Here is a 57,671-nt window from a genome sequence, read left to right on the forward strand (position 1 = left end):
TTCCACCACTTTCGGCTTTGAGGTCGCCTGTTGGGTCGCGGGAACCGGCAACGCATCTTCTCGCCAGATCTGCATGACGAAACGGGGGCCCTGCTCTTTCAGGATCCGCTGCACACCCTTGATGGTGTAACCTTCACCGTACAGAAGATGGCGAATACCGCGGAGCAGTTCAACGTCATCGGGACGATAGTAGCGCCGACCGCCACCTCGTTTGAGTGGCTTGATCTGGGTAAAACGCGTTTCCCAGAATCTGAGGACATGTTGCGGAAGATCCAGATCATCCGCAACTTCGCTGATGGTCCGGAACGCATCCGGGCTTTTGTCCTGATTGGTCATGTTCGCTGGATCACAAGAGGAAAGTCCGGCTGCGAGGCCCGCTCAACCGATCAGGAGTCCTGGCCGGTCAGTGCGTCGTTGATCCGTTGCTTCAGCACATTGCTGGGCTTGAAGACCATGACGCGGCGCGGAGAAATCGGCACTTCTTCGCCGGTTTTCGGGTTTCGCCCGATCCGTTCGCCCTTGGACCTTACGACAAAGGATCCGAAGGAAGACAATTTGACGGACTCTCCCGTCAAAAGGCATTCCGAGATTTCCGAAAGAACCCGCTCGACCAATTCAGACGACTCCGTGCGTGACAGACCGACCTTTTGATAGACCGCTTCACACAAATCGGCGCGCGTGATAGTTCTGCTGCCCATGACCACTCCCCGGCGAAGCCAACGATCTGGCTGATTTTGCTATAGAACTTACCGTATCCGGTTACGCTATTGCCTCACGGCAAACTGGTCAACAGGGACTCTGCAGTTCAGCCGAAAAACACCTAGTCTTTTCGATCTAGCAGCACGCCCTCACCAGCGCAGGAGAGCCGATCCCCAGGTAAAGCCGCCGCCCATGGCTTCAAGAAGGATGATGTCCCCTTCCTTCACCCGGCCGTCGCGCACTGCCGTGTCCAGCGCGAGCGGAATCGAGGCAGCCGACGTGTTGCCGTGGAGCTGAACCGTGGTGACCACCTTCTCCGGTGCAATGCCGAGCTTCTTGGCACTGGCGTCGATGATCCGCTTGTTGGCCTGGTGGGGGATGAACCAGGTCAGGTCGTCCGAGGACAGGCCGGTCGCCTTGTAAGCATCCTCGATCACGTCGGTGATCATGCCGACGGCATGTTTGAACACCTCACGGCCTTCCATGCGCAGGTGGCCCGTCGTCTGGGTGGCCGATGGGCCGCCGTCAACGTAGAGCTTTTCCTTGTGCTGCCCGTCCGAGCGCAGGTGCGACGTCAGGATACCCCGGTCGGCGATGGTTCCCTCGCCTTCCCGAGCTTCGAGAACCACAGCCCCCGCGCCATCGCCGAAGAGGACGCAAGTGGTGCGATCTTCCCAATTGAGAATGCGGGAGAATGTTTCTGCACCAATTACGAGCGCCCGCTTTGCCATGCCGGTGCGCAGATATGCGTCGGCGGTGGCCAGCGCATAGACGAAACCGGAGCAAACCGCTTGGACATCAAAGGCAAAGCCATGATGGATGCCAAGACGATGCTGCACGGTGACGGCACTGGCGGGAAAAGTATTATCGGGCGTGGCAGTCGCCAGAATAATGAGATCAATGTCCTGTGCATCGACGCCTGCGCTCTCCAGCGCAGCCGTGGCCGCATTGAACGCCAGATCCGAGGTTACCTCGCCTTCGGCGGCAATGTGGCGCTGCTTGATTCCTGTCCGCTGGACGATCCACTCGTCCGAGGTATCGACCGTCTTTGCCAGGTCGTCATTGGTCAAACACTTGGCTGGCAGGTAGCTGCCGGTTCCAAGAACGGTCGAACGGATCACGCTCACAAATCACCTTCCGGGGTAGTCGCGGCGTCGGCGAAGCGGCCGCGATGATAATGCACAAGGTCCTGAGCGATCTTGTCGGTCAGGCCATTTCGAACCATGTCATAAGCCAGATCAATGGCTGCTGCATAGCCTTCCGCGTCTGTTCCACCGTGGCTTTTGATCACAATGCCATTGAGCCCGAGAAACACGCCACCATTGACCTTGCGTGGATCCATCTTCTCACGCAGCCGGTCAAAGGCGCTCTTGGCGAAGATGTAACCGATCTTGGACATGAATGTGCGGCCCATGGCAGAGCGCAAGTAACCACCAATCTGCTTGGCGGTGCCTTCTGCGGTTTTCAGCGCGATGTTTCCGGCAAAGCCCTCGGTCACGACCACATCCACGGTGCCCTGACCGATGTCGTTGCCTTCAACAAACCCGGCGTAGGACAGCGAGCGCAGCGGCGTTTCGCGCAAGAGGCGCCCGGCAGTACGGACCTCTTCCAGGCCCTTCACCTCTTCAACGCCGATGTTCAAAAGACCGACGGAGGGTTTTTCAACGCTGAACAGCGCGCGCGCCATGGCTCCGCCCAGAATCGCAAAGTCGATCAACTGCTGGGCATCCGCGCCGATGGTCGCGCCGACATCCAGCACGACGGACTCGCCCCGGGCGGTCGGCCAGATCGCAGCGATGGCCGGACGCTCAATGTTGGCCATCGTGCGCAGGCAGAACTTTGACATGGCCATCAGGGCGCCAGTGTTACCGGCAGAGACAGCAACAGCCGACTCGCCTGTTTTCACAGCCTCAATCGCCCGCCACATGCTGGAACGCCAACGCCCCTGGCGCAGCGCCTGGCTCGGCTTGGCATCCATGGCCACCGACACGTCGCAGTGCTGGAATGTAGAAGCATCGCGCACGCGCGGATACTTTTCCAGAAGCGGAAGGACCACTTTCTCGTTGCCATACAGCAGGAAACGGATATCCGGATGACGGACAAGCGCGATCTCGGCGCCCGGAATCACGACTTCCGCGCCGTTGTCACCGCCCATTACATCGAGGGAAATTGGAATGGTTTTCGCCATAGCCGGTCTTTTGAAGTGCTTTCCTTGGTCGGCCAGACTGCGACTATCTTGGCACAGGACCTGAGCTCCACCGCATCTTTCGGAGCCCCTAAACGTTGGAGAACATAACGCTTTCCAGCAGTGAAACAACCACTTTCAAGCCGTCATCCTGAGGTTTTAGGCCTCAGGTTCGTCCTTCAGCTTTGCCAGAGCCGCGAATGGAGATGGCGCCGGTTCATCCTCTTCCGGCTCATCCGTCTCGATGGCTTCGAACTCGGCACCGGGCTTGCGCGGAAATGCATCGACATTCAACGCCAGCTGCTCGCAGACCACAGCTCCCAGATCAAGCACCCCATCGACCATCACATCTGGCGGATCCAGGGTCTCCAGCTCGATTTCGATCTCCCCTTCTTCGTTCAGATCGCGGGGGCGTCTTGGGCGGCTGGACACCGGCTCAAAGGTCCGGTCGATTTCGTCGAAGAGCTCCTCAATGAAAGGCTCGAGCGTCACAACGCAGGTGCGCTGCAAGCTGCCCTTCAACGTTCCGGTGACGCGCACCCCGGCCTTGCGCCATGGCTTGAGGCGAAGGTCTGCCGTCAATGTTTCAATGCCGTCGAGCTCATAGGCCTTTGCGATCCTCAGACGCTCCGCCTCGTTGGGCTCGAGCACTACCTGGCGCTCCTCATTGCCCAGACGGTCGCACGCGATCTTGTGCGAATAGGGGTAGGTCTCAGTTGCCATTTTCTTTTTCCTTGTCGGCAAACGGGGCCGGATCCGGGAACGTCAGGCCGCCGGAGATGATGGCCTCCGGCGTCTGGTCTTTCAGGTTTGCCGCAGCCGCGATCAGATAGCTTGCCAGCGCCTTTTCAGAGCCCTTGCTGTCCGTATCGGGATAGATGTTGCGCGTCAAAGCCTCGGCCAGACCATCGACATCACCCTCTTCGATGGCAGGCATATAGGCATCAGCACGGCCATAAAAAGCCTCTCCCAGCGCCTTGATCTTTTTTGGCACACGCACATCGGACACGCCCATCTCGCGCAAGCTTGCGTCCATGTCGTTGAAGAATATGTCGAAGACCCTTTGCGCGAAGTCCGAAATTTCCTTGCTTTCGCCGCGCAACCGGCCGAACAAAAGCACCGCATGGACAACGATCATGTCGAAACGTCCATCGACCGTGTCGGGAACGGCCATACGCTCATAGAAGGGAAGTTGCCGCGCTTGAGCCACGATCTGTGAATAGACCTTGAGCTCTGCGTCGTGCTTTTTGCGGCGGAAGAGGCCGAAGAGCATGGTGATCTCCATGATAACTGGTGTTGCCATGTGCCCTATCCCACGATAGGGACTTTGCCAAGAAACGATTGTTGACACCGGCCGTAGTGACGGCCCTACAGGAAGACCCGCATGAATATCAAGGCGCATGCCGTTCTCATCCCGCTTCTTGTCGCCCTGCCGCTCGGCGGATGCTTCACGCAGACCTACACCCATGGCCACGTCATATCCAACGACATGCTGTCCCAGGTCCAGGTTGGCTCCTCCAAGGAACAGGTGGAGATCGTTCTCGGCTCGCCCTCGACGACATCGAGCCTCAGCGGCGACGCCTATTACTATATTTCGCAGGTCACCGAGACGACGGCCTTTCTTGCGCCAGACATCGTCGAGCAGCGCGTGGTCGCGGTTTATTTCGATGAAGACGGTTATGTGCGCGATCTGGCCAACTACGGCCTGCAGGATGGCAAGGTCATCGACTTCATCTCGCGCAAGACACGCACAGGCGGATCGGACTATGGCTTCCTGACCCAGATCCTGCGCGGTGCTGCCAGCCCGGGTATTGGCCTTTAAGGCAAACACATCTTCGAATGCGAAAGCCCCGGCAGACCTGCCGGGGCTTTCTTTTTTGGAGTGATGACGGCGATCAGTGTGCCAGAACCGCCAGCAGCAAGAGCGCAACGATGTTGGTGATCTTGATCATCGGGTTCACTGCCGGCCCTGCAGTGTCCTTGTAGGGATCGCCAACCGTATCGCCCGTAACAGACGCCTTGTGCGCCTCCGAGCCTTTCTGGTGGGTGACGCCGTCCTTGTCGGTAAAACCATCCTCAAAGGACTTCTTGGCGTTGTCCCAGGCCCCGCCGCCAGCCGTCATGGAGATGGCGACGAAAAGGCCCGTGACGATCACTCCGAGCAGCATCGCACCGACCGCCGCGAAGGCCTCGGACGGCGTTGCAACGGCACGCACAACAAAGAAGACGAACAGGGGCGAGAGAACCGGCAGCAGCGAGGGAATGATCATTTCCTTGATCGCCGCCTTGGTCAGCATGTCTACGGCGCGGCCGTAGTCAGGCTTTTCCGTGCCCTGCATGATGCCCGGCTTTTCCTTGAACTGGCGACGCACCTCCTCGACCACTGCGCCAGCTGCCCGGCCGACTGCTGTCATGGAGATGCCGCCAAACAGATAGGGCAGCAGACCGCCAAACAGCAGACCGGCAACCACATAGGGGTTCGACAGGGTGAAGAGCGTGTCGACGTTGATGCCTTCGAAAATCGACCCCGGCTTTGCCGTGGAGGCAAAGAAGCGCAGATCTTCTGTATAGGCGGCAAAGAGCACCAGCGCACCAAGGCCCGCAGACCCGATGGCATAGCCCTTGGTGACGGCCTTGGTGGTGTTGCCAACCGCATCGAGCGCATCCGTCGTGGAACGCACTTCGGCTGGCAGGTCCGCCATTTCCGCAATCCCGCCGGCATTGTCCGTAACCGGACCGAAGGCATCAAGCGCGACCACCATTCCCGCCAGGGCCAACATGGTCGTCACCGCAATGGCGATGCCGAACAGCCCGGCCAGAGCATAGGCCACCAGGATGCCTGCGATGATGATCAGTGCCGGCAATGCGGTCGCTTCCAGCGACACGGCCAGTCCCTGGATCACGTTGGTGCCGTGACCGGTGACGGAGGCCTGGGCGATGGACCGCACGGGGCGATATTCCGTACCCGTGTAATATTCCGTCACCCAGATGATCAGTCCGGTCACCAGAAGGCCGACAATGCCACAATAGAAAAGATCCATCGCGGTGAAGCTGACGCCTCTTGCCGTCGTGTAGACCGTGCCTGCACCGAGCCAGCTCAACGTGACAATCAAGAGCGCGACGGCAGACAGCACCGCAGTGGCGATGAAGCCCTTGTAGAGCGCTCCCATGATCGAGTTATTGCTGCCGAGCTTGACGAAGAAGGTGCCGATGATCGAGGTCACGACACAGGCCGCGCCAATCACCATGGGCAGGAGCATCAGCTGTTCAGCGACGGGCCCGGTGAAGAAGATCGACGCCAGAACCATGGTCGCGACCAGGGTCACGGCGTAGGTCTCGAACAGATCCGCCGCCATGCCGGCACAATCTCCCACGTTGTCACCGACGTTGTCGGCGATGGTGGCCGGGTTGCGCGGATCGTCTTCGGGAATGCCAGCCTCGACCTTGCCGACGAGATCGCCGCCGACATCCGCACCCTTGGTGAAAATGCCGCCGCCCAGTCGGGCGAAGATAGAGATGAGTGAGGCGCCGAAGCCAAGCGCAACGAGGGCGTCAATGACAACCCGGTCCGTGGCTGCATAGCCCATGGGTCCGGTGAGAAGGGCGTAATAGACCGCAACGCCCAGAAGCGCGAGACCGGCCACAAGAAGCCCGGTGACGGCACCCGACTTGAAGGCAATCTCGAGACCAGCAGCCAGCGACTGACTGGCGGCCTGGGCCGTGCGCACATTGGCACGCACCGAAACCATCATGCCGATGAAACCGGCCAGGCCCGAGAGAACCGCTCCGATCAGAAAGCCGATGGCGGCCGTGCCGGACAGCAACAGCCAGGCCAAAACAAAAACGACCGCCCCGACGATGGCGATCGTTGTGTACTGGCGTGTCAGATAGGCCTGAGCCCCTTCCTGAATTGCGCCGGCTATTTCGCGCATGCGCTCCGATCCGGCATCGGCAGCCATGACCGACTGGATGGCCCAGCCCCCGTAAGCAATGGACAAGAGCCCACAGACAATGATGACGACTAACTCGCTCATAATTCCTCCCAGAAATGTCGCGAGCCCGATGTCTGCTGGTTTGTTCTTGTCTTTCGATCCGGCTCGCCCTTGACCGAACCGGCAAGACCGGTCCGTCAACACGGGAACTACGATAGCAGCAATAATCCAAGTGCCGTCAAGTTACTCGTTGAATTAACTTAAAACTGACCCTTGGTCATTTTGAGACGCGACGCAGCAATTTACTGAAGCGCACTGCAGCATTCACTTTTCTTTTCTTGCGCCGCAACAAGCATTTGACCATCAGGCGGCGTTGTTCCGCCGTTCATGGGTCAAAAGCCAGCCAAGCAAAACCAGACAGAGCAAAACGAAGGGAAACACCAACCAGTTGACCGTCGACCAGCCGAAGACATCCAGCAGCTGGCCGGAGGAGAAGGAGGCAAAGGCGACAAAGCCGAAGACCAGGAAGTCATTTGTGGCCTGCACCATATTGCGCTCCTCGGGCTGATAGGTATCGGTCAGCATAGCCGTCGCGCCGATGAAGCCGAAGTTCCATCCGAGGCCGAGCAGAATCAGCGCACTCCAGAAATGCGCCAGCTCGATGCCCATCAGCGCCACGATGGCGCAGGCGGCCAGCATGGCGAGACCTATGGCAACGATGCGCTCCTTGCCGAAGCGGGCGATCAGGCTGCCTGTGAAGAAGCTCGGGCCGAACATGGCCAGAACGTGCCACTGGATGCCAAGCGCTGCGTCGGTCTCCGACAGACCGCAGGCAATCATCGCCAGCGGTGTTGCGGTCATCACCAGGCTCATCAGCGCGTAGGATGTGACGCCGCAGGCAGCGGACACGATGAAGCGCGGCTGCGCCATGATCTGGCCGAGCGGCCGACCGCCGCGCGGCGTGCCCTTGACGTGTACGGGCTTCGGGATCTTCAGGAAGGAAACCAGAACGAGCGAAATCAGAGCGAGGCCGGACTGGGCCACATAAGTGCCGGCAAAGAGGATCGGATCAAAGGCGTCCTTGGTCCAGATCACGGTCTGGGGCCCGACAATGCCGGCCAAGACGCCGCCGGCCATGACCCAGGAAATCGCCTTGGGCTTGAAGGCTTCGCTGGCGGTGTCGGCGGCGGCAAAACGGTATTGCTGGGCAAAGGCATTGGCAAAGCCGGTCAGGCCTGCCCCCAGCGAAAACAGCAGAAAATCCTCGATGAAGATGGCAAAGGCAGCCAGAAGACCGGCGACGCAGGCCATCAGGCAGGCGCCCATGAACCCCGCCCGGCGCCCGAAGCGGCGCATGATCATGCCCGCCGGCAAGGTGCCCAGCGCCGTGCCCAGCACCATTACGGACACCGGTACGGTCGCCAGCGACTTGTTCTCCTCCAGCAGCATGTAGCCGATCAGGGATCCGGTGATGATGACGATCGACGCGGAGGCCGCGCCCACGGCCTGGGCCATGGCAAGCAACAGCGCATTGCGCCGGGCCAGGCGGTCATCGACAGCGGCGGAAGCAGAAACAGACATGAGAAATCCGGAGTTCACACGGCCCGGGGACCCGGACCGATTCATAGGACGCACGATAGCGCCCCTCTCCTTACACCAGCTTTGCCCCTGAGGCAGCAATTGATTGGCGGGAGGGGGAAACGGGAGCGAGGCCGAACTGGATGGGCGGTTTGGGCCGAAGGCAGACTGGCTGGTCTGGATGCCGTGAACAAAGAATGTGGACATTCTTGTGCAGCGGACATGTAGTCACTTCCGGCCCGAAGCCACCATCAACCGGCCGTCCTGATTCTGCAGCGTGGACAGTCGAAGGAGACATTCGTTGCGATTGCGAAGTCCAATGCCGTAAGACGGCGGCAATGCTGTAGTTGAATTCATTTCCAAACTGTCTATTGCTGAGAGCTCAGCCTTGGCTTCTGCCAAAGCAGCGTCGGTTTCCAGACGGATAAGACTGCCTTGACAGACAATCCGCAAATGCCAATCGCTGAGATGTCGAGGGCAAGTCGGCCTGTTTGCAACATGGTCCGTAAAGCTCCACTTCCACACTCTATATTTGCTCTAATAAATCCTCGCAAAATCATGAATTTCAGGAAATTTATCACTGTCAAAGGAGAATTGCGTGGACAATTCTTGTACTTGGCCCGTAGTGATTAAGCATAATATCTACCAACTCGCTTTTAAATTTTCTCGCCAATTCCGTCATCTTTTCAAACTCAGGGGTCTGCATTCCCTCATCGCCATCAAGATTTAGCTTGGACCGAAAGTTGGAATCGTCAAGACTACTTAAGAACTGGCCATACAACAATTTAGCGGAAGAAAATTCGTCGGATAGAATGCCCTCAAGGCGGCCGATACCCTGTTGGGAAAAAAGTTCGACGAGTCGCTCTCTTTTTTCGTTCGGAGGCAAATCAGAAGCTTCCGCAACCGCGACCATACCCGCAAAGCAAAGAAGCATTCTCGACATGCGCAACTTCGCCAAGCGCAGTGCACGCGGCTTCTTCCCTCCCGACGTTTTGTGCTCAAAATCTATGCAAATTGTACGCCAGTAACGAATAATATCGTTGAGCAAGTACAACGCCAACTTGTCCTGATCTAAGCTATCCGCAACATATTGAGAAATCAGCTTAACACGTAGCTCTTCAAAAGCCTTCTGGTTGAAAATCCATTCACCCTCAAGGAGAAACAGCATTCGCCTTGTTAGCGTTTTATTCGTGTCGTTATCGCCACCGATGGGGCTAAGCAGCTTATCTGCGTTTAAGGCCCCCTCAAAAACGCCACCACTCGCTGGCATCTTAAGACCTTTTCCTTCTAATACGCTGCGAAACTCACTTTCCTCAGCAGATAAGTCCACTTCCTGTGTACTTTCGGGGACAGTAGACAGAAAAAAGTGATCAATATCAGAGCCGCTAGTGTATTCGCGCCGCGCAACACTTCCGTTCACACCGATGATAACGTCTTGCCGCTCCCCAAATATATCAAGAGCGGCATTGCGCATTACTTCCAGTTGAACTTCCGCGAAGTCGGCGCACTTCTCAAAAATGTTCGGTTTCATAACTTCGCATAAGATTCCCAATTACACTCCTCCCAGGAGCTCACCAAGAGAAACTGTCCAACTTTTCTTTTTGTGTTTGTAGCGTAAGGTCATATCGGCCAATGAGGTCAAATCCACAGTTTCATCGACATAATATCGGCGTCTGCGTGCTTGGACTTCAGCATTGAGCCACTTGGTTGGAAGTCTAGTTCGCAAGCTTCCGGTATCATGAGCGGCAAGGCTGATTAGACGAAAAAGCTCGGGGTGCTTCTTTCGAAGCTGGCGCTCATCCATATAGAAGTCTAAAGTATCCATTTTGGCAAGGTTTGTTCGCGTCCAAGCTTGAGCAACAGTGTCCATTACTAATCCTGTTGGTGAGTTGATAAGCAAGGCATACACGTTATGCTTCAGCTTCCAGAACTCATCGAAGTCAGCTTTTGGTAGCTTGGATTGTCCGGATTGAGCCCACCTTTCAACAACCGACAAGGCAGTGCCAAATGCAGGTCGGCGACCAACAATAGCGCGACAGCGCGTAATCCCCTCTAGAGTATCCAGGTTTATTTTCCCAGAGAAAAGGTAGCCGTAAGATCCATCGTGCTTGCCATCGATCAAGTTAATAATTTCCTCAGGATCAAGCCTGTGGGACTTGAGGATCTCCCAAATTTCTTTCCCGAGTATACTATCACCTACAACAATACTTTTTGTTGCTCGGTGATGATCGATACCAAGTGCATCTTCGAAAACAGGCTCAAGTGTGTGCGAAAGAGGCCCATGACCAATATCATGTAGTAAGCTTGCACTGAGAAGCTTCAACCGGTCCACTTGTGGAATTTCGGCACTCAGCGCAAACTTCTGAGCAAGTAGCGCAACACCAACAGAATGTTCTAGCCTATTATGTTTGCGGCGATGAGGCTCTTTCCCATTACCTCTTCGGAGATGATCAATCGCGCCCAGAAATCCAATATTTCCAAGCCGCTGCATTGATTTAGTAGATAGGAGTTCGTTTGCTAGCGGATCAAGCAATTGATGTTGATCGTCAGACCTGAGGGTGTAACTAGGGATTTCATCATCCAACAGTTCGCACTGAACCGCTCCTGAACGAAACACATCGGCATCGCGGTCACAGCGTCTTTGTGGACAATCGAACAAGTCTGATCCTCTAAAGTGGTTGTGTCGGGGATACCCGATTCAGTTTATCACAAGCGTAGTTTGCAATTGCTGTATCGGCTAGAGTCTGGCCGCATCCGTCTTATCAACACAATAATCGTTGTGCGATATGAGTTGGGCCAATTCGCTTCAGGACTCGGCGATTTGCCCGCGATTGGAAGCGATTGTCTTGACCCGAGAGCTACGCGTACACTTTTCCTCGCTCTAGTCAACCTACCTACCAACTCCGTTTGCCTCCTTCACACAATCGCTCGGTGTGAAAATTTGCGCCGGTGATGACGGTTCCCTGCCGATGGATTTCTGCCTACGCAAAAGGAGAGCGCAGAAAGCTGCGGCCCTAGCTGTAACATGGCTATACCACGCCAACCTTGATTACTGTGTTTGGGTTACCTCCAGATCTTCTCAGCAGTTAACTGGGACGTCAGCTCAGGGCCGAGATCGCTGACGCAATCAGGGCCGACGAATGTCAGCAAAACGCAATCGGTGTCTGCTAACCGCCAGTCCCCTCCCGCCCCCCTTTTGGTCATTCATTCCAACCGCAGCAAACGTCCGCTTCCCGCCCTCTATTGACCTTTGCACGTCGCGCGACCAACGGCAGCTTTGGAGGTTGGGCAGAAATCCGGTGAACGTCCGTCTTGGGGCCGCACGACAGTCTTCGATTGGACAGACAGTGAAGGTGCCTCAGTGGCAAGCCGAGCAGAGGCCCGGGCCAGCTGGACGAGCTGTTTGCCCCCGCAGCCCCTCCCCTCCGCCGTCATCCGCGAGGGCCCCATTGGCACCCGACCCGTTGGTTCAGGGGCACGGCGGTTGCTGAAGGGCATCGGCGCGTTCGCCACTTTCTCCCGGGTTGCGAGGTGGATTGGATCCCCGCACCAGACGGGGATGACGGCCTGTGTGTGGGGGGAGAAACTCCGGTGCCTTGTTACTGTGCCCGCGTCCTTCACGCACGCGTCGTTCCAGGCGACAGACACGCCGCGAAACGCGGGTCCGGCATAACGAAGCATGGGTGGAAACGCTGCATGGACCCTCGTGACAAGCCCGAGAATGACTGGCGATGGCCGGGATCTCCGTGCGCGTCACGATGAGGGCTGCGGACGGGCAGCTGGACCACGTCGCTTAAAAGTGCCGAAATCCGGGAAACCGGTCGAGCGGGAGCGGACCGTCAGGGCCTTGAAGATGCACTTCTCCGCTGCCGGATCCAACCTTGCCGATGCGCGTCACCGGACAGCCGGCAGCTGCGGCATCTGCCTCGAAGGCGCTGGCCCTGTCTTCCGGCACGGCAGTCAGGATTTCATAGTCATCGCCGCCGTTGAGGCAGGCGTGAAACATCTGTTCGTCCGCCCTCGCAATGGCCGCCAACGCCGCAGACAGGGGCACGGCCGCCATGTCCAGAACAAGATCGACGCCGGACGCCCGGGCAAGATGCGCCGCATCTGCCAGCAGACCATCGGAAATATCCATGGCAGCACTGGCGCTTGCCCGAACGGCGCCTGTGAGCTTCACCCTTGGCTGGGGCAGCAGGTAGCGGTCGAGGATATGACGGTGATCGCTATCGGCAAGGCCCAAACGGTGCGCAAAGCCCGGATCAAGCCGCGCCTTCAGACCGGCGGCAGCATCGCCTATGGTTCCCGAGACGTAGACACGATCGCCCGCCTCAGCACCGTTGCGGCGGACGGCCGAGCCGACGGGCGTTTCGCCAATGGCCGTCACTGAAATCTGCAGGCCGTCTCCGGTGCGGATGGTATCTCCGCCCAAAAGGACCACGTTGAAAGCCGATTGATCACCGGACAGCCCGCAGCAGAAACGCTCCAGCCAGTCTTCCTGCCAGTCGTCGGGCAATCCAAGGCCGAGCAGATAGGCCGTCGGGACGGCGCCCTTGGCGGCCAGATCCGACAGGTTGACCCTGAGCGCCTTGGCGGCGATGGCCTCGGGTGGATCGTCTGCAAAGAAATGAACGTTGGCGGCCAGCAAGTCCTTGGTCAGGACCAGCTCGTGACACTCTTGGGGCGTATAGACCGCGGCATCGTCGGTGAGGCCGAGGCTGCCCGGATCGCTGGCCAGCGGCGCCAGATGGCGCTTGATCAGCTCAAACTCGCCGGACCGTCGATCGGCACCGGGTTGCTCTGGTCCCGCCTCGTTCGGCCGGTCACCGGCCATGGTCACGCCTCGCCGGTGCCAGCCTCGCCCGGCTGCTCGCCCGACTGCTCGTCTGACTGCACATCTGGCGCCACGAACTCGCTGTTGCGCAAGTCGTGGGCAAGCCGGTCCAGAACGCCATTTACGAGACCCGGCTCATCTTCCTGAAAGAACGCCTTGGCGACATCGATGTATTCGGAAATGATCACCCGAGCCGGCACATCCTTGCGCCGTAGCAGCTCAAATCCGCCGGAGCGCAGGATGGCGCGCAACAGGCTGTCGATGCGCTTCAGCGGCCAGCCTTCGCTCAAGGCCGTGTGAATGAAGGGATCGAGGAACTTCTGATCCGACACGACACCCTTGACGATGTCCTTGAACCACTGTTCGTCCGCATCGCGGTATTGCTCGCCGTCCAGCTCCTTGCCGAGACGGAACGCAGTGAATTCGCTCACCACGTCGGAGAGCGGCGCACCGCCCACATCCATCTGATAGAGGGCCTGCACAGCCGCAAGACGGGCAACGCCGCGCTTGTTCGCCGGGCGTGGGCCGTCGTCTTTCGGTTTTGAGTCCGTATGGGGCTTCGATTGCTCGACCTTGTCGGTCATATTGTTAAACTCCGAGCCGTTCGCGCAGGGCGATCATGGCCAAGGCTGCTTCAGCCGCCGCGCCGCCCTTGTTCTTTTCACTGACCTTTGCCCGTGCCCAGGCCTGGGCATCGTTTTCGACAGTCAGGATGCCGTTGCCGATCGCCAGATCCGCATCGACCATCAGATCCATGATGACCCGAGCCGATTCATTGGCAACAATATCATAGTGAGAGGTCTCCCCGCGGATCACTGCGCCCAAAAGCACAAATCCATCATAGAGCTCACCATCGTTTTCCATGGCAGTCATGGCCATCGAAAGGGCTGCCGGAATTTCCAGAACTCCAGGCACCGGGATGCGCTCGTAGGTTCCCCCTGCTGCCTCGATCGCCTGGATCGCGCCTTCGGCGAGGGCGTCTGCAAGATCGTCATAGAAACGGGCTTCGATGATCAGGATCTTCGGTGCTGAGGCCATGGGTCCATTCGTCTTTCTTGAGGGTCGCGACAGGAACCATGCCCGTGCGAATTTGTCCACCCCGTTCCCTGCCCCGGCGGGCTATCGCTGGGGAGAAAAACAAGGTCTGGTAAACGCGAGCCGCTCTGGCCGGCTGCGCCAGTCGCTGCCTTCAGTTACGCCTCGCGCGTGAATTCCGCAAGACGTGCTGCATAACGGGCCATCATGTCGACTTCAAGATTCACCAGATCCCCCTCCTGCCGCTCCCCCCATGTGGTGACGGCGAGCGTGTGCGGGATCAGGAAAACGGAGAACAGCAGCCCTTCGGCCTCATTGACGGTCAGGGAGGTCCCGTCGAGACAGACCGAGCCTTTTCTGGCGATGAAAGGTGCGGCATCCCGGGAGGCTTCAAACTGGAAGTATACGCTGTCTTCGTGATCGGTCCGCTTGGTGATCCTCGCAGTGCCGTCAACATGGCCGAGTACCAGATGACCGCCCAGTTCCGTGCCCATGGCGAGGGAACGTTCCAGATTCAACTTCTGACCGACGGCCCATTGGCTTGCTGTTGTCAGGGCAAGGGTCTCTGCCGCTGATTCGACCTCGAACCAGTTGCTCCCGTCCGTGCCGTGGCCCTTGGCCGTTACCGTGTGACAAGGACCGCCACAGGCAATGGATGCGCCCAGGTCGATGCCATCTGGATCATAAACAGTCTGGATGCGGGTTCTGATCCCTGCCGGAATCTTCTCGACTGACAGGATCTCGCCAAGGTCGGTGACAATACCGGTGAACATGTCAGGCCCCACTTCCAGTTTCAGCTTCGATTTCAAGTTCAGGCACGTTTGCGCAAATAGAGATAGGTATCACCATTCAAACGGCCGCTGTCGATGCGTTGATATCTGGTATCGGACAGCACCGCTTCAAGGTCAAGACCGTGCAGGGCCGGTATGCCGCCCGCGCCGACCTCAACCGCTCCGGTCACCACACACATGTCATCAACACATTCTGCGCTCAGGAAGGCGCTGGCGATGCGCGAGCCACCCTCGATCATCAACCGCGTGACGCCGCGCGTTCCAAGTGCGCGCAGGGCTACAGACGGTGTGATGCGGCCATCTTCCAAGGGAACACGCACGATCAGCACGCCCTCATTTGCCAAGGCCTTGATCCGCTCGGGATCGGCGTCGTTGCCTGCAATCAGCCAGACCGGTACATCAGCAGCTGTCTGAACCAGTTTTGAGTTCACAGGCAGCTTCGCTGCAGCGTCCAGAACCACCCGAACCGGTGACTGGTCTGCCATGCCTGGCAGGCGGCAAGTCAGCTGCGGGTCATCAGCCAGGGCGGTGCCGATGCCCACGAGTATCGCGTCGTGCGAGGCGCGAAACCCATGAACGTGCCGCATGGACAAGGGGCATGAAATCCTGATCTGACCGGCGCCGGGACGGCCTATGAACCCATCCTGCGAGACCGCCAGTTTCAAGAACACATGCGGGCGCTGTTCCGTGATCCGCAAGGAAAAGCCATTGTGAAGGTCTTCACAGGCCTTCGACTCGACGCTAACGAGCACCTCGACACCAGCTTCTTGCAACATGGTGATGCCCCTGCCCGCGACCCGCGGATTGGGATCGCGCATTCCAATCACCACACGGGCGATGCCAGCCTTGATCAAGGCACTGGAACAGGGCGGCGTGCGACCGAAATGGGAACAGGGTTCGAGCGTTACATAGCAGGTCGCGCCGCGCGCGCGCTCGCCAGCCTGGCGCAGGGCATTCACTTCCGCATGTGCACTCCCCGGCCGGGAGGTAACACCACGGCCGACAAGCACATCGTCGCCGTTGTCATCCTGAGCGACAATGATCGCGCCCACGGACGGATTGGGCCAGACGCGCCCAAGGCCACGGCGCGCGAGACGCACCGCCGCCAGCATGAAACGGCTATCCTGTTCGGCAATGGTCGTCATGAGTTGCGTGTCACCCTCTGGCTGGACGATTGAGGCATGAGCGCACCTTGCGGGCGCCCCTCCTACAGATCGACCAGAGGCTGGCCATCCGGTCCACTCAATTCATCGAGAAGTGCCTCAAAATCCTTGGCTTCCCGGAAATTCTTGTAGACCGATGCAAAGCGTACATAAGCCACATCATCGATGCCCTTCAGGCCTTCCATGACATGATTTCCAATACTCTCGGCAGTGACATCGCTTTCACCGGAACTTTCCAGCTGACGGACGATACCACTGACCATCCGCTCGATCCGCTCGGGCTCGACAGGCCTCTTGCGCACGGCGATAGAGACCGAGCGCATGAGCTTTTCACGATCAAACGGCACGCGACGTCCCGACCGCTTCAGCACCATGAGCTCGCGCAGCTGCACGCGCTCGAAGGTGGTGAAGCGTCCGGCACAGGTGTTGCAAACCCTGCGCCGGCGAATGGCCGTGTTGTCCTCGGTCGGACGGGAGTCCTTGACCTGGGTTTCATCACCGCCGCAATAGGGACACCGCATGCTGTTCTCCGTTAGGCGGCCAAATCAGGCCGGGTAGATCGGGAAGCGAGCCGTCAGGGCCTCGACCTTCGCCTTCACCGCAGCTTCGACAGCAGCATTGCCATCTTCGCTGTTTGCAGCTTTCAGGCCATCGAGAACTTCCGTAATCAACAGACCGACTTCGCGGAACTCGGCAATGCCGAAGCCGCGGGTCGTTGCTGCTGGTGTTCCAAGACGGATGCCCGAGGTGATCATAGGCTTCTGCGGATCGTTCGGGACACCGTTCTTGTTACAGGTGATGGCTGCCCGGCCAAGGCTGTTTTCAGTGTCGCGACCGGTCAGCATCTTGGGACGCAGATCAACCAGCATCAAATGGGTGTCTGTACCGCCGGATACAATCTCGACGCCACCTTCACGCAGGGTTTCGGCCAGCACCTGGGCATTGGCACGCACGGATTTGACGTAGTCCTTGAAGCCTGGTGCCAGCGCCTCGCCGAAGGCCACGGCCTTTGCAGCGACGACATGCATGAGCGGGCCACCCTGCAAGCCTGGGAAAACCGCAGAGTTGATCTTCTTGGCGATCGCCTCGTCATTGGTCAGAACCATGCCGCCGCGCGGACCGCGCAGCGTCTTGTGGGTGGTCGTGGTCGCAACATCTGCGTGAGGGAACGGGCTCGGATGTTCTCCTGCGGCCACAAGACCGGCAAAATGCGCCATGTCGACCATCAGGAACGCACCGACTTCGTCCGCAACTTCGCGAAACTTGGCGAAATCGATCTGACGGGAATAGGCAGAGCCACCGGCAATGATCAGCTTCGGCTTGTGCTCACGCGCCAGCTCGGCCATCGCGTCATAATCGATCAGGCCCGTGTCGAGATCCAGACCGTACTGGATTGCGTTGAACCATTTGCCGGACATGTTCGGACGAGCACCATGGGTCAGGTGACCACCTGCATCCAGGCTCATGCCCAGAATGGTATCGCCAGGCTTGATCAGCGCCAGAAAGACAGACTGGTTTGCCTGACTGCCCGAGCTCGGCTGAACGTTTGCGAAATCGCATCCAAACAGCTTTTTGGCACGGTCAATGGCCAGATCCTCGGCGATGTCGACGAACTCGCAGCCGCCGTAGTAGCGCTTTCCCGGATAGCCTTCGGCGTATTTGTTGGTAAGAACCGAGCCTTGCGCGTCCAGAACAGCCCGCGACACAATGTTTTCAGATGCAATGAGCTCGATCTCATGCTGCTGACGACCGAGTTCCTTTTCAATCGAACCGAACAGCTCGGGATCGCTCTCGGCAAGCGGGCGCGTGAAGAAATCGGAGAAAGAAGACTGGCTGGTCGCGGAATCTGTCAAAGACATCGCACCTTCCTTTTCAGCTGGAGCTCGACAAGTGGGGCACTATGCCCTGCAGCGCGACATCGGCATCACCTGCCTGCCGCATTCTGTTGGCGTCGGAACTACCATAGAGACGGCAGCGATCCAAGAGCCACGCCGACGCAGGCCCTCATAAAACCGACACCCTTCCGGCGAAACACATTTGGGGATCTTACCCGCGTCAGACGATGCGACCACGCGCCGACGATGGCGCAGCTGGCGGCGCTTCACGCTCTATCCTGCGCAACAGTTTGCGAACAGCGAGATTCTTGAGATCGGCCGACGCGGCCTTGGACGGGCCGATGACCACCACTTCGATGCCCGTCGACGCATCAATCGCCGTCACCTTGACCTGTTGGCCGACGGGATGAAACTCGATGTATATTTCGCCTGGAACGGGACCTTGGCGGCTCATGGATGCAGACTCATTCCGCGGTGAGATAGCTCGGAACCATGACAAAGACATGCCCGGCCGGACTTGGCAAGCCCTGCCCCAAGTCCTGCCCCAAGTCCGGGACCGGTCCAGACAACGGTTCGATCAGAGACGCGCCTGGAAACCGGCAATGTCATCCGGTGCGGAATACAGACCATCGCGGTTGTAGATATCATCGCGGAACTGGATGACACCGTCCGCCGTCGACCAGGCAGTGATGTAGGTCAGATAGAGCGGAATGCTCGACTTGAGCCGCACATCCTCGCGCTCGCCCACGCGGATCATCTCGTCAACCCGTGAACGGTTCCAGTCCGGCGTGGTGGACTGCAAAAGCCAGGTCACGAGCTCCTTGACGTTCTGCACGCGTACGCAACCGGATGAGTGGAAGCGGTAATCACTGCCAAACAGTGATTTCGAAGGCGTATCATGCAGATAGACTTGGTGCTGGTTGTGGAAGTTGATTCGGACGCTACCGAGAGAGTTGATCTCGCCCGGCTCCTGACGGAACTGATATTTTATCGCTTCTTCCGTGTTCCAGTCGATCTGCTGCCAGCTGAGCTCATTGCCCTTCCAGTCGAAGATCCGGATCTTGTTCTTGGCCAGATACTGAGGATCTTCCTTCATCTTCGGGATCAGGTCCTTGCGGATGATCGAGACTGGGACGGTCCAGTAGGGGTTAAAGTTCAGTTCGTAGATCTTGCTGTTGAGGATCGGTGTCTGGCGGTCAATCTTGCCAACCACTGCGTTGTGGCGCGAGCGGACGTGGCCGTTTTCAACGGCTTCGATCTCGGCGGCAGGTATGTTGACCATCACGTAACGGTCGCCGAGGAACCCTGACATGGCACGCAAGCGTATCAGGTTGGTCTCAAGCTGGCGCAGACGCACTTCTGCGGGGACATTGAGCGCTGTCACAGTGGATTTGCCCAAAACACCGTCAGGAATCAGACCGTGGCGCATCTGAAAACGGCGCAGCCCTGCGTCGACGTAGGAATCGAACGTGTTGGAAAGGCCGGCGGTCTGTTCGAGATCGCCAGAGGCCATCAGACGCTTGCGCAGTTCAAGAACGCGCGCATCCTTTGCGCCGATACGCAGCGGGCGCTTGCCGACATCGCTGACCCGGCCCCAGCCGCCCAGCTGCACAATCCGTGAATAATGGTCGATGGCAACGGAGATGTAATTTGCCGTTTCGGGTGAAAGCGTCGGGTTCGACGACTTCATCGCCTGCAGCGATTCCATCGTCGCATCGAAACGATCTTCCCACTCAACACGCTGCTGATGCTGGCGCAGAGCCTGAAGAGGCGATTCTGCCTGGGCAACGGATGCAGCTCCGAGGCCGATGATCATCGAAGACAGCATGGTGCCACAGACGGCGAACCTGCCGAGGCTGCCCTTTCCGCCAAAACGCGCGGCTTTTGCCACAGCAGAGCGCAGCAGTTCGGGACGGAAATCAAAAGATCGGCCAAGATTCATCATCGTGCACATCACCAGTCGAAATTCGAAGCTAGGAACTTATGTGCTGCCTAGCATTATCTTGCTTAACAAAATGGCGTCAAAAAAGGCCAGCTGGGCACATCATCTTCGCACAATCCGCTTAACCAAGCCATTTCAATGTGTCCAGATCATGTCGCAGTGCCACAATTGAGCTCTGACGAAACGCATCCGCAGGCAAATTTTGGTCAAGCGGGCGATTTCCATCCCACCCGGCACAAGGCTGATGGCAGAACGAGGAACGCCGTCCCAGTTTACCCGGAACGGCGTTTCTCGTCATCTGGATCTGTCGCTAAATTTTAGAGACGATACAAGATCTGGTCGGTCCAGAAGCGTTCCAGACGGCGGAGAGACTTGTTCAAGGAAACAAAGTCTTCCGGTCCGATCTCGCCCACCTGCTCCACCGACAGCATGTGACGCTCGTAAAGATCGTTGACGATCCTTGCGACTTCCTGGCCCTTGTCGGTCAGGGAGACACGGACCGAACGGCGGTCCATGCGCGAACGCTGATGGTGAATGTAACCGGTCTCGACCAGTTTCTTCAGATTGTAGGATACGTTTGACCCCAGGTAATAGCCGCGTGTCCGCAGCTCGCCTGCCGTCAGTTCGGCGTCGCCGATGTTGAATAGGAGCAGAGCCTGCACGCTGTTCACATCGGACCGGCCCATACGGTCAAACTCATCCTTGATAACATCGAGGAGTCGACGATGCAGCCGCTCAACGAGCGTCAGCGCTTCCAGGTAGAGCGGTTTGATTTCCGTCTCCCCTTCGCCCTGTACCACTGCATCGACTGCCCTTGTTGCGGTGATCATATGTTTGCGCCTCTATATACCTGTCACTCGGTGGATATTTTTCCCACCTTGATCATCACAGTACACAGACGCTTCTAAAATCCGCTTAAGAGACACGCTGAATCAGAAGTTAAATGTTTTCAGGCGTTTGTCCAAAGGCTTGAAACATTTGATTCATGATGTTCCGCGCAGGTATTTCACTATACCAGAGAAGTCGACACCCTCACCGCCCGAGTTGCAGAAGAGGGAGTAAAGCGCGGCAGCCTGCGCGCCGAGCGGTGTCGCGGCTCCAGAAGAATGCGCCGCGTCCTGGGCCAGCTTCAGATCCTTGAGCATCATTTCAGCCGCAAAGCCGGGCTGGTAATCCCGGTTCGCGGGTGAGGATGGCAATGGTCCCGGGACGGGACAATAGGACGTCAACGCCCAGCACTGGCCCGAAGCGGTTGAGGAAATGTCGAAAAGTTTCTGCGGATCGAGACCAAGTCGTTCAGCAAGGACGAAGGCTTCGCTGACGCCAATCATCGAAATGCCGAGGATCATGTTGTTGCAGATCTTGGCGGCCTGCCCCGTTCCCGCGTCGCCAGCATGAACAATCGTCTTGCCCATGATGTCCAGAAACGGCTTGGCGGCAGCAAATGCATATTCGGGTCCGCCGACCATGAAGGTAAGAGTTCCTGCCGTCGCACCGCCGACGCCGCCGGACACGGGCGCGTCGACCATCGGCATGTCCTTGTCAGCGGCTGCGGCCGCGACAACGCGGGCGCTGTCGACATCGATTGTGGAGCTGTCGATCAAGAGCGTACCGGGACGTGCGTTGTCGAGGATGCCGCCTTCGCCCTGATAGATCTTGCGCACATGGGCGCCGGCGGGAAGCATGGTGACAATCACATCGGCGCCTTCGGCAAGATCGGCAAGGCTCTCGGCACGGCTTCCACCTGCGGCCTCGAGCGCAGCCAGTGCTGCCTCGGACAGATCAAAGCCGCAGACCTTGTGGCCCGCCTTGACCAGGTTGGCAGCCATGGGGCCGCCCATATTGCCAAGTCCGATGAAACCGATGTTCGTTGCCATGTTTTCCTCCCGATGGCGAATGACTGAAAACCCGGCTCAAGGGCCAGGACGAAAATGATTCTGACGCCCCCCCTGCTAATTGGTGCGGTTTTCACGCTCCATCAGGTACATGAGCAGGAGATAGATGGCGATCGTCAGAATGTAGAACGAGATCTCATAAGGTCGGCGCCCATAGATATCGGAAAAGAGGGAATGCATCACGATCTGGCTCATGGCGCGAAAGAGCCACATCACCGTCCCCCATGACACAGCCAGCCAAAGGCCCGTCGCCGCCACAAGATCGAGCACGGCGAAAAAGACGGTTGCCGCCTGCCACTCGATCGGCATGTCCCAGAACCACAGGCCGCGCCAGGGCACAAAGCCGACGATGCGCGCCCAGTGGATGATGCCCCCCCCGACCAGAAGCAGCGCAATGCCTCTGAGATACCAGATCAGGACCGTGCTCCACGGCGGGCGCGTTTGTATAAGGTCCTGGAAGCTGGTGATCATGGCCGGATCCGATCAGGTCAGTGGAAGGTCGCCTGTTGTGGGCTCTTCGAAATACGCCTGCAGAGCGGCGCTGTCTACCTGATCCAACTGATCAGGTTGCCATTTTGGCGCATGATCCTTGTCCACAAGCACAGCCCGAACCCCTTCAAAGAAGTCATGACCCTGAAGAACCTCGCTGACAATGCGGTACTCGAGTTTCATGCAGCCGTTAAAGTCCAGGGAAGCACCACGGCGCATCTGCTCAAAGGCAAGATGCACGCTGGTCGGAGACTTAGAACGGATGGCAGCGGCGGTCTTTGCCGCGAATTCCTCACCCGAAGCGTCAAGCTGCTCCATAATTGCGTGCACCGAGTCGGCAGAAAAGGCCGATTCGATCAGATCTGCATGTTTCATCAATTCAGAGACGCCAGGGTCGACGGCATATGCCTTGATTGCTGCATCGACGTCGTCACTCGTTTCAAGCGCCTTCAAAAGCGCCCCGACGCTGTCGCGTTGAATACAGTGGGTCAGGACACCGGTCTGACAAGCGTCAGCCTGCTTCAGGCGCCCGGCACTCATGGCGCAATAGGTGCCGGTGAAGCGTGGCATGCGCGGCAGAAAGAATGTGCCTCCAACGTCCGGGAAGAAACCGATGCCGGTCTCCGGCATGGCGAACATCGTGAATTCGGTGCCGACGCGATGACTTCCATGAGCAGAAAGACCGACACCACCGCCCATGACGATGCCGTCAATCAGTGAGATGTAGGGCTTGGGGAATGCCTTGATCTGCGCGTTCAGCAGATACTCATCGCGAAAGAACTCTGGAAGACCAGCCTCTCCTGCAAGCTTCATGTCGTAGATCTTGCGGATGTCTCCGCCGGCACAAAAGGCTTTTTCCCCTGCTCCGGCCAGGCTCACATGGCGCACGCTGTCATCGTCGGCCCATTCCGTCAGCTTTGCCGACAGTGCGGTAACCATCGGGTGGTTGAGTGCATTGAGCGCCTTGGGGCGATTGAGCGTCACAACGCCGGCAAAGCCGCGCTGTTCGAAGAGAATGTCGTCAGTCAAGGGCGTGGCCTCCTGGTGATCCGAATTTTCATCAATGTAGTGAGCCCAATCAGTCTGCCAGAAGCTGGCGGGCGATAATGACGCGCATGATTTCGTTTGTGCCCTCCAGAATCTGATGCACGCGGACGTCGCGCAAGTAGCGTTCGATCGGATAATCGCGCAGATAGCCATATCCGCCGTGAAGCTGCAGCGCTTCGTTGACCACCTTGAAGCCGGTATCAGTCGCCAAACGCTTCGCCATGGCCGCCATCTTGGTGGCATCCACAGCCTTCCCGTCGACAAGGCCGGCGGCCTTGTGGAGCAGCAACCGTGCAGCCTCGAGCTCGGTCGCCATGTCCGCGAGGCGGAACTGCAAGGCCTGAAACTCTGCCAGGGCCTTGCCGAATTGCTTGCGCTCCTTCAGATAGGCTGTCGAACGATCGAGACAGGTCTGGGCGGCGCCAAGCGAACAGGCACCGATGTTGATGCGGCCGCCGTCGAGACCTGCCATGGCGATCTTGAAGCCTTCACCTTCAGCACCAAGCCGGTTTGCCTTGGGTACGCGGCAGTCCTGAAAGTTGACTTGGGCAGTTGGCTGGCTCTTCCAGCCGAGCTTTACCTCCTGCGCCCCGAAGGACAAGCCGGGCGTATCCTTGTCGACCACGACACAGCTGATGCCCTTGGGCCCTGCTCCGCCCGTCCGCACCATGGTGACGTAAACATCGCTGACGCCACCGCCGGAAATGAACGCCTTGGAGCCATTCAAGACATAGTGATCGCCGTCATCGCGCGCCGATGTCCTGAGGCTGGCCGCGTCCGACCCGGATCCCGGCTCGGTCAGGCAGTAGCTGGCGAACCTTGTCATGGAGCACAGATCTGGCAGGTAGGCTTGGCGCAGCTCTTGCGAGCCATAGGTGTCGATCATCCAGGCGCCCATATTGTGAATGGAGATATAGGCGGCCGTCGATGTGCAGCCCTTTGCCAGTTCCTCGAATATGATCGCCGCGTCCGTGCGCGTCAGGGACGACCCACCAACGTCCTCGCGCACGTAGATGCCGCCAAATCCAAGAGACGCCGCCTGACGAAGGGTCTCCTCGGGGAAATACGCCTTTTCATCCCACTCTCGGGCATAGGGTTCCATTTCGTCGCGCGCAAAGGCCGAAGCCATGTCGCGAAACGCACGCTGATCCTCACTGAGGGAAAAATCCACGGCTAGTCCTCCCATGAATGGACCCGCGTTGGCCGCAAGATCCGAAATCCTCCTACTACAAGCGATTAAGCTGTTTTGACGTAAACGTCAAACAGATCAAAAAATCCAAATATATCAGTATCTTTATTTATACCCTTCAACTCGCAACACCTGGAAGAGGCGGTTTGCAGCAGACCTTGGCCATATTACCTCTCTTTGGATTCAGGAGAGTTCCAGCAACGCTCAAAAGCCTCCCGCCCCTGTCAATTTCAACGATTTATATTATTATTTACAACTTTCACTCGCAAATTGTGTTGGAGTTTCGTCACGCCATTTGGCATACGCGCTGACGCCTCGTTGCGGAGCAAAAAATGAAAAATACAAATCGCACGGATGCGACAATATCCCGGCTAAAAGCCGGGTTTCTGGACCTCTCTGGGCGTTTTGAACAGAATGCATACTTTATCGCAGCTCACAGAAGCTTGGCACTGTCGCTGCCCCTGATCATGCTCGGGGCCATCGCCCTGCTGCTGAGGAACCCACCGTTTCCCCAATTCGGTTTCCTCAAGAGTCCTCACTTCGCGACCTTTTGCAATGCTCTGATCGACAGTAGTTTTGGCATCGCGGCACTGGTGGTACTGATCGGCTTCTCGATCACCCTGGCGAACCTTCAACCGCGCAAGCCGGGGCAATTGCGCGCAAACTCTGCGTTGACGGCGATGGTCGTTGTGGCCTGCTTTTTCGTGATAGTCGCACCGGACGGTGACGCTGGGTTCGTTGAAGTCCTGTCCGTTCGCAACAACATTCTCACCGCGCTGGCAACCTCTGCCCTGGCGAGTTGGTTGCTGTTCAGGCTGTCGCAGATCCGCGCCCTTCGCCTGCCTGTCGGCGCCTTCGGGCATGATCCACTTATCGGCGATGTGTTTCTGCTGATGCCGGCCGCCATGGCGACAATCGTGATTTTCTGCATCGCCAAGATGTTATTGATGATCAGCATTGTACCCGGACTCGAGGCCTTGTTCGCAAGCTTTCTGGCGTCCATTCCGGCAACCTCAGACGACCAGTTGATCTTTTCGCTGCTCTATGAGTTCTCCGTCCAGGTGCTTTGGTTTTTCGGCCTTCACGGACCCAACATCCTTTCCCCTGTGCATGAAGTCGTTTTCGACCAGGCCGCTGCGGCAAACTCTCTGGCCGCGCGCGCGGGGACGCCGCCGCCCTATATTCTGACCGCGCAGTTCTTTGACTTCTTCACCCGCATGGGCGGCTCAGGAAGCACCCTTTGCCTCATTCTCGCGTTGGTGATCGCAGGAAGAACGGCTACGAGCCGAAAGTTCGCTTTCATCGCCCTGGTACCGGCCCTGTTCAACGTCAACGAGCCGTTGATGTACGGGATCCCTCTTGTACTCAATCCGCTCTATGTCATCCCCCTGATCACGACACCTTTGGTCCAGGCCATCACCGCCTTTACTGCAATCGACCTGGAACTTGTGCCCCGCATAACCAAATTTGCCACGTGGACGACACCGGTCTTTGCCAGTGGCTACCTGGTCACAGGCTCCATCGCGGGCGCATTGCTGCAGGTCTTCAGTTTGGTGATTGGAACCTTGATCTACATGCCCTTCGTTCGTCTATCGGAGCAAGCCGGAATGATGCGGCAGCTCAAGCTTCTGCAATCATTGCAAAAGCAATCTGAAGCTCAGAACGCTCCATTTCCTGGCGCCCACCTTCTGGACATGCATGGCCCCGAAGGGCGACTGGCCACGACATTGGCCCGTGATCTCGACGAAGCACTGAAGAGCTCCGAGCAGCTGTTTCTTGAGTATCAGCCGCAAATCAATGTCAAGAACCGCGAGGTTTCGGGTACGGAAGCCTTGCTGCGGTGGGAGCACCCGTCTCTTGGCCGGATTGCGCCGCCCCTGATCATCGCATTGGCCGAAGAAAGCGGGCATCTGGACGAGCTCGGCTTCCATATCCTGCGGCAAGCTTGCGCGAAACGCGCCGAGTGGAGCCACTGGCTTGCAGAGGAATGCACACTCGCCGTCAATGTCTCGCCACGCCAGCTCAGCAACCCTGACTTCTGCGAGAAGGCGCTCGGCATCATTCGGGAAAGTGGCCTGACACCCCGGCAGGTCGAACTGGAGATCACCGAAACCAGCGCCTTGCTCCCGGACAAACGCGCTGTGCTGACGCTTCATGAGCTTCGGATCGCTGGCGTCAGGATCGCCCTGGATGACTTCGGCATGGGGCACACATCGATCCACTATCTCAAGGAATTGCCTCTCGACACGATCAAGATCGACCGGTCGCTGACGAATGTTGCCCTGAACAAAGCAAACGAGTTGATCGTCAAGAGCATTCTGGAACTTGGCGTATCCATGAACATCTCGGTCATGGTGGAAGGCATCGAGGAAGAGGAACAGCTTGAGAGATTCATGTCGCTCGGCTGCACGGTCTTTCAAGGCTACTTCTTCAGCAAGCCGATGCCAGCTTTCGCATTTCCGTCTTTTGCCCAGTCGCTTTACATGGAAGACGCCAAGGCGACCAAGAGTGCACCGGCCTGAGACCCGAGCGATTTCTGCATCGCTTGCATCGGGCTGCAAGCCTGGCGAACAGCAATGCTTGAGCCCGGCTCACTTGACTTCGATGGCCCCCTCGCGCCATTGAGGTCGTAAGGTCGCGCGGAACAAGCGTTCTCGCCATGCACTCGTCCAGCTAGGAACACACATATGTCTTCGTCTTCCCGCCGCCCGTCGATCACATCCGAAACCATGGATGAGATCCTTGGTGGTCGCCGCATGCGCCGCAACAGGGGCACAGACTGGAGCCGACGGCTGGTGCGTGAAACGGTATTGACGGTTCATGACCTCATCTGGCCGATCTTTGTGGTCGAGGGCACGGGTGTGCGTCAGCCAGTGGCCTCCATGCCCGGTGTCGAGCGCCTGTCTGTAGACGAGGTCGTCAAGGACGCGGTGAAAGCAGAGAGTCTTGGCATTCCGGTCCTCGCGCTCTTCCCCTACACGGAGGATGCGCTTCGCGACACGCATGGAAGCGAGGCCCTGAATCCGCAGAACCTTGTCTGCCGCGCTTGCCGGGAGATCAAGAAACTCGGGTTGAACATCGGCCTGATGACGGATGTCGCACTGGACCCCTACACCAGCCACGGGCACGACGGGCTTCTGGACGGAGAAACCATCCTCAACGACGAGACGGTTGACCAGCTCTGCCGCCAGGCCCTGAACCAGGTCGAGGCAGGATCCGACATCATCGGGCCTTCAGACATGATGGACGGCCGAGTGGCGGCCATTCGCGGTTCGCTCGACAACGCTGGCCTGCGGCACACCCAGATCATGGCCTATACCGCCAAATACGCGTCTGCCTTCTACGGCCCGTTTCGGGATGCGATCGGAACCAACGCCACCCTGATCGGCGACAAGCGCACCTACCAGATGGATTGCGGTAATACGGATGAAGCAATCCGCGAAGCCGAACTGGACATCTCCGAGGGCGCGGACATGATCATGGTGAAACCGGGACTGCCTTATCTGGACATCGTCTGCCGCCTCAAGGAAAGCTTCCGGATGCCGACCTATGCCTATCAGGTATCAGGTGAATTCGCGATGATCGAAGCAGCCAGCGCCAACGGCTGGATCGATGGAGAGCGTGCGATGCTAGAAAGCCTGATGGCTTTCAAACGCGCAGGTGCCGACGGCATCCTCACCTATTTCGCACCGCGGGTGGCAAAGCTGCTGACTGAACGCACATGAGTGATGCTTTTTCCCATTCCGATCCGGCGCAAGTCACGATCGACGGCATCCGCAAGGCGGCTGATCTCATCAGCGGCGCGGTCCTCAAGACGCCCTGCCTGCCCGCTCCGCGCCTGTCGCGACTGACCGGCGCCGATGTCTATGTGAAATACGAGAACATGCAGGTCACCGGCGCCTTCAAGGAACGCGGGGCGCTGGTCAAGCTTTCCAGTCTGAGCGAGGCCGAGCGCAAACGTGGCGTGATCGCAGTTTCCGCCGGAAACCACGCCCAAGGGGTTGCCTATCATGCCGGGAGACTGGGCATACCGGCGACGATCGTCATGCCGGCCCTTACCCCTTTTGTGAAAATCTCCGCGACACGCGACTATGGCGCGGAGGTGGTTCTGATCGGCAACACGCTTGCGGAAGCCAAGGCCGAGGCAGACAGGCTCGCCGATGAAAAGAATCTCGTCTGGGTACATCCATACGATGATGCCCACGTCATTCACGGTCAGGGCACCATCGCCCTCGAAATGCTCGAAGCCCAGCCGGATCTCGACACGCTCGTCATTCCGGTCGGAGGCGGTGGACTGATCTCCGGCATGGCCGTCGCGGCAAAGGCAATCAAGCCAGGCATTGAAGTCGTGGGCGTGGAAACCGTCCTCTATCCAGGCATGTGGGGCGCCATGCACGGCAAGGACGTTCGGTGCGAGGGCGCGACAATCGCTGAAGGTATTGCCGTGCGCGATATCGGTCTGCTGACCACCGAGGTGGTCAAACAGACAGTCGACGAGATCATCCTTGCCAAGGAAAGCACGATCGAGCAGGCTATCAACGCTTACCTGACGCTCCTGCGAACCATTGCCGAAGGCGCCGGTGCAGCCGGGCTTGCCGGAATGCTGACTGACCCTGATCGCTTTGCCGGCAAGCGTGTTGGCCTAGTGCTGTGCGGTGGCAACATTGACCCTCGTCTCTTGTCAAAAATCGTGGTCAGGGAGCTGGCACGCGATGGACGGCTGGTCTCCATTCGCATCGACACGCCGGACCGTCCCGGCGTCCTGGGCGAGATCGCTACCACCATCGGAGACATGCAGGGCAATGTGGTCGACGTTGCCCATCATCGGCTGTTCCTGAACGTTCCGGCCAAGGGCGCAACCCTTGACGTTACCTTTGAGGCGTTTGACAGACCTCATGGCGAGGAAATCGTCACTGCCCTTCGGCAGCGTGGATTTACGGTCCGTCACCTTGAAATCGGCGAGCGGATGGACTGACGAAGAGCAGCCTCCGATTTGCAATTTGCCGGGAACACCCCCAGATCAAGGGTTGAATACAAACGGAGACCTGCACATGTCCGCCGACTTTTCCAATGCCGACGAACGCCGCGATGCCTTTGACCCGCTTGTGCAGCCCGAATTGTTCGAGGGTGTGCGAACCCGCCGGATCTTTGCATTCCTGATCGATGCGATCGCCGTTGCGATCCTGTTCCTGCCCGCAGCTGTGCTGGTTTTCTTTCTTGGCATTTTCACGCTTGGCCTTGGCTGGCTGTTGTTTGCAGTGCTCAGCCCGCTCCTGCCTATCGCCTACACGGCCTTTACACTTGGCGGACGAAATGCGGCAACGCCGGGAATGCGCGCGATGGGGCTTGAGATGCGCCTGTGGTATGGCGCGCGTCCCTACCCGCTGCTGGCGGCCGTCCACGTCATCCTTTTCTGGTTTTCCATATCGCTTTTGACACCCCTGATCTTGCTGATTTCACTGTTCTCGGATCGCAAACGGCTGCTGCATGACATTGTGCTGGGCACACTTGTGATGAATTCCGAGGCTTTGCGCCGCTAAACCGCTCCGACGGGTATGAGATTTCACATTCGCTGGTGAACAAGCGAGTTGGTTCTTTCACTTGCGGTCACCGATGCTCTAAGCTGCTGACCTTGGGCTTCGGCCAGGATCGCAACGGGCTGGTGAATGCTGGTAATTGATTTCCCCATGGCACTGACCTTTCTGGTCCTGGTGTCCACGGTCGTTCTTTATGCAACCGAGCGCTACGCCATAGAGGTCATCGCGCTCGGGTCGGTTGTCGCCTTCATGGCGATTTTTACGATTTTTCCAGTCGAGGTGGACGGAACGCCGATCGTTCCGGCTGATTTTCTCGTCGGCTTTTCAAACTCGGCGCTCATAACGGTGATCTGTCTTTTGATCATTGGCCAGGGCCTGTTTCAGACCGACGCGCTTGAATATCCCGCCAAGGTAATTGTGCGCTGGAGCCGTGGTCGGTCGCATATGGCGACCGTGCCGGTTCTGCTGGCAGTGGCCGTCCTGAGCGCCTTTTTGAACAATACACCCGTCGTCGTCATGTTCCTGCCGATCCTGAGCGCGGTTGCCGCGACGATGGGACAGTCGTCTTCCCGTGTTCTGATGCCGCTTTCCTTCATCGCGATTCTTGGTGGCATGACCACATTGATCGGGTCGTCCACGAACCTTCTGGTCGCCAATTTCGCGGCCCAGACATCAGATATCAGGCTGAGTTTTTTCAGCTTCACTGCCATCGGCCTGCTCATGGCAGGCACGGGCGCCATCTATGTGCTGTTCCTCATGCCGCGCCTGCTCAAGCCGCGCAAGACAATGGCTGACGAAATCCAGGGAGCCTCCGGCAAGCAGTTCATCGCCCAGATCAACATCACCTACGGACACCCGCTTGTGGGTGTCGAGTCCGTTTCAGGCATGTTTCCAGCGCTCAAGGACATGACTGTCCGACTGGTCCAGCGCGGCGAGAAGCCCCTGCTGCCGCCCTTTGAGAATGTGGTTCTCTCACCTGGTGACACGGTGATTGTTGCCGCGACCAGGACAGCCCTTGCTAATGCCCTTTCAAGGCGTCAGCCCCTGCTTGACACGGAAACCACAGGCCAGACAGACAATAGCGAAGCCGCAGGCACACCACCAGGATCCATGACCTTGTCCGAAGTGGTCATCGCTCCTGCATCACGGTTGATGGGGCGTACTTTGCTCCAGTCCGGTTTCCACGCGGAAACCGGCTGTGTGGTCATGGGTATCCAGCGCCGGAGCCGCATGCCGCGAATGGCCATGAACGACATGCGACTGGAAGCCGGCGATGTTCTTCTGGTCGCCGCGAGTGCAGAGCAGATCGCGCGGCTCCGTGGCAACCGTGACGTCCTCCTGCTCGACTGGTCGACCGCGGAGGTCCCACGCCGTGTCTATGCCCCACGCGCCCTGGCCATTTTCGGCGTTGTCGTCGCTCTGGCCGCTTTCGGCCTTGTGCCGATAGTCGCAGCCGCAACCGCTGGCACATTTGCCATGGTCGCGTCGGGGTGTTTGAACATCCGGCAAGCGATGCGGGCCATCGACAGCCGGATCTTCATGCTGGTCGGAGCCTCGCTCGCCGGTGCCGTTGCGCTTCAGGCAACGGGTGGAGCCAGCTTCATCGCAACCGGCCTGGTCGCGTTGCTCGAGGGGAGCTCCCCGTCCGTGATGCTCTCCGCCCTATTTCTGATTGTCATGATTTTGACCAATTTCCTGTCAAACAATGCGGCTGCAGTACTGTTTACGCCGATCGCCGTTGATATTGCCAATCAAACAGGACAATCGCCGGAAGCATTTATTGTCTGTCTGATCTTTGCGGCAAACTGTTCCTTTGCCACGCCGATCGGATACCAGACAAACCTGATCGTCATGGGTCCGGGCCACTATCGTTTCTCGGACTTTCTGAGGGCCGGCACGCCTCTGGCGATCCTCTTGTGGCTGACCTTCTCACTGGTCGCGCCATGGTATTACGAGCTTTAGGCCGCCCTTGGGAGAGTAACGAGGACACGTGACGCGCCACCCGACGGACCATCCTCAGTTTTACCTGACCGCTCCGGCGCCCTGCCCCTATCTGGACGGGAAACAGGAACGGAAGGTGTTCACGCACCTGATCGGACAGCACGCCCCTTCACTCAATGACGTCCTTACCCACGGCGGTTTCCGGCGCAGCCAGAATATCGCCTACCGGCCAGCTTGCGAAAATTGCCGCGCCTGTATCTCTGTGCGCGTTCGCGTTGACGACTTCGAATGGACCAAATCCCTCAAGCGCCAATGGAAGCTGGGCAAGGATGTTGTCGGCGCACGGCTGCCGCCTGCCCCCTCGGCCGAGCAATATGACCTGTTCCGCTCCTATCTGACCGAGCGCCACGAAGATGGCGGCATGACGGAGATGAGCGTCCTGGACTATGCGATGATGGTGGAAGACACGCATGTCGAGACCATGGTCCTGGAATACCGCAAAACCGGCCCGGACAGCTTTATCACCGGCGTTGGCGAGGGACCGCTTCTGGGTGTCGCCCTGACCGATCAGCTCGCTGATGGCCTTTCGATGGTCTATTCCTTCTACGATCCGGAAGTGACCGGCGTAGGCCTCGGAACCTACATGATACTTGACCACATACAGCGAGCCCGGCGCTTGGGCCTGCCCTATGTCTATCTGGGGTACTGGGTCGAGGGATCGCCCAAGATGGCCTACAAGGCGCGTTTTCAACCACAGGAACACCTGGGTCCTGAAGGTTGGGCGCTTTCAACCGGCGAATAAAACCAGTGACCGCGCCGTGTCACATCGCGCGAAGCGGCAGTTTCTAGGCTTCAGGCAGGAATTCTCGAATGTCTGAAAAAACGGACCGGAACATTTCGGTCGTCAGTCGGCCGGTATTCGTGTTGTAGCGCGAGCAGTGATAGCTGTCGAACATCACCAGATTGCGAACACCCAGCTCATGGCGTGCACCGTGGCCGAAAGCAAAGCTTGCCCGGCGCAGTTCCATCGCGGACAGGAAGGTCTCATGCGCAATACGGCCCAGGGCAAGGACTGCGCGAATGCTGGGATTGTCATCAAGAGTAGACAGGAGAAACGGACGGCAGGCCTTGATCTCCGCGCCCGTCGGCTTGTTCTGCGGAGGCAGGCAGCGCACCGCGTTGGTAATCATCGCATCGCGCAGCCGAAGGCCGTCATCCTGCCGGGCCTCGTATTGACCGGTCGCGAAGCCGAAATCGAGCATCGTCTCATAGAGAAGATCACCGGCGTAATCGCCGGTGAAGGGCCGGCCGGTGCAATTCGCACCGCGCATGCCCGGCGCCAGGCCCACGATCAGAAGACGCGGATCTGGCGACGTGAAAGAGGGGACGGGTGCGTTGAACCAATCAGGGTGCTGCGCGTTCATCTCCTCGCGAAAGGCGACCAGTCGCGAGCAAAGGCCGCAATCAAGCGGCGGATCGGTGGGCACCGTCCCCAACATCACATCAGATCTCAGTAGTCGTCATCTTCATCGTCGATGTCATCCGCGACGGGTGCAGGACGGACAGGGCGTTCGGACGGATCGCGGCCAATCTTGTTGGCAAGTGTCGACAGGTCGATGAAGTGATCAGCCTGGCGGCGCAGATCATCGGCAATCATCGGCGGCTGCGTCTTGAGGGTCGACACAACACTGACCTTGCGGCCGCGGCGCTGAAGTGCCTCAACAAGATAGCGGAAGTCACCGTCGCCGGAGAACAGGACCACGTGATCAACCGTTTCGACGATCTGCATCGCATCAACAGCCAGTTCAATGTCCATGTTGCCCTTGACCTTCCGGCGGCCGGAAGAATCGACAAATTCCTTCACGGGCTTGGTGATGACCTTGTAGCCATTATAATCAAGCCAATCGATCAGCGGACGGATCGAAGAATATTCCTGATCTTCGATAAGCGCGGTGTAATAATAGGCGCGCAGCAAATATGCCTGCCCCTGAAATTCTCTTAAAAGCCGCTTGTAATCAATATCAAACCCGATCGCTTTCGCAGTCGAATACAGGTTTGCACCATCAATAAATAAAGCAACTTTTTCTCGTGCATCAAACATTATCGAGGGAACCTTTCTTGGTCTTATTGTTGTAGAGCCTCCCGGAGCAGCGATCAGAAAGGCGCATGCTTCTGCGCCTCGTGACCCACTATCACGCTGCATATAGTTCCGGCTGAGCCTGTTGACGACCCTCTAGCCTTGCTTTTTCTTTACCCGTCCGGTCGCAAACTTATTTTTGTTGCTGACCGATGTCTTTGCCCTACACTATCTACATCTGCTCAAGCAATCATTAAAGAGCCTGCAAGAAAGGGTTCTGCAAGGTTTTCGCCAGCAAAATGGATATCAAGCGCCTGCGACCTTTCTCGGGGGTTGCTTTCGCAAAGCCTGAACAGTATACGCTGGTCAATCAGGATCCCCAAACTATGGAGACGTCGTATGGCGCGCGTGACCGTCGAGGACTGCATCGACAAGGTCGAGAATCGTTTTGAGCTTGTGCTTCTGGCCGCTCATCGCGCTCGCATGATCTCGAGCGGTTCGCCGCTGACGCTGGATCGGGACAACGACAAGAACCCCGTTGTCGCCCTCCGTGAGATTGCCGAGCAGACCGTAAGCCCGGAAGACATGAAGGAAGACTTGATTCACTCCCTTCAGAAGTACGTCGAAGTCGACGAGCCGGAAGCAGAAGCTGTGCCGCTCGTGCCATCGAGCGCACCTCAGCCGACGACACAGGTCAATGCCGTGGACGATAGCGCCGTCGAATTCGACCGCATGTCCGAGGAAGACCTGCTACGCGGTCTCGAAGGTCTTGTTCCGCCGGAACGTTCGGACGATATTTGATCGCATTGATTGCGACACTCCAGGTGGCCGACTTCGGCCACCTGTTAAAACGGAGCGGCTCCGCTCCATGTGTTTCCCCGGCTATCATGTGAGTCGGTTTCGGCCATGATGCGCCAATATGAACTCGTAGAACGGGTTACCCGATACAATCCCGACGCGGACGAAGGTCTTTTGAACAAGGCCTATGTTTACGCGATGCAGAAGCATGGCCCGCAAACGCGTGCCTCTGGCGACCCCTATTTTTCCCATCCGCTCGAAGTTGCCGCGATCCTGACCGATTTGCATCTGGATGACGCGACCATTGCCGTCGCTCTCCTGCATGACACCATCGAGGATACCGACGCAACGCGGACGGAAATCGATACGCTGTTCGGCGAGGAAATCGGCAAGCTCGTGGACGGTCTGACCAAGATCAAGCGCCTTGATCTTGTCTCGCGAAAGGCCAAGCAGGCCGAAAACTTCCGCAAGCTGCTCCTCGCGATCGCTGACGATGTCCGGGTTCTGTTGGTCAAGTTGGCCGACCGCCTGCACAACATGCGCACGCTCTACCACATGCCCGAGCACAAGCGTGGACGCATCGCCGAAGAGACGATGGAAATCTATGCACCGCTGGCTGGGCGCATGGGCATGCATGACATGCGCGAAGAGCTTGAGGACATCGCCTTCAAGACGCTCAATCCGGATGCCTATGAGACGATTTCCGAGCGGCTTGCCGAGCAACGGGAAGACAATGCCGAGCTGATCCTCGAGATCGAACAGACGCTGACCGAGCGGCTCGCCGAAAGAGGCATGGCGGCGGTGGTCAAGGGCCGTGAAAAGCGGCCTTATTCGATCTTCCGCAAGATGCAGCAGAAGTCGCTCGGCTTTGAGCAGCTTTCAGACATCTACGGCTTTCGCGTGACGGTCGGAACACTGGAGGCCTGCTATCGGGTTCTCGGGGTCATTCACACAACCTGGCCAACGGTTCCAGGTCGCTTCAAAGACTATATCTCGACGCCGAAACAGAACGATTATCGCTCAATCCATACGACCATTGTCGGACCATCGCGCCAACGTGTCGAACTGCAAATCCGGACGATCACGATGGACCGCGTGGCGGAACTGGGCATCGCCGCCCATGCGCTCTACAAGGATGGAGAGACGGGCGGCCGCAACATTGCTCGCCATACCGAGGACTGCCGCGCCTACGAATGGCTGCGCCGCACGATCGATTTGCTCGCCGAAGGGGATACGCCGGAAGAGTTCCTGGAAAACACCAAGCTTGAACTCTTCCACGACCAGGTTTTCTGCTTCACTCCGAAAGGTCGTCTTATCGCCCTGCCCCGCGGTGCCACGCCGATCGATTTCGCCTACGCCGTCCATACCGGCATCGGCAACACCTGTGTCGGCTGCAAGCTGAATGGCAAGATCATGCCGTTGGTGACCGAGCTGCGCAATGGCGACGAAGTCGAGATCATCCGCTCAAAGGCACAGACCCCTCCCCCCGCCTGGGAAGCTATTGCGATCACCGGCAAGGCACGCGCGGCAATCCGCCGGGCCACTCGGGAATCCGTTCGCACACAATACGGTGCATTGGGCGAACATATTCTGAAACGCGCTTTCGCGCGCGCCGACAAAAGCTATTCCGAAGAGCTTCTCGAAACGGCACTTACCGAGCTCAACCAGGCCAGCACCGCAGACCTGCTGGCAGCTGTCGGCCGCGGCGATGTCAGCGCTCACCTGGTCCTCAAGTCCGCCCATCCCGATTATCAGGACGACAGGGCTGCCCAGGCCAGCCCCATGCCGGAAGAAGGCTGGTTCGGCCTGGAAAAGGGAGCGGGTCTCAAATTCCGCATTCCCGCCAATGAGCTAGACGACGCCGTCAAGGATCACGTAGCCAAGAACAATGACCCCTATGGGCCTGCCCTGCCGATCCGTGGGCTTTCGGGCGACATTCCGGTCAGCTTCGCACCAAATGGCGGCGCAGTGCCAGGCGACCGCATTGTCGGCATCTTGACAGCATCCGAAGGGCTCACGATCTATCCGATACAATCGCCTGCGCTGAAAGAATTTGATGATCAGAGCGAACGTTGGGTCGACGTTCGGTGGGATATCGATGTAGACAATCCCGAACGTTTCCCCGCAAGGCTTTCGATTTCGGCCGTCAACGAACCGGGTTCACTTGCATCCATCGCGCAAACGATTGGCGAAAACAGCGGGAATATCGATAATGTGAAAATGGTGCGCAAAGCACCAGACTTTCACCAGATGATCATTGATCTCGAGGTATGGGATCTGAAACACCTGAACCGGATCATCAACCAGCTCCGGTCAAGGGCCACAGTCTCCGGCGTTACGCGGGTGAACGGCTGAGGCAGGCAACCGGAGAGGAGCAGCCACAATCATGACGCGCGACGAAGTTCTGCAACAGTTTCGGGAAGCTGGTGCCATCATGGAAGGCCATTTCATCCTGTCATCCGGTCTTCGCAGCCCGACCTTTCTGCAAAAGGCACGCGTTTTCATGTATCCGGATCGAACGGAGATCCTCTGCAAGGCATTGGCCGAGAAGATCAAGACCTCCGATCTCGGCCAGATCGACTATATTATTTCTCCGGCAATGGGCGGGATCATTCCGGGCTATGAAACAGCCCGCCACATGGGCGTCCCGGCCATGTGGGTCGAGCGCGAGGGCGGTGAATTCCGGCTTCGCCGATTCGAGCTGCCCAAGGGCGCGCGCGTGATTGTGGTTGAGGATATCGTTTCAACAGGCCTTTCCAGCCGGGAAACAGTTACATCACTTAAAGACCTTGGCGCGAATGTGCTCGCTGTTGCCTGCCTGATAGACAGATCTGCAGGCGAAGCCGATGCGGGTGTCCCAATCATCGCCCTGGCGGACTACAAGGTTCCAGCCTACGAGGCCGACAAGCTGCCGCCCGAACTTGCGGCAATCCCGCCTGTGAAACCGGGAAGCCGCGGCCTCGCCTGACGGGCGGAGCGAGCAACTTTACACTGACGAGAAAGTAGCCGCAGACCAGATGCTGTTCCGACGTCGAAAAATTCCCACGAGAATCGAACGCCTGCGGGTTGCCGTCTGGCCTCGTCACAGCTGGGTTCGCTCGACGCGCTATTACGGCAAACGGGTTCTCAGGTTGACAGCCACGCCGCATGCCATCGCCATCGGCTTTGCGGCGGGTGCTTTTGCCTCCTTCACTCCGCTGATCGGCTTTCACTTTCTCTTGTCTTTCGCACTTGCATACGTTCTTCGCGGGAACCTGATCGCAGCAGCTCTCGGCACTTCTGTTGGCAATCCGCTGACTTTCCCGTTGATCTGGGCCTCAACGTTCAAGCTCGGCGGCTGGATCTTGAGAGGCAAAGCGCCAGCTCCAGGACATGTGGAAATTCACGAGCAATTTCAGGCCCGCCTTTTGACCAAATCGGTGGATATGCTTTTGCCAATGCTCAAGCCCATGCTGGCCGGCGCGATACCACTTGGACTGATTGTAGGAACGATCAGCTATTTCATCGTCTTCAAGAGTGTCGAGGTCTATCAGACGCGCCGTCGGCATTCCCTGGCGCGCAAACGCGGATTGCTCTCTGACGACATGAACAGCGACATTGGCGAATAGGCACGCACTTTTCTTCAAGAGAAACGGAACCGCCCCATGATCCTCGGCATTGGTAGCGACCTGATAGACATTCGGCGGATCGAGAAGACGCTGAGCCGCTTCGGTGAACGCTTTACAAACCGGGTCTTTACCGACGTTGAGCGGGCCAAATCCGACAGGCGTGCCGAACGTGCTGCGTCCTACGCCAAACGGTTTGCAGCCAAGGAAGCCTGTTCAAAGGCGCTCGGAACCGGGCTGAGAATGGGTATTGCCTGGCGCGAAATGGGGGTGGTCAATCTCCCCTCGGGCAAGCCAACGGTCGCATTGACAGGCGGTGCGGCTGAGCGCCTGGTCGCGATGACACCCGAAAGTTTCATTGCACGTGTGGACCTGACAATCACGGATGATTTTCCGCTGGCGCAGGCCTTTGTCGTGATCACCGCATGGCCGGCCGACTGGCCTGAGGCGCCGAACCCGGACTGACCACGATGCCGCAGCGCATTGCCACTGCCGTTGCAAGCAGATAAGAGTTTCGCGGGGCAATGTTCAAGCCACTTCAGTTTGCGGCGGTTCTGCCGGCAAGCTTCAGCCAAGGGACGACAAAAGCGTGACGGACACCAAGACGGACAAGGACGGCGGTCTCTACGAAACGGTCAAGATCATCGTACAGGCGCTGTTACTGGCCCTGATCGTGCGGACCTTTTTGTTCCAGCCATTTAACATTCCTTCCGGTTCGATGAAGGATACCTTGCTGATCGGCGACTATCTCTTTGTCTCCAAGTTCAGCTACGGTTATTCGCGCTATTCGTTCCCCCTTGGTCTCGGGCCGTTTTCGGGCAGGATCATGGGGTCGGAGCCCGAGCGCGGCGATGTGGTGGTCTTCAAATTGCCGAAAGACAACTCCACTGACTACATCAAGCGCGTCATCGGCCTGCCCGGAGACCGGGTTCAGGTGATTGACGGTGTCGTCCACATCAACGACCAGCCTGTGGAACGCGAACAGATCGACGACTACATCGAAGATACTGGCTTCGGCGTCCAGCGCGTGGCGCGGTACCGCGAAACTCTGCCCAACGGTGTAACCTATGACACGCTTGATCTTACCAGCCGTGGCACGTTGGACAATACCCGGGTCCATGAAGTGCCCGAAGGCCACTATTTCATGATGGGCGACAACCGGGACAACTCCACCGACAGTCGGGTGTTGTCAGCGGTTGGTTATGTGCCGTTCGAAAACCTTGTCGGACGCGCCGAAATCCTGTTCTTCTCCGTGAAGGATGGCGAACCGGCCTGGATGGTGTGGAAATGGCCATGGACCGTGCGTTGGGACCGAATTTTCAAGACGCTCTGACGCGAAAAAACAAACGCCAAGGACACCGCCATGCCGCGCGATGATACCGGCAAAGCCATGATCGAGCTGAAAAAGCGCCTGGGCCATGTCTTTGCGGACGACAAGCTTTTGACGGTTGCACTCACCCACGCAAGCGCGCTCGATCCGTCTGAAAGTGTAGCGGGCAGCTATCAGCGTCTGGAATTTCTAGGTGACCGCGTCCTCGGGCTCGCTGTCGCGACGATGCTCAACGAGCATTTTCCAGATGCCGATGAAGGTGAGCTGGCACGACGCTTCAACCATATGGTCAAGCGCGAAACTTGCGCCGAAATAGCTGCCGAACTGCGCATTGGCGAAGCCATGCGGATCGGTCACAGCGAAGCCCAGACAGGTGGACGCAAAAAGGCCGCTCTTCTGGCCGATATCTGCGAAGCCGTGATCGCGGCCATCTATCTCGACGGCGGGTTCGAAGCGGCTGAACGTTTCATCCAGCGTCTTTGGGAGCCTCGTATGCTAACCTGGAGCGGTCCCTTGCGCGATGCGAAGACCACGCTTCAGGAATGGGCCCAGTCGCGAGGGCTGCCTACCCCGCGCTATGACGTCATCAGCCGCGACGGTCCGGACCATGCGCCGCGATTTATCGTCGGAGTAACGGTCCAGGGACTTGCCCAGGGCAGCGGCAAGGGCGGGTCGAAGCGAATTGCAGAACAAAGTGCGGCGGAAGCCGTTTTGCGCCGGGAAGGCGTCTGGAACGAATAGGATTGGTCTTGAACCAGAACAACGACAACAGTAACGGCGACTTCGACGAAGGTCATGACGACGATCTGCCGCAAAAGGCGCCCAGATTCGACATTCCCCTCCCCGATCCGGACGTCGCGCCCATGCCCGACGACACGCGAGCGGGGTTCATTGCCCTGATCGGCGCGCCGAATGCCGGCAAGTCGACGCTGATTAATCAGCTTGTCGGAACAAAGGTTTCGATCGTAACGCACAAGGTGCAAACGACTCGGGCCATCGTGCGCGGTGTCGCCATGCACGGCAAGTCGCAGCTTGTGCTGGTCGACACGCCAGGCATCTTTCAACCCAAGCGGCGTCTTGACCGCGCCATGGTCGATACGGCGTGGGGCGGCGCGCGTGATGCGGATGCCATCGCCCTTCTCATTGATGCTCGCAAAGGCATCGACGAAGAGGTCGAGGCGATCATGAAACGCCTTGAAGGCATCAAGACGCCGAAGGTGCTGATCCTCAACAAGATCGATGTCGCGAAACGTGAGAAGCTGCTCAAGGTCGCCCAGGCGGCCAATGACATCATCCGCTTCGATGAGACCTTCATGGTGTCGGCCCTGAATGGTGACGGTGCAGAAACCGTTCTGGACTATTTCGCCAATCAGGTCCCCGAAGGGCCCTGGCTTTACCCGGAAGACCAGCCTTCCGACCTGCCGCTTCGCATTCTCGCAGCCGAGATCACACGCGAAAAGCTATTCGAACGGCTGCATCAGGAACTGCCCTACATTTCGACCGTCGAAACCGAGAAGTGGGAAACCAAAAAGAATGGTTCAGCCCGGATCGAGCAGACCATCTACGTAGAGCGTGACAGCCAGAAAAGCATCGTCCTTGGTCATCGGGGCCAGACGATCAAACAAATTTCGCAGGCGGCGCGTCACGAGATCTCTGAAATTATCGAAGCGCCTGCGCACCTGTTTCTTTTCGTCAAGGTGCGCGAGAATTGGGCCGACGACCCGGAACGCTATCGCGAGATGGGGCTGGAGTTTCCCAAATAGCACCGAGCCTCGCACGAAAGTTGCGTGTTTATGAGGCGCCAATGCTTGTCCTCGGCTAAGGTTACATCATGGAATGGACCGGAACCGGCATCGTGCTGGGCGCACGCAAACATGGCGAAGTCGACGTCATCCTTGAGGTAATCACCCAGGAGCGCGGCCGGCACCTCGGGCTTGTGCGCGGCGGTCGTTCGAGAAAGCATCAACCGGTCCTGCAGCCGGGCAACTCAGTTCAATTGACCTGGCGTGCCCGCCTTCCTGCGCATCTGGGAACTTTTTCCGCCGAACTCGTGCAGCCACGCGCAGCGTCATTGATGGGCTCATCACTCGGGCTCAACGCGGTTCAGCACCTGGCGACACTGGTTCGGCTTTTTCCAGAGCGCGACGCGCACCCTAATTTATATGACGCGCTCGAGCTGGTTCTGGACCACCTGGATCGTCCAGAGATCGCCGGCCCGCTTCTTGTCCGGTTTGAACTCGAACTCCTCAACGAGCTCGGCTTCGGCCTCGACCTCACCTCCTGCGCGGCGACCGGACGACAGGACGATTTGGCCTATGTCTCGCCCAAATCCTCTCGAGCTGTCAGCCGAGATGCAGGCCGCCCCTATCATGACAAGCTTTTGCCTCTGCCCGCCTTTCTGGTTGAAGGGCAACGCCAGCAGGGCAGTGAAATCAGTTTCACGGACATTGCCGAAGGGTTTCGGCTGACATCCTTCTTTCTTGAACGTGTCCGGCAGGCATCGCAAAATAATCCGTCGACCAAGCCACCGATCGACCTGCGAGCCCCCTTGCTCACGGCGCTGGAAAAACAATATCGCCAGAACCAGCCTTGGAATTTCATTGACTAGTCATGCAAAAAGGGGCTCAAGGCCCCTTCTCGCATTGATGTATTTCATGGAAGCCTTAGCGACCGACAGGTCGTTCGATGCTGCCGTTGCCATAGATTTTACGGTACCCTTCGCGGCTCTTGGGGCCCTTGCTTCCAGCAACCGGGGCATCAATCGGGCTTTGTCCGACCTTGAGCAGGCGACCTGAGCGATCCGTACCGATGTTGATGAAACCCGGGTTGGACTTTTGATGACTGGCGCCGGCGACCGGAGCATCAATTGAAGCGCCTGGTTTCAAGAAGATCAGATCGCCCTGGCTGCGAGCCAGCGAGGTAAAGCCGGCACCTTGTGCAAAAACGCTTGCGGGAAGAACGACGATGGCTGCTGCGAATGCTGCGGACCGAAGAATGAACTTGCGGGTCATGGACTTGCTACTGTTTTTCGATGTTTCGATCACCGACCCTTGCCGGTAAACAGGAGATGGGATTGGGCTCAATCACCTTCAAAACACATGAGTGTTGTCGCTGCGTGATATCGATCAGGCCCGAAGGGGAACGGCCGCCGCATCCTCGCCCTGGGCAAGGAAGTCTTGCACATCCTTGCTCGCGATTGGCCGGGAATAGTAATAGCCCTGAACCATGGATGCACCGAGGCTCTTGACCACGTTGAGCTCTTCTTCTGTTTCCACCCCCTCGACAATACAGCCAATGCCCATGTCGCGGCTGAGGTTCAACAACGACTTGACGATGCCATAGCCAGCCGATCCGGTGCAGATGTCACTCACGAACGAGCGGTCGATCTTGATCTTGTCGAGCGGAAAGCTGTGGAGGTGCTTCAGACTGGAATAGCCGGTACCGAAATCATCCAGGGCGATACGAACACCGATGGCCTTGAGCGCAGCAATGACGCGCATGACATGCTCGAAGTCCTGGATCATCGCGGTTTCGGTGAGCTCAAAATCGATCCTCTTTGGATCGAAACCGCTCTTGCGGATCTGATCCACAAGATGCGAGGCATGCTGTAGCGTCGCGACATTCTTGGCCGACAGGTTGAAACAGAGACGAATGTGCTCAGGCCAAGCCTTCGCTTCCGCTAGCGCTTTTTGCAACAGGATCTCTGTGAGCCGGTCGATAAAGCCACACCGTTCCGCCACGCCGATGAACACATCAGGTACGATTTCACCCAGAATCGGATGCTTCCATCTGGCCAGCGCTTCAAAGGCCAGAACCTCGTTGCTTTCAATCTGAACAATTGGCTGGAACGCGACCGATATTTCATCGCAAAAGCTGGACGCGTAAAAGCCGCGTTCAATTTCGCGCGTCCGCAGGATTTCCTGCCTGTGTTCGTCCCCAAACAGGAGAACCAGTCCGCCCTTTGCCCTTTTGGCCTGGTAGAGTGTGTAGTCGGCCATTTCGTACAGCTTGTTGGCAGACGTTTCGCCTTCAGGCCGCCTGGCAAATCCGACCGAGCCGCGAATGCCTAGCACCGTCTCCTCAAAGGTAAATGGCTCACTCAGGGCATCACAGACACGCTGACCGAGATCAAGCAAGAGTTCATCGTCATAGTCGCTTTGGATCATGATGCCGAACTCGTCTCCCCCCAGCCGCGACAGGAAAATATCGTCATCAGAAATCGCCACGAGCCGGCTTCCTACTTCCTTCAGCAGCAAATCCCCAACCCTGTGACCATAGATGTCATTGACCGACTTGAAGCCATCAAGATCCAGCAACCCAACCGCGAGCGGCCCCTCCCGACCCGCTTCGTTCTGCAAAACCTCTTCCAGCCTTGCAAAGAAACTTCGGCGGTTCGGCAGGCCTGTCAGACTGTCCAGATTGGCCAGTCGGTGGTTTTCGTCGCTGAGTTTCTGCGTTTCCTCCTGACGTTGAACCAGCTCTTTCTGCTGTTTCAACAGCACCTTGCGGGAAACGATCAGGGCCTCAAAATCCTTGTAGTTGATCCACAAGATGGCAAGCATGGCCATGGAAACCAGGAAGACATTGAGCGACTTGGCAGCAAATACAGAATTTCCCGAGATCAAGACGATTGCGATGAACGCCCCATTGGCAATCAATGTCACGCTGAATGCGGCGGAGCGCACATGCATCAGGCAGAAGATGCAGCCAACGACGGTAATGCCGATGAAAAAAGCAACATGGCTCTGGGCGAATGGGTCGCCATAGGGAAACAGCAGCAGCCCCCAAAGACTGAAGCAGACCGCCAGGACCGAACCGAGCGTGAAAGTGCGCCTCAGGGCTTTGGCCGCAGCCTTAGGGCTTGGCTCATGATTGCGCGATTGCCACCAATAGACCGTTCGGACTCCCGCCACGATGGTCAGCCCGACAGGCACATAGATGGTCAGATAGACGGGAGCCGTCTCGAAAAAAGTCGTAACCAATGCCCAAGCGTTGACCACGACCAAGAAATAGAGAAGCGGAATTTGACGGGAGTTCGCCCGATGCTGCGCCAGAACAAGATCGTCGTTCAGCCTTGCCCGCCTGAAAAGTCTGATAAAATCAAACGTCTTCACCTGAAATCCAATCTACCCAAATCAATCGATCCAAAATCAGCACCTGCCGCAGGCCCTCACCTGCTGTTTCCAGAACCCTTCCGATTCGCATTCTTACCTAACGGCATTTACAACGACTTAATCCGAGCTTTCCGCATCGTCAAAGAATACATTGTCTTGTGACGATGATTAATTCTGCTTTGACGAAATAAACCCAAAGCTGTTTTGCAGAGTCACCTCAACCCTTAACATCTATTGGAGCACATATTTCTCGCCTCGCTCAATGGTGCAAAACGGTGAAAAACTGCCAATTTCAAGCGCATATCCCCTCCAACAGATTGTACGGAAGGTCCAGACCGGCTACCTGAGTATTCATGGGTAATGAGCTGATTCCGCCGGATGGCGTTGAAGGAATTGATCTTCGCGAAGCGCTGGAAGAGCGCTACCTCGCCTATGCGCTTTCCACCATCATGCACCGGGCGCTTCCGGACGTGCGCGATGGGCTCAAACCCGTGCATCGCCGACTTCTCTACGCCATGCGGCTCCTGAAGCTTGACCCGGGCTCCGGCTTCAAGAAATGCGCGCGTGTCGTCGGTGATGTGATCGGTAAGTACCATCCCCATGGCGACCAGGCGGTCTATGATGCCCTTGTGCGTCTGGCTCAGGATTTCGCACAGCGCTACCCTTTGATCGAGGGTCAGGGCAACTTCGGCAATGTCGACGGCGATGGCGCAGCCGCCATGCGTTACACAGAAGCGCGCATGACGGACACCGCCAAGCGCCTGCTTGCCGGACTGGACGAGGACGCCGTCGATTTCCGGGAAACCTACGATGGCGAGGACAAGGAGCCCATCGTTCTGCCAGCCGGTTTCCCGAACCTGCTGGCCAACGGCTCCTCCGGCATCGCTGTCGGCATGGCGACCTCGATCCCGCCGCATAACGCTTATGAATTGTGCCAGGCGTCGCAGCACCTGATCAAGAACCCGAACTGCGAGGCTGAGGAGCTTCTGCAATTCATCAAGGGTCCGGACTTTCCGACCGGCGGTTTGTTGGTGACCGATCAAGGGGCGACACGCGAGGCCTATCTGACCGGCCGCGGCAGTTTCCGCGTCAGGTCACGATGGGAGCGCGAGGAGCTGGACCGTGGGCAATGGCAGATCGTTGTCACGGAGATCCCATATCAGGTTCAAAAGTCGCGCCTGATCGAAAAAATCGCCGAGCTGTTGATCGCCAAGAAGCTGCCGCTTCTCGATGACATTCGCGATGAAAGTGCGGAAGACGTCCGCGTTGTTCTCGTGCCCAGGTCGCGGAACGTCGACCCGGCGATCTTGATGGAGTCGCTGTTCAAGCTGACCGACCTTGAAAACCGGTTCTCGCTGAACATGAATGTCCTGTCCCAGGGCAAGGTTCCCATGGTTATGGGCGTCAAGCAGGTTTTGCGTGAGTGGCTCGACCACCGCAAGGAAGTGCTGGTACGCCGATCAGAACACCGCCTTGCGCAGATCAATCACAGGCTCGAAGTTCTCGAAGGCTACCTCGTTGCCTATCTGAACCTTGATGAAGTGATCCGCATCATTCGCGAGGAAGATGATGCCAAGGGCACATTGATCAAGACGTTTGAGCTGACCGATGTTCAGGCTGAAGCCATCTTGAACATGCGACTGCGGTCCTTGCGCAAGCTTGAAGAACTCGAGATCCGCAAGGAACACGACAAGCTTTCCGAGGAAAAAGACGGACTGATCAAGCTGCTTGGATCGGATGCCCGCCAGTGGACCAGCATCAGCAAGGAAATTGGCGAGATTTCCAAGGCCTACGGCCCCGAAACCGAGATCGGCAAACGCCGGACCGGATTTGCGGATGCACCGGAGCATGACATCGTCGACATTCAACAGGCGATGATTGAAAAAGAGCCGATCACGGTGATCGTTTCGGAAAAAGGCTGGATCCGTGCCCTGAAGGGACATCAGGCAGAGCTTGGCAATCTGTCCTTCAAACAAGGCGACAAGTTGAAACTGTCGTTCCATGCCGAGACAACAGACAAGATCCTGCTCTTTTCTACCGGCGGCAAGTTCTTCACGCTTGGCGCCGACCGGCTACCGGGCGGGCGTGGGCACGGTGAACCGATCCGCCTCATGGTCGAAATGGACGAAGCCCAGGACATTATCAGCGCCTTCGTTCACAAACCGGGACGCAAACTTCTCTTGGCCAGCAACGAGGCGCGCGGCTTTGTGGTTATGGAAGATGACCTGATTGCCAACACCCGAAAGGGAAAACAGGTTCTGAACCTCACCACGCCGGCCGAGGCAACGCTGTGTGTCGAGGCCAGTGGCGATCAGGTGGCTGTCATCGGTCAGAACCGCAAGCTGCTGATCTTCCCGCTATCTCAGATCACTCAGATGACGCGCGGCCGCGGTGTGCGCCTGCAAAGATACCGTGACGGAGACCTGTCTGATATTCGCACCTTCAAGGGCGATGATGGTCTGACCTGGATGGATGCTTCCGGACGTAGCTTCAACCGCTCTCTGGAGGAATTGGCTGAATGGTGCGGTGAACGCGGCCAGGCCGGACGCCTGCCTCCGTCTGGCTTCCCGAGATCCAACAAATTCGGAACGCCAAGCCTCTAAAAAGCGCCAGAGAGTGCTGCCACGGCGTGTCCATGAGGCTTCTGCGTGGAATTTCCCTCGACGTAGCCACCTGGCCAAGTCATCCTGATGGAAAGAGATTCCATTTCGTCGGGGGAGCAAATGATCGGCAGTTTTGCCTTTAATACCAGCGCCAGGATCTTGTTCGAGAATGGCGCCGCCTCGCGGATCAGCACTTCTGGCGCGCCTTTTCTGGGCTCCCGCCCTTTCATCATTACCGACAAGGGCATCATAGCTGCCGGTCTACTGGAGGCGACGATTGCCGACCTTTGCGAAGGGGGCCATTCCTTAGAGCTTTTCACCGCGGTGACGGCCGATCCGGCGCTTGCACTTGTTGACCAGGCCGTGGAGGCCGCGCGGCATCACGGAGCGACTTCGATCATCGGTTTTGGCGGCGGGTCGTCGCTGGACGTTGCCAAGCTCGTGGCGCTGCTTCTCGGCAGTGATGAAGACCTGAACGAAGCCTGGGGAGTTGGCAACGCAAAAGGACCCCGCCTGCCACTCATTCTCGTTCCGACAACGGCAGGGACCGGATCCGAGGTCACGCCAATTTCGATTATCACGGTGGAAGACGACGAGAAACGTGGTGTTGTCTCGCCCGTTATCCTGCCCGACCTTGCCGTTCTTGATCCCCAGCTCACCATTGGGCTCCCCGCGCATGTCTCGGCGGCAACGGGTATAGACGCCATGGTTCACGCAATCGAGGCCTATAGTTCCACCAGTGACAACAACAACCCTGTTTCCAAGGCACTTGCTGTCGAGGCACTGAAGCTTCTCGGTGCGAACATTGAAACCGCGGTGTTCGAACCACGCAACGAGGCCGCCCGCGGCGCGATGTTGCTCGGCTCCATGCTCGCAGGAATGGCTTTTGCCAATTCCCCGGTCGCAGCAGTTCACGCCCTCGCCTACCCGATCGGCGGCACTTTTCATGTGGCCCATGGACTGTCCAACGCTCTGATTTTGCCGCATGTCCTCCGCTTCAATGCGGTCAAGGCTGCAGAAGTCTACTCCGAGCTCGCACCACGCGTCTTTCCGGAGCTTGCCATGCTGAACGACAAGCAGGACCGCGCAGCGGCTTTCGCTGATGAACTAGGGCGTATGACCGAACGGCTAGGCCTGCAGACAACGCTTAGAGAAGTCGGCATCCGTTCTGAGGACTTGCCGAAGATGGCAAGAGACGCGATGAAGCAAACGCGGCTCTTGATCAACAATCCGCGGCCACTTTCGGAGGCGGATGCCCTGGCGATTTACGAGGCCGCTCTTTGAGTGCCCGACCCATACCTACCGCCAGAAACGAGTTTGCCGTTTTTCGTCAAATAGACACACGCTGGATGGATGTGGATATCTACGGGCACGTCAACAACGTGCAGTATCTGAGCTTCTTCGATACAGCTGTAAACAGTTGGTATGTCGAGAAGGGTTTGATCGATCCAGCGCGTTCGAACAACATTTTCCTGGTTGTCGAGACAGGGTGCCATTACTTCGCAGAACTGAAATTTCCCGAGACGATCGACGCAGGCATCAGGTCTTTGAAAATCGGTTCATCGTCAGTGATTTACGAGATTGCCCTGTTCAAGGAAAACGAAACGGAAGCAGCAGCTCAAGGACGCTTCGTTCATGTGCTCGTTGACCGGGAAACCCGCCGACCCATCCGCATCCCCGACGATATTCGCAAGGTTTTGGAAGAACTCGGCGCACCAGCTTAACGAGCGAGCAAAGGGTGAGCTACCTGCGTTACAATCCACATATTACCCACAGGCTACGCACAGGTTATCCGTAGTTCTTCATGATCCTGGATTTCTCACGGTCCCAGTCCCGTTTTTTCTCGGTTTCACGCTTGTCGTGGACCTTCTTACCGCGTGCCAGAGCGATCTCCAGCTTCGCTCTGCCCTGCTCGTTGAAATAGAGCTTGAGCGGAACGATGGTCTTGCCTTCCTTCTGCACGGCACCGGCAAACTTGCCGATCTCACGCTTGTGCAGCAAGAGCTTTCTCGGGCGACGCGGTTCATGGTTGAACCGGTTTCCCTGGAGATATTCGGGAATGTAGACGTTGTAGATCCAGATCTCACCGTTGTGCTCGGCCGCGTAGGATTCGCCGATGTTAGCCTTGCCCGTGCGCAAGGATTTCACCTCGGTTCCCTTCAGCTCGATACCGGCTTCAACGGTGTCTTCAATCTCGAAATTGAAACGGGCCTTCCTGTTGTCGGAGATGATCGTCCGACCGGGAGGACCTCCGCGTTTGGGGGCCATCTTCTTGTCCTTGTAACTTGGAACCCGGCGCTTTCGCCGGGTTCGGTTGCCTTTTGAGGCTCTCTAGTTGATCAATCCGGCATGCACCAGGGCGGAGCGGATCGCGACCTGCGTCTCCTCAGACACGGGCACCAGCGGCAAACGAACAGTGTTGTCCAGCTTGCCAAGCAGCGACAGTGCATATTTGGCACCGGTCGGATTCGGCTCTATGAACAGCGCCTGATGCAGTGGCGCCAACCGGTCCTGGATTGAGAGCGCGGTTGCGTAGTCGCCGGCCTGGCATGCAGCCTGGAACTCTGAACACAGTTTCGGTGCGACATTCGCCGTTACCGAGATGCAACCGGTTCCACCATGCGCATTGAAACCAAGCGCGGTGATATCTTCACCGGAAAGCTGAACAAAGTCAGGACCACACAGGCGGCGCTGCTGGCTTGCCTTTGCAAGGTTCGCGGTCGCATCTTTTACACCGGCAATGTTTTTGCAGGTCTTGAAGAGCTCGGCCATTGTCTCCGGGCTCATGTCGATGGCGGAGCGACCCGGGATGTTATAGATATAGATCGGAATTCCGACCGCCTCATCAATCGCTCGGAAATGCGCCTTCAAACCTGCCTGGTTGGGCTTGTTGTAATAGGGCGTGACGATCAGCAGCGCGTCTGCACCCGCCTTCTCGGCAAAATTCGCAAGGTCAATCGCTTCGGCAGTATTGTTTGATCCGGCACCAGCCATCACTGGAACGCGGCCGCCAGCGGCCTCGATGCAAAGCTCGACCAGCCGCTTGTGCTCATCATGGCTGAGCGTCGGGCTTTCACCGGTCGTGCCCACAGGCACCAAGCCGTTGCTGCCCTGTTTTATCTGCCAATCGACAAAGTCCTGAAACCGTTTCTCATCAAGCGCCCCGTCCTTGAACGGCGTAATCAGCGCTGGAATCGATCCCTTGAACATTTCGGTTTCCTCTATCGGTTTGGCAGTCAACATCAGGCCGCGCCTGAACGGATCGGCACCATAGTCGCCTGCCGGTTTTGGGGCAATGCCCAAACCCTTTAGCCCGCTGAGTATCTTGCGTTTTTACTTCATCAGTGGCTTTGCGGATCTGGCTATCTGGCCAGAGCTCTCCTACCATTTGTTCAAATGGAAGAATGCTGGAGGAAAACAGGCCATGGAGAACAACCACACCACCCCGACTGCGCCGATTGCCGAACGGGTGATGTGCGCGGAGCCGGTCACCTTCCACTGGAAAAGCCATGACGGGCTGACACTACATGGCGTCGATTGGCAGCCGGACCCTTCAGTCGCGGTAGACCTTCCGCCGCTCCTGTGTCTTCCGGGACTGTCCCGCAACACAAAGGATTTTCGCGAAATCGCCCGGTTCCTTCAGCGCCAGGGACTGAGGGTCATCGCCCTTGATTACCGGGGGCGCGGGCAAAGCGACTGGGACCCGGAATGGCACAACTACGCAATCCCGATCGAGGGCCATGACATTGATGCCGCCATCAATCACCTGGATCTGAAACGCTTCTCGATCCTCGGCACCTCCCGCGGCGGTATTCATGCCATGGCAATGGCCGAGAGATTTGGCCCCGATCGGATTGCTGCGATCGCGCTCAACGACATCGGTCCTCATATCAAGATGAAGGCCATCCATCGGATCGCCGCGACGCTCGGCAAAACCATGAGCTTTCCCAGCAAGGCCGTCTGCGGCGAAAGGTTGAAGAGCCTTCTTGGTCAGCAGTTTCCCAAGCTGTCGCGCGACAACTGGATCCATCTCGCCGAGCAACTCGGCGCGGAAACACCCGGTGATTTCAGGCTGGAATATGATCCAGCGCTCGGCAAGACATTGGCCCTAAACGACGAAGCTGCGTCGATTCCGGACCTTTGGCCCTTGTTCGAGACAATCGTGCCAATACCCATGCTCGTTTTGCGCGGTGAGCATTCTGATCTTCTGAGCAAAGAAACCTGTCAGAAGATGACCGAAATGCACCCCGGCACCGAGTGCCTGACGGTCCCCGACGAGGGCCATGCCCCGCTGCTGTGGGATGAGCCGACACAGAGCCGGATTCTTCATTTTCTCGCAAGGCACTCTTAGGCGGCCTTTTCGAAGCGCCGCTGTTCCCGAAGATTTTCCGGAAGCTGCCCACGCCAAAAATAATCAAAAGAAATCAGACTGAAAAAGCAAAAAGCCCGGCGTTGCCGCCGGGCTTCTCTTCAATCCTAGGAAAGGATCGAATTAGAACGTGCGCTGTACGCGGAAACCAGCGAGGATCTCGTCCTGGTCGCCAGCACCGTCAACGTCGGTGTTCGCGTAGCCCATGTCAACGCCGAGAGCGAGACCGGAAACCGGTGTCCAGCTAACGGAACCGTCGATTGCCCAACGCGTCACGTCAACTGTGGAGTTGCCAAGGTCAATGCTCATGTAAGAACCGTCAAGAGCGAGGCCAACGGTCGACGTTGCCTGGTGGTAAACACCACCGGACAGGGAGTAACCGGTGGAGGTGTCGCCGTTTGCAGCCGCGTCATAAATAGACACGCCGTTGTAAGCGGCCGTAGCACCCGTCGCAGCACCGATGTAAGCCAGAGCGCCATCAGCATACTGAGCCTGGAACGCAATGTTGGAACCGGAAGCGAGCATCGGCAGGTCGATGATTACACCACCACCGATGGCCCAACCAACAGCACCGTCGTTAGCTGCAACTGCCGGGCGAACGTTGTGCAGAGCACCCATGACCTGTGCAGAACCCCAACCCTGGTCAACGCGCAGGTTTGCGACGAGATCAGGAATCTTGTGGCCAGCGTAGGAACCAACTTCGCGCAGCGAACCGTCTTCGAGAGACAGGGTTGCGGAGAAGCCGTTGCCGAATGCAGCGGTGTAAGCGAGAACGTTGGAAGTGTTGTCCGACCAGTTACGACCGACGACGCCCATGAACGCCTGACCGGTGAAGTAATCGAAGAACGAAGTAACGTGACCGAAGGTCAGACCGCCCCACTGGATGTAAGCGGAACCGAGAGAGAAGCTTTCGCCGCCGTTCGTGTTCGTGCCGTAGATTTCAGTGAAGGTGCGCAGCAGACCGAATTCGGTGTTGGTGCGGCTGTCGAGGTACAGGTAACCACGAGCGAAGAAGGAAGTGTCGTTCGCAGAACGATCGTCCCAGTCGCCGTTGTCGCCGAAGTTGTTAGCTGTGTACTGAACACGAACACGGCCGCCAACGCGCAGGCAAGTTTCGGTGCCTGGGATGTAGTAGAAGCGAGCGCCGTAAGCGTCACAAACGCGAACGTAGTCAACTGGCTCCGGAGCAACCGGAAGATCGGCAGCCTGGGCGCCGGTGGCAGCAGCTGCAGCAGCAGCGCCGAGCATAAGGCTCTTAAAGTTCATTTCTGACCTCCAAATCAGTCATGTTAATGACGACTTGCCTCACTGAGGCTGGGCATCTGCCGCTAGTCATCTAATCCCCGCGAAAATCTCTGGAGATGCTCTGACCCGAATGTTGGATATCCGGAAGTGCAAACCAGTGCGGCCCGAAAGCCGCTCGCAAAATGACCATACGCATCGAGATTGGAGTCGCAACAACGAAAAGCCGAACAGACCCGCCACGGCTTTGTTTCAAATTCCGGTGTTGCGTGAATGACACAGATTTGGCGGTCGCAGTAAGGTTTCGTTAGGAAAGAAGACCCGCCTAAAGCGAAAATCACCGCATTTTCAGTTATCAACGCGCTCCCAACGATCACATAGCCCCTGCCCGCGACGCGATCTGATTCCCCCTTTTAAACGGGGACAGCCCGGCAGGGTGGAATCTGCCGGGCTGCATGACTGACCGGAGATCAGAAGATCAACTGGCCAGGATTTTTATGATCCTGAGATTAGAACGTGCGCTGAACGCGGAAACCAGCAAGGATTTCGTCCTGATCAGCATCGTCGACTTCGGTGTTCGCGTAACCAACATCAACACCCAGTGCGAGACCGGAAACAGGCTCCCACTGAACGGAGCCGTCGATTGCGTAGCGTGTCACGTCGGTCTCATCGCCAAGCTCGAGATCCATGTAGGAGCCATCAAGCGCAAGACCAATGGTCGATGTTGCCTGGTGGTAGACACCGCCGCCGATGGAGAAACCGGTGGACGTGTCGCCATCAGCTGCATAGTCGGAATAATCCGAATCCGCGCCGATGTAGGCCAGCGCGCCATCAACATAGACCGCCTGGAATGCGATGTTGGAACCGGAGGACAGCATCGGCAGGTCGATGGTCACACCGCCACCGATTGCCCAGCCCAGAGAACCATCGATCGATGCATCCAGGGGACGAACGTTGTGGAGAGCACCCATAAGCTGAGCGGAGCCCCAACCCTGATCAACGCGCAGGTTGGCGACCAAGTCGGGCACCTTTTGACCGGCATAATCGCCGTTTTCGCGGAAGTTGCTGTCCTCGAGAGACACTGTCGCGGAGAAGCCGTTGCCGAATGCAGCGGTGTAGGCTGCGAGGTTCACGGTGGTGTCAGACCAGTTACGACCAACAACGCCGATGAAAGACTGACCGGTGAAGTAGTCAAAGAAGGAGGTCGCGTGACCGAAAGTGAGACCACCCCACTGAACGTAGGCTTTTCCGAGAGAGAAGCTTTCGCCGCCGTCGGAATTGGTGCCGTAGATCTCAGTGAAGGTGCGCAGCAGACCGAATTCGGTGTTCGTGCGGCTGTCGAGGTACAGATAACCACGAGCGAAGAATGTGGAATCGTCGGATGTGCGATCACCCCAGGCGCCGTCGTCAGCGAAGTTGTTGGCAACATACTGAACACGAACACGGCCACCTACACGCAGGCAAGTTTCGGTGCCCGGGATGTAATAGAAGCGCGAACCGTAAGCGTCACAGACGCGGACGTAGTCGACGGGCTCCGGAGCGACCGGAAGGTCGGCAGCCTGGGCGCCGGTGGTGGCAGCAGCTGCGGCGGCAGCGCCGAGCATAAGGCTCTTAAAGTTCATTTCTGACCTCATAGATCTCTTCTGGTCCAGCAAGCCGCTTATCGGCAAGCTTCGCCAATTCGTAATTCACGCGGCCCATACATTACTTTTTGTAATGCCCAAATTTACAGGGCCTGCCGTTCACGAATTGAAAAAACCACAGCGGGTCTCGATCACGCAAGGCAGATTATAATTACACTGCTCTGTTTAGTTTTTGTGTGATATTTTTACAATACATTGTTTTTCCAGTTTATTTCATGTACATCAAGAATTTTATCGAGCGTCACTGGAACAAATTGAACGAGGTCACCGTTCATTTCACTTTCACAATCAGAAAACCTTTGGACTTCAGAGAGTATCTCCCTTTAGAGAAATTAGATATTTTTGTTATTTAAAATTACACTATATCGTTTACTCATCACTTTTTTCGTGAGCAAATTACACTCATCAGTATAGTCTGGATTTAAGGTGTTTATCTTCACTTTCAAGAGATGAAATAGGTCTCTTGAAAACACCGAATTCGAGCCTGAAAAGACAAGGCCAACAGCTTCAAAACGGAAGTTTCCGAACAACAATTGAAGAAGTCTCGAATCGACCAACGCAGCGAAGGGAGAGCTTTTCCCGCCCTTGAGCCCTATAGGCCCATCATTTGGGCGTATCGTTGCGGATGAATCGGCGCACAAGACATGCCGAAAGCAGGCGGGAATAGAGGGGCCCTCTCTGCAACGCCAGGGAGCACGCTCTAGCGGATGAACAGATCGACAGAGTCGCTGAGACCCGCTGAATCGACGACGGTTATGCTCGTCGCACCCGGGCCTTCGGGCTCAAACGACAATTGGGAGGCAAAGCTTCTTGCCGACATCGGCTGGCCGTCGACGAACCAGCTAAAGGGCCGCGTCCCACCCTGAAGCTTGACGACAAGTGGCAGGCCCTGCCGCCCTTCCCCCAGTCCGAGATCGATCGTGCCAGACTGGGGCGGGTAGCTGATTTCCAACGAGTGGGCCGCGCCGGCCGCCGGTTTGTGCACTCTCGCAGCACGCAATGGCAAAGGCAGATCGGCGGCCGCCATCTTCAGGGTCCCGCGTGGTGCAGCAGGAAGTGGATCAGGGGCCTTCTTCAGCCTTTGAAAGGCTTCGAACAACAGCGGAACGGCAGATCCGGCGCCGGTCATTCCCGGCATTGGCGTTCCGTCAGCACGTCCAACCCAGACGCCAACAACATGCCGGCCATCGTAGCCAATCGCCCAGGCATCCCGATAGCCATAAGCGGTGCCGGTCTTGTAGGCGATCTGGCTCGCGCCGGCGGCGCGGGGCTGCGGCAACCCGGTAAGCACATCGCCAACATGCCATGCAGCGACGTCTTCCAATATCCGGCGTGACCTTGGGTGGCCGCTTCTAGATGCCTCCAGGTGCAGTGAAATCGAATGGCCACCATTTCCAAGCGCGCCAAAAAGGTGGGTCAGGTCCCACAGACTCATTCCTAGACCACCAAGGCCGATGGCAAGTCCGGGAGCATCCGCGCCGCCAATGACGACCCCTGCCCCGCTTCTCTTGATTCTTGCCACCAGCTTTGCTGGGCCCACGGCTTCGAGCAGCTGGATCGCAGGGGTATTCAAGGAGAGCTGCAAGGCCTCTCGGACACTGACCCGTCCCTGATAGGCCAAATCAAAGTTGGTGGGCTTGTAACCACCAATATCGATGGGACGGTCGTCAATTGTGCTTTCGGGATGCGCAATGCCGTCTTCGAACGCCAGTCCATAGATGAACGGCTTGAGCGTTGATCCCGGCGAGCGGATGGCACGGGTCATGTCAATGTGCCCCAGTCGCGCTTCATCCATCAGATTCGGAGACCCGACGCTCGCCAATACCTCCCCGCTCCGATGATCCGCGACAAGGAGCGCTGCAGAGACCTTTGGGCCCATAGCATCTATGCGTTGATCAATCAGAGTTTCCAGTGCCTGTTGAAGAGACGCATCCAGGGTCAGGTGATGGATAGTTTCGGCTTCTTTCGAGGCGACAACTGCCCTAGCGGCATGTGCTGCGAGGAAAGGCATAGAGCGCCGTTTGACCTGCACATTCTCAACGCGTGCCGCTTCAGCATCATCCTCAGACAACACACCGGCAATAACTGCACGGTCCAGCACACGATCGCGCGCGGCCTGCGCTGCCGATTCAAACCTGTCCGGTCTCCGTGCCTCCGGTGATTGCGGCAAAGCAACGAGCAGTGCCGCCTCCGCAGGTGTCAAACGTCGTGGTTCCTTGCCGAACCAGGTCAATGCCGCAGCCCGTATGCCCTCCAGATTTCCACCGAAGGGCGCGCGAAGCGCATAAAGCTCGAGGATGTCCTCCTTGGAAAGATCTGATTCCAGCCTTAGTGCGGCGAGGATCTGATGGTATTTGGCCGAGAGGCTACGCGTCGGTCGTTCTCGCAGCAGGCGCGCAGTCTGCATTGTGAGGGTCGACGCGCCCGAGACGACATGGCCGGAGGACAGCAGCTGATAAGCTGCACGAACCATGGCCCTGACATCGATCCCGCGATGCTGATCAAATCGACGATCCTCATAGGCTTTGAGCATCTTCCAATAGAGAGGATCGACGTCATGAACGGTGACGGGTAAGCGCCATTTCTCGTCCGGTGTGGTGAAGGCGCGCAAAAGCTGCCCATTGCGATCAAGAACGGTCTTTGAGATCGTCAGGTCGGCTGGGCTCAAGCTCGAAGGCAGGGCGCGGTAGTCCAGATAGACCTTGCCCGCACCGGTCAAGACAGCAGCGCTGAAGACAGCCAGACCGATGGCAGAAAACCGCCACCGCTTTTTGGTTTCTTTACGCAATCCCTTCACG

At 57.7% G+C, this 57,671-nt stretch carries 53 protein-coding genes (1 of these 53 only partly in view); 20 read left to right on the forward strand and 33 right to left on the reverse strand.

All coding sequences use genetic code 11. The features are described from left to right. From ABJZ52_RS21745 to ABJZ52_RS21770, 6 genes are all read right to left on the reverse strand, one after another. Positions 1 to 336: the 5' portion of a MerR family transcriptional regulator gene (locus ABJZ52_RS21745; protein ID WP_348186925.1), read on the reverse strand. 261 nt of this gene lie to the left of the window's left edge; 336 of the gene's 597 nt are visible here — the first part of the coding sequence; the start codon lies at positions 334 to 336; its stop codon lies off the left edge, out of view. A 50-nt stretch (positions 337 to 386) separates the two neighbouring features. Continuing rightward, positions 387 to 698 carry an integration host factor subunit alpha gene (locus ABJZ52_RS21750; protein ID WP_348186927.1) on the reverse strand — a complete coding sequence of 104 codons (312 nt, stop codon included), beginning with the start codon at positions 696 to 698 and terminating at the stop codon, positions 387 to 389. Positions 699 to 848: 150 nt separating this feature from the next. Then, positions 849 to 1,826, reverse strand: a complete 978-nt coding sequence (locus ABJZ52_RS21755) for a beta-ketoacyl-ACP synthase III (protein ID WP_348186929.1) — start codon at positions 1,824 to 1,826, stop codon at positions 849 to 851. Next, positions 1,823 to 2,887 (reverse strand): phosphate acyltransferase PlsX, encoded by a 1,065-nt coding sequence (gene plsX, locus ABJZ52_RS21760; RefSeq protein ID WP_348186931.1) that lies wholly within the window; start codon positions 2,885 to 2,887, stop codon positions 1,823 to 1,825. The genes ABJZ52_RS21755 and plsX overlap by 4 nt, the downstream gene beginning before the upstream one ends. Before the next feature lie 156 nt (positions 2,888 to 3,043). Then, positions 3,044 to 3,607, reverse strand: a complete 564-nt coding sequence (locus ABJZ52_RS21765; protein WP_348186933.1) for a YceD family protein — start codon at positions 3,605 to 3,607, stop codon at positions 3,044 to 3,046. Further along, positions 3,597 to 4,187, reverse strand: coding sequence for a ubiquinol-cytochrome C chaperone family protein (locus ABJZ52_RS21770; protein ID WP_348186935.1), 591 nt, complete (start codon positions 4,185 to 4,187; stop codon positions 3,597 to 3,599). The genes ABJZ52_RS21765 and ABJZ52_RS21770 overlap by 11 nt, the downstream gene beginning before the upstream one ends. An 81-nt stretch (positions 4,188 to 4,268) precedes the next feature. On the opposite strand from ABJZ52_RS21770, the gene ABJZ52_RS21775 reads away from it, so the two are divergent. Next, entirely contained in the window at positions 4,269 to 4,706 is a 438-nt protein-coding gene (locus tag ABJZ52_RS21775; protein ID WP_153769559.1) for an outer membrane protein assembly factor BamE, read from the forward strand. A 73-nt stretch (positions 4,707 to 4,779) separates the two neighbouring features. Here the strand turns inward: ABJZ52_RS21775 and ABJZ52_RS21780 are convergent, their stop codons facing one another. The 18 genes from ABJZ52_RS21780 to ABJZ52_RS21865 all read right to left on the reverse strand — a co-directional run bounded on the left by ABJZ52_RS21780 (position 4,780) and on the right by ABJZ52_RS21865 (position 24,596). Then, a complete protein-coding gene (locus ABJZ52_RS21780; protein WP_348186937.1) occupies positions 4,780 to 6,918 on the reverse strand; it encodes a sodium-translocating pyrophosphatase in 2,139 nt (712 codons plus the stop codon). A gap of 261 nt (positions 6,919 to 7,179) precedes the next feature. Continuing rightward, positions 7,180 to 8,397 carry an MFS transporter gene (locus ABJZ52_RS21785; protein ID WP_348186939.1) on the reverse strand — a complete coding sequence of 406 codons (1,218 nt, stop codon included), beginning with the start codon at positions 8,395 to 8,397 and terminating at the stop codon, positions 7,180 to 7,182. A gap of 580 nt (positions 8,398 to 8,977) precedes the next feature. After that, positions 8,978 to 9,925: a hypothetical protein gene (locus tag ABJZ52_RS21790; RefSeq protein WP_348186941.1), complete on the reverse strand. Its 948-nt coding sequence runs from the start codon at positions 9,923 to 9,925 to the stop codon at positions 8,978 to 8,980. 21 nt (positions 9,926 to 9,946) lie between these two features. Continuing rightward, positions 9,947 to 11,053: an HD domain-containing protein gene (locus ABJZ52_RS21795; protein ID WP_348186943.1), complete on the reverse strand. Its 1,107-nt coding sequence runs from the start codon at positions 11,051 to 11,053 to the stop codon at positions 9,947 to 9,949. A gap of 1,134 nt (positions 11,054 to 12,187) precedes the next feature. After that, positions 12,188 to 13,228 (reverse strand): thiamine-phosphate kinase, encoded by a 1,041-nt coding sequence (gene thiL, locus ABJZ52_RS21800; protein ID WP_348186945.1) that lies wholly within the window; start codon positions 13,226 to 13,228, stop codon positions 12,188 to 12,190. 2 nt (positions 13,229 to 13,230) lie between these two features. Continuing rightward, positions 13,231 to 13,812 carry a transcription antitermination factor NusB gene (gene nusB, locus ABJZ52_RS21805; RefSeq protein WP_348186947.1) on the reverse strand — a complete coding sequence of 194 codons (582 nt, stop codon included), beginning with the start codon at positions 13,810 to 13,812 and terminating at the stop codon, positions 13,231 to 13,233. 4 nt (positions 13,813 to 13,816) lie between these two features. Beyond that, positions 13,817 to 14,266, reverse strand: a complete 450-nt coding sequence (gene ribH / locus ABJZ52_RS21810; protein WP_348186949.1) for a 6,7-dimethyl-8-ribityllumazine synthase — start codon at positions 14,264 to 14,266, stop codon at positions 13,817 to 13,819. Between the two features lie 155 nt (positions 14,267 to 14,421). Continuing rightward, complete coding sequence (locus tag ABJZ52_RS21815) at positions 14,422 to 15,036, reverse strand: riboflavin synthase (RefSeq protein ID WP_348186951.1); 615 nt, start codon at positions 15,034 to 15,036, stop codon at positions 14,422 to 14,424. A gap of 38 nt (positions 15,037 to 15,074) precedes the next feature. Then, positions 15,075 to 16,199 (reverse strand): bifunctional diaminohydroxyphosphoribosylaminopyrimidine deaminase/5-amino-6-(5-phosphoribosylamino)uracil reductase RibD, encoded by a 1,125-nt coding sequence (gene ribD / locus ABJZ52_RS21820; RefSeq protein WP_348186953.1) that lies wholly within the window; start codon positions 16,197 to 16,199, stop codon positions 15,075 to 15,077. A 62-nt stretch (positions 16,200 to 16,261) separates the two neighbouring features. Next, positions 16,262 to 16,738: a transcriptional regulator NrdR gene (gene nrdR, locus ABJZ52_RS21825; protein WP_348186955.1), complete on the reverse strand. Its 477-nt coding sequence runs from the start codon at positions 16,736 to 16,738 to the stop codon at positions 16,262 to 16,264. 24 nt (positions 16,739 to 16,762) lie between these two features. Further along, complete coding sequence (gene glyA, locus ABJZ52_RS21830) at positions 16,763 to 18,076, reverse strand: serine hydroxymethyltransferase (RefSeq protein ID WP_348186957.1); 1,314 nt, start codon at positions 18,074 to 18,076, stop codon at positions 16,763 to 16,765. Positions 18,077 to 18,272: 196 nt separating this feature from the next. Beyond that, the gene (locus ABJZ52_RS21835; protein ID WP_348186959.1) at positions 18,273 to 18,506 is read right to left on the reverse strand and encodes a serine hydroxymethyltransferase; all 234 of its coding nucleotides are present in this window, start codon (positions 18,504 to 18,506) and stop codon (positions 18,273 to 18,275) included. A 123-nt stretch (positions 18,507 to 18,629) separates the two neighbouring features. Next, positions 18,630 to 19,868: a L,D-transpeptidase family protein gene (locus ABJZ52_RS21840; protein ID WP_348187172.1), complete on the reverse strand. Its 1,239-nt coding sequence runs from the start codon at positions 19,866 to 19,868 to the stop codon at positions 18,630 to 18,632. A 443-nt stretch (positions 19,869 to 20,311) separates the two neighbouring features. Beyond that, positions 20,312 to 20,824, reverse strand: a complete 513-nt coding sequence (locus tag ABJZ52_RS21845; RefSeq protein WP_153769594.1) for a winged helix DNA-binding protein — start codon at positions 20,822 to 20,824, stop codon at positions 20,312 to 20,314. A 153-nt stretch (positions 20,825 to 20,977) separates the two neighbouring features. Further along, entirely contained in the window at positions 20,978 to 21,871 is an 894-nt protein-coding gene (gene mmsB / locus ABJZ52_RS21850; protein WP_348186961.1) for a 3-hydroxyisobutyrate dehydrogenase, read from the reverse strand. A gap of 75 nt (positions 21,872 to 21,946) precedes the next feature. Next, on the reverse strand, positions 21,947 to 22,360 hold the full coding sequence (locus tag ABJZ52_RS21855) for a DUF6163 family protein (RefSeq protein ID WP_348186963.1): 414 nt from the start codon (positions 22,358 to 22,360) through the stop codon (positions 21,947 to 21,949). A 12-nt stretch (positions 22,361 to 22,372) separates the two neighbouring features. Further along, a complete protein-coding gene (locus tag ABJZ52_RS21860) occupies positions 22,373 to 23,407 on the reverse strand; it encodes an enoyl-CoA hydratase/isomerase family protein (RefSeq protein ID WP_348186965.1) in 1,035 nt (344 codons plus the stop codon). 49 nt (positions 23,408 to 23,456) lie between these two features. Beyond that, positions 23,457 to 24,596: an acyl-CoA dehydrogenase family protein gene (locus ABJZ52_RS21865; protein ID WP_348186967.1), complete on the reverse strand. Its 1,140-nt coding sequence runs from the start codon at positions 24,594 to 24,596 to the stop codon at positions 23,457 to 23,459. A gap of 350 nt (positions 24,597 to 24,946) precedes the next feature. On the opposite strand from ABJZ52_RS21865, the gene ABJZ52_RS21870 reads away from it, so the two are divergent. The 6 genes from ABJZ52_RS21870 (at position 24,947) to ABJZ52_RS21895 (ending at position 32,894) form a co-directional block, all read left to right on the forward strand. Continuing rightward, positions 24,947 to 27,136, forward strand: a complete 2,190-nt coding sequence (locus ABJZ52_RS21870) for an EAL domain-containing protein (RefSeq protein ID WP_348186969.1) — start codon at positions 24,947 to 24,949, stop codon at positions 27,134 to 27,136. 165 nt (positions 27,137 to 27,301) lie between these two features. Then, a complete protein-coding gene (gene hemB / locus ABJZ52_RS21875) occupies positions 27,302 to 28,339 on the forward strand; it encodes a porphobilinogen synthase (protein WP_348186971.1) in 1,038 nt (345 codons plus the stop codon). After that, positions 28,336 to 29,589: a threonine ammonia-lyase gene (locus ABJZ52_RS21880; RefSeq protein WP_348186973.1), complete on the forward strand. Its 1,254-nt coding sequence runs from the start codon at positions 28,336 to 28,338 to the stop codon at positions 29,587 to 29,589. The genes hemB and ABJZ52_RS21880 overlap by 4 nt, the downstream gene beginning before the upstream one ends. A 76-nt stretch (positions 29,590 to 29,665) precedes the next feature. Next, positions 29,666 to 30,154, forward strand: a complete 489-nt coding sequence (locus tag ABJZ52_RS21885) for an RDD family protein (RefSeq protein WP_348186975.1) — start codon at positions 29,666 to 29,668, stop codon at positions 30,152 to 30,154. A 126-nt stretch (positions 30,155 to 30,280) separates the two neighbouring features. After that, complete coding sequence (locus ABJZ52_RS21890; protein ID WP_348186977.1) at positions 30,281 to 32,113, forward strand: SLC13 family permease; 1,833 nt, start codon at positions 30,281 to 30,283, stop codon at positions 32,111 to 32,113. Between the two features lie 28 nt (positions 32,114 to 32,141). Further along, entirely contained in the window at positions 32,142 to 32,894 is a 753-nt protein-coding gene (locus ABJZ52_RS21895; protein WP_348186979.1) for an arginyltransferase, read from the forward strand. A 43-nt stretch (positions 32,895 to 32,937) separates the two neighbouring features. Here the strand turns inward: ABJZ52_RS21895 and ABJZ52_RS21900 are convergent, their stop codons facing one another. Together ABJZ52_RS21900 and ABJZ52_RS21905 are read right to left on the reverse strand one after the other, a co-directional pair. Beyond that, on the reverse strand, positions 32,938 to 33,591 hold the full coding sequence (locus ABJZ52_RS21900) for a uracil-DNA glycosylase (protein WP_348186981.1): 654 nt from the start codon (positions 33,589 to 33,591) through the stop codon (positions 32,938 to 32,940). Between the two features lie 11 nt (positions 33,592 to 33,602). Further along, a complete protein-coding gene (locus ABJZ52_RS21905; protein ID WP_192107376.1) occupies positions 33,603 to 34,193 on the reverse strand; it encodes an NYN domain-containing protein in 591 nt (196 codons plus the stop codon). Between the two features lie 375 nt (positions 34,194 to 34,568). On the opposite strand from ABJZ52_RS21905, the gene rpoZ reads away from it, so the two are divergent. From rpoZ to recO, 9 genes are all read left to right on the forward strand, one after another. Beyond that, complete coding sequence (gene rpoZ / locus ABJZ52_RS21910) at positions 34,569 to 34,970, forward strand: DNA-directed RNA polymerase subunit omega (protein ID WP_348186983.1); 402 nt, start codon at positions 34,569 to 34,571, stop codon at positions 34,968 to 34,970. 105 nt (positions 34,971 to 35,075) lie between these two features. Further along, positions 35,076 to 37,322, forward strand: coding sequence for a bifunctional (p)ppGpp synthetase/guanosine-3',5'-bis(diphosphate) 3'-pyrophosphohydrolase (locus ABJZ52_RS21915; RefSeq protein ID WP_348186985.1), 2,247 nt, complete (start codon positions 35,076 to 35,078; stop codon positions 37,320 to 37,322). Positions 37,323 to 37,353: 31 nt separating this feature from the next. Continuing rightward, on the forward strand, positions 37,354 to 37,935 hold the full coding sequence (gene pyrE, locus ABJZ52_RS21920; protein WP_348186986.1) for an orotate phosphoribosyltransferase: 582 nt from the start codon (positions 37,354 to 37,356) through the stop codon (positions 37,933 to 37,935). 49 nt (positions 37,936 to 37,984) lie between these two features. Continuing rightward, positions 37,985 to 38,575 carry a DUF2062 domain-containing protein gene (locus ABJZ52_RS21925; protein ID WP_348186987.1) on the forward strand — a complete coding sequence of 197 codons (591 nt, stop codon included), beginning with the start codon at positions 37,985 to 37,987 and terminating at the stop codon, positions 38,573 to 38,575. A 36-nt stretch (positions 38,576 to 38,611) separates the two neighbouring features. Then, on the forward strand, positions 38,612 to 39,037 hold the full coding sequence (gene acpS, locus ABJZ52_RS21930; protein WP_348186988.1) for a holo-ACP synthase: 426 nt from the start codon (positions 38,612 to 38,614) through the stop codon (positions 39,035 to 39,037). Between the two features lie 124 nt (positions 39,038 to 39,161). Next, a complete protein-coding gene (gene lepB, locus ABJZ52_RS21935; protein WP_348186989.1) occupies positions 39,162 to 39,905 on the forward strand; it encodes a signal peptidase I in 744 nt (247 codons plus the stop codon). Between the two features lie 30 nt (positions 39,906 to 39,935). Continuing rightward, positions 39,936 to 40,643, forward strand: coding sequence for a ribonuclease III (gene rnc / locus ABJZ52_RS21940; protein ID WP_348186990.1), 708 nt, complete (start codon positions 39,936 to 39,938; stop codon positions 40,641 to 40,643). Positions 40,644 to 40,765: 122 nt separating this feature from the next. Next, positions 40,766 to 41,665, forward strand: a complete 900-nt coding sequence (gene era, locus ABJZ52_RS21945) for a GTPase Era (protein ID WP_348187174.1) — start codon at positions 40,766 to 40,768, stop codon at positions 41,663 to 41,665. A gap of 68 nt (positions 41,666 to 41,733) precedes the next feature. Continuing rightward, a complete protein-coding gene (recO, locus tag ABJZ52_RS21950; RefSeq protein ID WP_348186991.1) occupies positions 41,734 to 42,510 on the forward strand; it encodes a DNA repair protein RecO in 777 nt (258 codons plus the stop codon). Positions 42,511 to 42,565: 55 nt separating this feature from the next. Here recO and ABJZ52_RS21955 read toward each other — a convergent pair whose 3' ends face one another. Then, positions 42,566 to 42,913: a hypothetical protein gene (locus ABJZ52_RS21955; RefSeq protein ID WP_348186993.1), complete on the reverse strand. Its 348-nt coding sequence runs from the start codon at positions 42,911 to 42,913 to the stop codon at positions 42,566 to 42,568. Between the two features lie 114 nt (positions 42,914 to 43,027). Then, positions 43,028 to 45,016 carry an EAL domain-containing protein gene (locus ABJZ52_RS21960; protein WP_348186995.1) on the reverse strand — a complete coding sequence of 663 codons (1,989 nt, stop codon included), beginning with the start codon at positions 45,014 to 45,016 and terminating at the stop codon, positions 43,028 to 43,030. Positions 45,017 to 45,369: 353 nt separating this feature from the next. On the opposite strand from ABJZ52_RS21960, the gene parC reads away from it, so the two are divergent. The 3 genes from parC (at position 45,370) to ABJZ52_RS21975 (ending at position 49,343) form a co-directional block, all read left to right on the forward strand. Then, complete coding sequence (gene parC / locus ABJZ52_RS21965; protein ID WP_348186997.1) at positions 45,370 to 47,619, forward strand: DNA topoisomerase IV subunit A; 2,250 nt, start codon at positions 45,370 to 45,372, stop codon at positions 47,617 to 47,619. 123 nt (positions 47,620 to 47,742) lie between these two features. Beyond that, complete coding sequence (locus ABJZ52_RS21970; RefSeq protein ID WP_348187176.1) at positions 47,743 to 48,903, forward strand: iron-containing alcohol dehydrogenase; 1,161 nt, start codon at positions 47,743 to 47,745, stop codon at positions 48,901 to 48,903. Positions 48,904 to 48,914: 11 nt separating this feature from the next. Beyond that, entirely contained in the window at positions 48,915 to 49,343 is a 429-nt protein-coding gene (locus ABJZ52_RS21975) for a thioesterase family protein (protein ID WP_348187178.1), read from the forward strand. Between the two features lie 64 nt (positions 49,344 to 49,407). Here the strand turns inward: ABJZ52_RS21975 and smpB are convergent, their stop codons facing one another. Continuing rightward, complete coding sequence (gene smpB, locus ABJZ52_RS21980; protein ID WP_348186999.1) at positions 49,408 to 49,887, reverse strand: SsrA-binding protein SmpB; 480 nt, start codon at positions 49,885 to 49,887, stop codon at positions 49,408 to 49,410. A 63-nt stretch (positions 49,888 to 49,950) separates the two neighbouring features. Beyond that, positions 49,951 to 50,829, reverse strand: a complete 879-nt coding sequence (gene dapA / locus ABJZ52_RS21985) for a 4-hydroxy-tetrahydrodipicolinate synthase (RefSeq protein WP_348187180.1) — start codon at positions 50,827 to 50,829, stop codon at positions 49,951 to 49,953. Positions 50,830 to 51,043: 214 nt separating this feature from the next. On the opposite strand from dapA, the gene ABJZ52_RS21990 reads away from it, so the two are divergent. Continuing rightward, positions 51,044 to 51,970 (forward strand): alpha/beta hydrolase, encoded by a 927-nt coding sequence (locus ABJZ52_RS21990; protein WP_348187001.1) that lies wholly within the window; start codon positions 51,044 to 51,046, stop codon positions 51,968 to 51,970. 141 nt (positions 51,971 to 52,111) lie between these two features. Here the strand turns inward: ABJZ52_RS21990 and ABJZ52_RS21995 are convergent, their stop codons facing one another. From ABJZ52_RS21995 to pbpC, 3 genes are all read right to left on the reverse strand, one after another. After that, on the reverse strand, positions 52,112 to 53,254 hold the full coding sequence (locus tag ABJZ52_RS21995) for a porin (RefSeq protein WP_348187003.1): 1,143 nt from the start codon (positions 53,252 to 53,254) through the stop codon (positions 52,112 to 52,114). Between the two features lie 485 nt (positions 53,255 to 53,739). Beyond that, entirely contained in the window at positions 53,740 to 54,852 is a 1,113-nt protein-coding gene (locus ABJZ52_RS22000) for a porin (RefSeq protein ID WP_348187005.1), read from the reverse strand. Between the two features lie 721 nt (positions 54,853 to 55,573). Further along, on the reverse strand, positions 55,574 to 57,661 hold the full coding sequence (gene pbpC, locus ABJZ52_RS22005; RefSeq protein WP_348187007.1) for a penicillin-binding protein 1C: 2,088 nt from the start codon (positions 57,659 to 57,661) through the stop codon (positions 55,574 to 55,576). Between the last annotated feature and the right edge of the window lie 10 nt (positions 57,662 to 57,671).

Origin of the sequence: Roseibium sp., from assembly GCF_039982295.1 — a bacterium.
Lineage (GTDB): Bacteria > Pseudomonadota > Alphaproteobacteria > Rhizobiales > Stappiaceae > Roseibium.

Excerpts from the sequence above, each read along its gene's own strand:
- parC (WP_348186997.1), top strand. The coding sequence starts at position 45,370 with ATGGGTAATGAGCTGATTCCGCCGGATGGCGTTGAAGGAATTGATCTT.
- ABJZ52_RS22000 (WP_348187005.1), bottom strand. The coding sequence starts at position 54,852 with ATGAACTTTAAGAGCCTTATGCTCGGCGCTGCCGCCGCAGCTGCTGCC.
- ribH (WP_348186949.1), bottom strand. The coding sequence starts at position 14,266 with ATGGCCTCAGCACCGAAGATCCTGATCATCGAAGCCCGTTTCTATGAC.
- ABJZ52_RS21790 (WP_348186941.1), bottom strand. The coding sequence starts at position 9,925 with ATGAAACCGAACATTTTTGAGAAGTGCGCCGACTTCGCGGAAGTTCAA.
- ABJZ52_RS21885 (WP_348186975.1), top strand. The coding sequence starts at position 29,666 with ATGTCCGCCGACTTTTCCAATGCCGACGAACGCCGCGATGCCTTTGAC.
- ribD (WP_348186953.1), bottom strand. The coding sequence starts at position 16,199 with ATGACGACCATTGCCGAACAGGATAGCCGTTTCATGCTGGCGGCGGTG.
- ABJZ52_RS21775 (WP_153769559.1), top strand. The coding sequence starts at position 4,269 with ATGAATATCAAGGCGCATGCCGTTCTCATCCCGCTTCTTGTCGCCCTG.
- mmsB (WP_348186961.1), bottom strand. The coding sequence starts at position 21,871 with ATGGCAACGAACATCGGTTTCATCGGACTTGGCAATATGGGCGGCCCC.
- ABJZ52_RS21750 (WP_348186927.1), bottom strand. The coding sequence starts at position 698 with ATGGGCAGCAGAACTATCACGCGCGCCGATTTGTGTGAAGCGGTCTAT.
- ABJZ52_RS21880 (WP_348186973.1), top strand. The coding sequence starts at position 28,336 with ATGAGTGATGCTTTTTCCCATTCCGATCCGGCGCAAGTCACGATCGAC.
- ABJZ52_RS21785 (WP_348186939.1), bottom strand. The coding sequence starts at position 8,397 with ATGTCTGTTTCTGCTTCCGCCGCTGTCGATGACCGCCTGGCCCGGCGC.
- pyrE (WP_348186986.1), top strand. The coding sequence starts at position 37,354 with ATGACGCGCGACGAAGTTCTGCAACAGTTTCGGGAAGCTGGTGCCATC.
- ABJZ52_RS21845 (WP_153769594.1), bottom strand. The coding sequence starts at position 20,824 with ATGATCACCGCAACAAGGGCAGTCGATGCAGTGGTACAGGGCGAAGGG.
- plsX (WP_348186931.1), bottom strand. The coding sequence starts at position 2,887 with ATGGCGAAAACCATTCCAATTTCCCTCGATGTAATGGGCGGTGACAAC.
- ABJZ52_RS21815 (WP_348186951.1), bottom strand. The coding sequence starts at position 15,036 with ATGTTCACCGGTATTGTCACCGACCTTGGCGAGATCCTGTCAGTCGAG.
- hemB (WP_348186971.1), top strand. The coding sequence starts at position 27,302 with ATGTCTTCGTCTTCCCGCCGCCCGTCGATCACATCCGAAACCATGGAT.
- ABJZ52_RS21765 (WP_348186933.1), bottom strand. The coding sequence starts at position 3,607 with ATGGCAACTGAGACCTACCCCTATTCGCACAAGATCGCGTGCGACCGT.
- ABJZ52_RS21840 (WP_348187172.1), bottom strand. The coding sequence starts at position 19,868 with ATGATCATCGGCCTCGGAGCTGCATCCGTTGCCCAGGCAGAATCGCCT.
- era (WP_348187174.1), top strand. The coding sequence starts at position 40,766 with ATGCCCGACGACACGCGAGCGGGGTTCATTGCCCTGATCGGCGCGCCG.
- recO (WP_348186991.1), top strand. The coding sequence starts at position 41,734 with ATGGAATGGACCGGAACCGGCATCGTGCTGGGCGCACGCAAACATGGC.
- nrdR (WP_348186955.1), bottom strand. The coding sequence starts at position 16,738 with ATGCGGTGTCCCTATTGCGGCGGTGATGAAACCCAGGTCAAGGACTCC.
- ABJZ52_RS21835 (WP_348186959.1), bottom strand. The coding sequence starts at position 18,506 with ATGAGCCGCCAAGGTCCCGTTCCAGGCGAAATATACATCGAGTTTCAT.
- ABJZ52_RS21870 (WP_348186969.1), top strand. The coding sequence starts at position 24,947 with ATGAAAAATACAAATCGCACGGATGCGACAATATCCCGGCTAAAAGCC.
- ABJZ52_RS21925 (WP_348186987.1), top strand. The coding sequence starts at position 37,985 with ATGCTGTTCCGACGTCGAAAAATTCCCACGAGAATCGAACGCCTGCGG.
- nusB (WP_348186947.1), bottom strand. The coding sequence starts at position 13,812 with ATGACCGACAAGGTCGAGCAATCGAAGCCCCATACGGACTCAAAACCG.
- ABJZ52_RS21890 (WP_348186977.1), top strand. The coding sequence starts at position 30,281 with ATGCTGGTAATTGATTTCCCCATGGCACTGACCTTTCTGGTCCTGGTG.
- ABJZ52_RS21915 (WP_348186985.1), top strand. The coding sequence starts at position 35,076 with ATGATGCGCCAATATGAACTCGTAGAACGGGTTACCCGATACAATCCC.
- thiL (WP_348186945.1), bottom strand. The coding sequence starts at position 13,228 with ATGGCCGGTGACCGGCCGAACGAGGCGGGACCAGAGCAACCCGGTGCC.
- ABJZ52_RS21900 (WP_348186981.1), bottom strand. The coding sequence starts at position 33,591 with ATGTTGGGGACGGTGCCCACCGATCCGCCGCTTGATTGCGGCCTTTGC.
- rnc (WP_348186990.1), top strand. The coding sequence starts at position 39,936 with ATGCCGCGCGATGATACCGGCAAAGCCATGATCGAGCTGAAAAAGCGC.
- ABJZ52_RS21990 (WP_348187001.1), top strand. The coding sequence starts at position 51,044 with ATGGAGAACAACCACACCACCCCGACTGCGCCGATTGCCGAACGGGTG.
- ABJZ52_RS21905 (WP_192107376.1), bottom strand. The coding sequence starts at position 34,193 with ATGTTTGATGCACGAGAAAAAGTTGCTTTATTTATTGATGGTGCAAAC.
- ABJZ52_RS21770 (WP_348186935.1), bottom strand. The coding sequence starts at position 4,187 with ATGGCAACACCAGTTATCATGGAGATCACCATGCTCTTCGGCCTCTTC.
- acpS (WP_348186988.1), top strand. The coding sequence starts at position 38,612 with ATGATCCTCGGCATTGGTAGCGACCTGATAGACATTCGGCGGATCGAG.
- glyA (WP_348186957.1), bottom strand. The coding sequence starts at position 18,076 with ATGTCTTTGACAGATTCCGCGACCAGCCAGTCTTCTTTCTCCGATTTC.
- dapA (WP_348187180.1), bottom strand. The coding sequence starts at position 50,829 with ATGTTCAAGGGATCGATTCCAGCGCTGATTACGCCGTTCAAGGACGGG.
- smpB (WP_348186999.1), bottom strand. The coding sequence starts at position 49,887 with ATGGCCCCCAAACGCGGAGGTCCTCCCGGTCGGACGATCATCTCCGAC.
- ABJZ52_RS21955 (WP_348186993.1), bottom strand. The coding sequence starts at position 42,913 with ATGACCCGCAAGTTCATTCTTCGGTCCGCAGCATTCGCAGCAGCCATC.
- ABJZ52_RS21995 (WP_348187003.1), bottom strand. The coding sequence starts at position 53,254 with ATGAACTTTAAGAGCCTTATGCTCGGCGCTGCTGCTGCAGCTGCTGCC.
- ABJZ52_RS21855 (WP_348186963.1), bottom strand. The coding sequence starts at position 22,360 with ATGATCACCAGCTTCCAGGACCTTATACAAACGCGCCCGCCGTGGAGC.
- ABJZ52_RS21780 (WP_348186937.1), bottom strand. The coding sequence starts at position 6,918 with ATGAGCGAGTTAGTCGTCATCATTGTCTGTGGGCTCTTGTCCATTGCT.
- rpoZ (WP_348186983.1), top strand. The coding sequence starts at position 34,569 with ATGGCGCGCGTGACCGTCGAGGACTGCATCGACAAGGTCGAGAATCGT.